Origin of the sequence: Pseudomonas sp. RL (assembly GCF_000647775.1) — a bacterium.
GTDB lineage: Bacteria > Pseudomonadota > Gammaproteobacteria > Pseudomonadales > Pseudomonadaceae > Serpens > Serpens flexibilis.
In genome coordinates this window covers 1-55,367 of record NZ_JBOY01000010.1, presented here as the reverse complement: position 1 = coordinate 55,367, position 55,367 = coordinate 1, and the positions used below count along the sequence as shown (strand labels likewise).

The window sequence follows — 55,367 nt, the reverse complement described above, 5'->3', positions numbered from 1 at the left end:
CCTGGCCATCCTGGACCTGCATCCCACCGGTCCGCTGTGGGGTGAGGGGGAGACGCCCGCCGCGGGCGCGACCGGAAAGCTGGAGCAGGAGTTGGCGGCGCGCGAAAGCGAGCTCTGCGCCTGGCTGCAACAGGCGGCCATGGCGCAGGAGCGGCGTATCCTGCGCCTCCCCATCGCCGGCCTGGCGTGGCATTATCCGGCCCCTGACATTCTGCAACTGAGCTTCGTCCTGCCGTCCGGCTGCTTCGCCACCGCTGTGGTGCGCGAGCTGCTCGAGCTGGTCCCGGCGGGGCCGACGGATTCTTCATGCGTATTCTGATTGCCAACGACGACGGGGTGCATGCGCCGGGCCTGGTCGCGCTGCACGATGCCCTGGCCGGCTATGCCGACTGTACGGTGGTCGCGCCGATGCGCGACATGAGCGGCGCCAGCAGTTCGCTGACGCTCGACCGTCCTCTGCACCCGCAGCGCATGCCCAACGGTTTTATCGGCGTGGACGGCACGCCCACCGACTGCGTGCACCTGGGCCTCAACGGCCTGCTCGAGGACAAGCCTGACCTGGTGGTGTCCGGCATCAACCTGGGCGCCAACCTCGGGGACGATGTGCTTTACTCCGGCACGGTGGCGGCCGCCATCGAGGGTCGTTTCACCGGCAAGCCCGCCTTCGCCTTTTCCCTGCTGTCGCGTAGCCCGGACAACCTGCCGAGCGCGGCGCATATCGCGCGCACCCTGGTCGCCAATCATCACCGGCTTGATCTGCCGCCGCGCACGGTGCTCAGTGTGAACATCCCGAACCTGCCGCTGGGGCATATCCGGGGCATCCGCCTGACCCGTCTGGGGCACCGCGCCTGCGCTGCGCCGCCGGTGAAGGTGGTCAACCCGCGTGGCAAGGAAGGCTACTGGATCTCGGTGGCCGGCGACGCGGAAGACGGCGGTCCGGGCACCGATTTCCACGCGGTGATGCAGGGTTATGTTTCGGTCACGCCGTTGCAGCTGGACCGCACCTTTCATGAGGCCTTCAAGGGGCTCGATACCTGGCTGGAGGATTTGTTGTGATCAACCGCGAGCCACGCCTCTCCCATCGCGGCATCGGGATGACTTCGCAGCGCACGCGGGAACGTCTGATCCAGCGCCTGTACGAAGAAGGCCTGTCCGATGCACGGGTGCTGGAAGTGATTCGTCGCACGCCGCGCCACCTGTTCGTCGACGAGGCCCTGGCGCATCGCGCCTACGAGGACACCGCGCTGCCGATCGGCCATAACCAGACCATTTCCCAGCCCTATATCGTCGGGCGCATGACCGAGCTGCTGCTGGCCGCTGGCCCGCTGGACAAGGTGCTGGAGATCGGCACCGGCTCCGGCTACCAGACGGCGGTACTGGCCCAGCTGGTGGAACGGGTATTCTCCGTGGAGCGCATCCAGGCGCTGCAGGACCGCGCCAAGGACCGCTTGCAAGAACTGGAATTGCGCAACGTGGTCTTTCGCTGGGGCGATGGCTGGGAAGGCTGGCATGCGCTGGCGCCGTACAACGGCATCCTGGTCACCGCGGCAGCCTCGCAGGTGCCGCAGGCCCTGCTGGATCAGTTGGCACCGGGTGGCCGACTGGTGATTCCGGTGGGCGGCAATGGTCATGATCAACAGCTTCTGCTGATCACCCGGGAGGAGCAGGGCTTTGTCCGCCAGGTGCTCGACCCGGTCCGCTTCGTGCCCCTTCTCAGCGGGCCGCTGGCCTGATTTGCATGGACGACACATGAAAGACGCGTTTCTGTTGTACATCAAGGGAATGGCCATGGGCGCCGTGGACGTGGTACCCGGCTTTTCCGGCGGCACCATGGCGCTGATCACCGGCATCTACGACCGGCTGCTGGCCGCACTGGCCGCCACGCCCCAGGCACTGGGGCTGTTCGTGCGCGGTCGCATCGGCCAGGCCTGGCAGGCCTGCGATGCCAGCTTCCTGCTGGTTCTGCTGCTGGGCATTGCCACCAGTATCTTCAGCCTGGCCAAGGGCATCAGCTACCTGATGGAGCATCACCCCATACCGCTGTGGTCGTTCTTCTTCGGACTGGTGATGGTTTCGGTCTGGCTGGTGGGGCGCGAAGTGTCCCTCTGGCGCTGGGACCGGCTGCTGGGGCTGGTCGCAGGCACTGCCTTCGCCATCTGGATCACCCTGGCGGCGCCGCTGCAGCTGACCGCTGATCCCGTGACCCTGTTCTTCGCCGGTGCCCTGGCTATCTGCGCGATGATCCTGCCGGGCATCTCGGGCAGTTTCATCCTGGTGCTGCTGGGGCTTTACCCAGCGGTGCTCGGCGCGCTCAAGAGCTTCGACCTGCCGGTGCTGGCGGTCTTTGCGCTGGGTTGCCTGCTGGGCCTGATGAGCTTTTCCCGCCTGCTCAGCTGGCTGCTGGAACGCGTCCGCGACCTGACCCTGGCCTTCCTGGCCGGCATCATCCTCGGTTCCCTCGGCAAGGTCTGGCCCTGGAAGCAGACGCTGACCTGGCAGACCAACAGCCGGGGTGAGTCCTACCCTTTGCTGCAGGAAAACCTGTTGCCGGAGCGTTACGCCGCCCTCAGCGGCCAGGATCCCCAGGTGCTGCTCGCCCTGTCGTTGGCTGTGCTGGCCATCGTGCTGGTGCTGGGCATCGAATGGCTGGGCCGCCGTACCGCCCCTGTCCGTCCGGGCCTGGCGGACTGATGAAGCGCAGGAGGTCGGCTTGAAGCGAGCGAAGCCAGGCTACCTCGGACTGCTGATCGGCGGCGCCGTGCTGGTCGCCGGGCTGCTGGGCGGTTGCGCCTCGTCTCCCCCTGGCGGGGTGCAGGTCATCGACCGCAACCAGAGCGCCTACATGCGCGAACCCTTGCGTCGCGGTCGCTATCTGGTTCGCCCGGGTGACACGCTCTACTCGATCGCCTTCCGCTTCGGCTGGGACTGGAAGACGCTCGCCGTTCACAACGGCATCGGTGCGCCCTATCTGTTGCGCCCGGGTGATTACATTCGCTTTGACGGTCCTCTCAAGGGCGAAACTTCCCGACAGACGGCAAGCGCGGCGCCACGCCCCCGTGCTCCTGTGCAGCCGGTTACCAAGCCGTCGCCCCCGCCCAGCCCTCCGCCGGTATCCAAACCCAGTCCCGCTGCGGTTGCCCGGCCCAGCGTGCCGCCGACGCCGTCACGCCCCCCGGCGAGTCGGTCAGCAACCGCCTGGACATGGCCAACGGCGGGAACTATGGTTGGGCGCTTTGCTCCAAACGGTAGTTTGAATAAAGGCATTGATATCGCCGGGGAATTGGGACAGCCTGTTTTCGCCGCATCGGATGGCATGGTGGTGTACGCCGGGAGTGGTTTGCGGGGCTACGGCGAGCTGTTGATCATCAAGCATGACGATGTGTATGTGAGCGCCTACGGCCACAACCGTAGGCTGTTGGTGCGGGAGGGACAGCAGGTCAAAGCCGGGCAGACCATTGCGGAAATGGGCTCGACGGGTACTGACCGGGTGAAGCTCCACTTCGAGATTCGCCGTCAGGGCAAACCTGTCGATCCACTGCAGTATCTACCGCGGCGTTGATCCGCAGCCCATCCCGCGAGCGGATGGGCTCTGGTGTACTAGGGAAAGTGCATCTGAGCTGTTGTCGAACTCAGTAAGGGACAATAACAATGGCACTCAAAAAAGAAGCGCCTGAGTTTGATGTCGACGACGAAGTGCTCCTGCTGGAGCCGGCCCTTGTTCTCGATGAAGTCGAGGAGAACGAGAAGTCCTTCGTCAGCGCCAGGATCAAACCGGCGACATCTTCAGCCAGGCAGCACAAGCACATCGACTATAGTCGGGCACTCGATGCCACGCAGCTCTATCTCAATGAAATCGGTTTCTCACCTCTTCTGACTCCCGAAGAAGAGGTCTACTTCGCGCGGCTGGCCCAGCGGGGCGACCCAGCCGGGCGCAAGCGCATGATCGAAAGCAACCTGCGCCTGGTGGTCAAGATCGCCCGTCGCTACGTCAATCGAGGCCTGTCGCTGCTCGATCTGATCGAGGAGGGGAACCTCGGTCTCATCCGTGCGGTGGAGAAGTTCGATCCCGAACGCGGGTTCCGCTTCTCCACCTACGCCACCTGGTGGATTCGCCAGACCATCGAACGGGCCATCATGAACCAGACCCGAACGATTCGCCTGCCGATCCACGTCGTCAAGGAGCTCAACGTCTACCTGCGGGCCGCCCGCGAGCTGACGCAGAAACTCGACCACGAACCATCCGCCGAAGACATCGCCAACCTGCTGGAGCGCCCGGTCTCCGAGGTCAAGCGCATGCTGGGCCTCAACGAGCGGGTGACGTCCGTGGACGTGTCGCTGGGGCCGGATTCCGACAAGACCCTGCTCGATACCCTGACTGACGACCGTCCCTCCGACCCGTGCGAGCTGCTTCAGGACGATGACCTGTCCCAGAGCATCGATGCCTGGCTGTCGGACCTGACCGAGAAGCAGCGTGAAGTGGTGATCCGCCGCTTCGGCCTGCGCGGCCATGAAAGCAGCACGTTGGAGGAGGTTGGGCAGGAAATCGGCCTGACCCGTGAGCGGGTTCGGCAGATCCAGGTGGAGGCGCTAAAACGTCTGCGGGAAATCCTCGAAAAGAACGGCCTGTCGAGCGAGGCGCTGTTCCAGTGAAGGGGTGATGACAACGAAACGGGGCGCCGCAGGGCGCCCCGTTTCGTTTGTACGCGCTGGACTCAGCGTTCGGCGAGCCGCACGCCAAAGTCCTGGTAGCCGCCGGCATTGATCACGTGGCGGTAGCCCATCTCGAGCAGGCGCTCCTGCGCCAGGGACGAGCGCCGCCCGCTGCGGCAGTAGAGCACGATGGGTGTGTCCTTGTCGGGCGCTACGGCGGCAATGCCCTCGGCAATGCGGAAATGCGGAATGTGCTGCGCCCCTGGCAGCGCACCCGCGGCGAATTCCTGGCTGGTGCGCACATCGATCAGCACGGCGCTTGGCCCGGCCATGGCCGCCACTGCGGCAGAGTGATCGATGGGGCCGGCCACTGCAGGGCCGCCGGCGAGCAGGGTGGCAGCGAGAAACCATGAGCGCATGGGAACCTCCGGCTACTGATGTCCCTGCCAGCATACTCCCGCGGCGTGATAGCATCGCGCGGTTTTTTCGCGGGTGTCGTCATGCTGGCCGAACTGTTCGCCATTCTGGCTCCGGTGCTGATCACGGCGGGTATCGGCTACGGCTGGGCCCGCAGTGGCCAGGAGTTTCCCTCCTCCTTCATTGCTCAGCTCACCCTGCGCATTGGTACGCCCGCGCTGGTGCTCTCCGCGCTTACCCGCACGCGTATCGAACCCGATGCCTTCCTGGAGATGGTGTTTGCTTGCGTGCTGGTGACCCTGCTGATGGGCGCCACGGGTTGGCTGATCAGTCGCCTGCTGCGCAAGGACTGGCGCATCCTGGTGCCTGCCTTCCTGTTCTCCAACACTGGAAACCTCGGCTTGCCCATTTGTCTGTATGCCTTTGGCGAGCCGGGGCTGGCGCTGGCGGTGGCCTTCTTCATCGTGCTCAGCGTCAGTCAGTTCAGCCTGGGTGAGCTGTTCTCGGGCGAGCGTTCCCTGAAAAAGGCCTTGCTCAATCCCACCCTGCTCAGCGTCGCGCTGGCCTTGCCGGTGGTGTTTCTGGAGCTGCAGCTGCCGCGCTGGCTGCAGAACAGCCTGGACCTGCTGGGCGGCATGACCATTCCGTTGATGCTGCTGACCCTCGGTGTCTCGCTGGCCACCATTCGCGTGCGCCACCTGGCCCAGGGCCTGGTGCTGGGGGGCTTGCGGGTGGGCAGCGGTGCGCTGCTGGCCTGGCTGGTCGGCACCGCGTTGGGCGTGCCGGCCCTGACCCTCGGGGTGCTGGTCCTGCAGGCGGCCATGCCGGTCGGGGTGTTCAACTACCTGTTCGCGCTGCGCGCCAACCGTTCGCCGGAGGAGGTGGCCAGCCTGGTGCTCTGTTCCACGCTGCTGGCGCTGCTGCTGTTGCCCGTGCTGCTGGCCTGGTTGCTGCCGGCCCTGCGCCTCAACTGAACAGACGCGGCAGATTGGGCAGCACCAGCACCAGGGTGACGCCGGCCAGGATGAATCCGGCATCGCGCAGTTTCTTCGACGATTTGCGCATGATCGGGGCCTCGATTCTTGTTGTTGGCACCCTCGCTTCGACTCGCCGGACTTCTACGGGGTTCTGCCGGTTGGCGTACACCCGCCTTGCCGCAGGCAGGAAGGGCGTTCCAGACGCTGCGCTGCAAGCCGCCATTCATCTGAGCACTGCCGTCAACCCGGCTGAGCGCATTGGTCATTGCCCAACGGCTCGCCGCGGCTAAGGTAGGACGAGCGCCGCATCGCCGGCACCTACAACAAGAGAGACAACCTATGACCGATGCCTGGATTTTCGACGCGGTGCGTACGCCGCGCGGCAAGGGCAAGCCGGACGGCGCGCTGTACAGCGTCAAGCCGGTGGACCTGGCCGCCGGACTGCTGCGCAGCCTGCGAGCACGCAACGACCTGGACACCGCCCAGGTGGACGACATCCTGCTCGGCTGCGTGACGCCGGTTGGCGACCAGGGCGCCGACATCGCCAAGACCGCCGCGCTGGTCGCCGGCTGGGACGAGCGGGTCGCCGGCGTGCAGCTCAACCGTTTCTGCGCCTCGGGTCTGGAGGCGGTCAATATGGCGGCCATGAAGGTGCGTTCCGGCTTCGAGGACCTGGTGGTGGCGGGTGGCGTGGAGTCCATGTCGCGGATACCGATGGGCTCCGATGGCGGCGCCTGGGCGCTGGACCCGGCCACCAACCTCGCGTGTCAGTTCGTGCCCCAGGGCATTGGCGCCGACCTGATCGCCACCCTGGAAGGCTTCAGTCGCGAGGATGTCGATGCCTTTGCCCTGCGCTCCCAGCAGAAGGCGGCACAGGCGCGGCGCGACAACCTTTTCGAGCGCACGCTGGTGCCGGTCACCGACCAGAATGGCCTGGTGCTACTCGATCACGACGAGTTCATCCGCCCCGATACCAGCCTGGAAGGGCTGGGCAAACTCAAGCCCAGCTTCGAAATGATGGGGCAGATGGGCTTCGATGCCACCGCGCTGCGCAAGTACAGCCAGGTGGAGCGCATCAACCATGTGCACACGCCGGGCAACAGCTCGGGCATCGTAGACGGCGCCGCGCTCATGCTGGTCGGCAGCGAAGCCAAGGGGCGCCAGCTGGGGCTGGCGCCGCGCGGCCGCATCATCGCCACGGCGGTGACCGGCAGCGACCCGACCATCATGCTCACCGGCCCGGCGCCGGCCACCCGCAAGGCACTGGCCAAGTCCGGGCTCTCCATCGACGATATCGACCTGTTTGAGGTCAACGAGGCGTTCGCCTCTGTGGTGCTCAAGTTCATGAAAGAACTGCGCGTACCGGAGGAGAAGGTCAACGTCAACGGCGGCGCCATCGCCATGGGCCACCCGCTGGGCGCCACGGGCTGCATCATTCTCGCCACGCTGCTCGATGAGCTGGAGCGCCGCCAGCTGCGCTACGGGCTGGCCACGCTCTGCGTGGGTGGCGGCATGGGCATCGCCACCATCATCGAACGGGTCTGAGCAGGGAGAACGCCATGAGCCAAGCCATTCGCTACGAAGCCGGCGCCGACGGCATCGTCCTGCTGACCCTGGACATGCCCGGGCAGAGCGCCAACACCATGAACGCCACCTACCGCGCCGCGATGGCCGAGACCCTTGAGCGCCTGGAAGCCGAGCGTGAGCAGATCGCCGGCGTCATTCTCACCTCGGCGAAGAAGACCTTCTTTGCCGGCGGCGACCTCAACGAGCTGGTCGCGGTTACCCGTGCCGATGCCGAACCCTTCTTCCGCATGGTGCAACTGCTCAAGCAGCAGCTGCGCCGCCTGGAAACCCTCGGCAAGCCGGTGGTCGCCGCGATCAACGGTTCCGCCCTGGGCGGCGGCTGGGAAATCTGCCTGGCCTGCCAGCACCGTATCGCCCTGGACGCGCCGGACGTGCAGCTCGGCCTGCCGGAGGTCACCCTGGGTCTGCTGCCGGGCGGCGGCGGCATCGTACGTACGGTGCGCCTGCTGGGCATCGAAAAGGCCCTGCCGTTCCTGCTGGAAGGCAAGAAGCTGCGCCCCCGCGAGGCGCTGAAAGCCGGCCTGCTGCATGAAGTGGTGGGCAGTCGCGAGGCGCTGCTGTCCCAGGCCCGCGCCTGGATCCTCGCCAACCCCGAGGCCACGCAGCCCTGGGACGCCAAGGGCTACAAGCTGCCCGGCGGAACCCCGAGCCACCCGGGCGTGGCGCAGATGCTGGCGATCGCCCCGGCCATGCTGCAGGACAAGACCAAGGGCTGTTTCCCGGCGCCGGAGAAGATCCTCTGCGCCGCCGTGGAAGGCGCCCAGGTGGACTTTGCCACCGCCGAGCTGATCGAAACCCGCTACTTCACCGAGCTGGCCACCGGGCAGGTGGCCAAGAACATGATCGGCACCTTCTGGTTCCAGCTCAACGAGATCAATGCCGGCCGGTCCCGGCCGTCCGCGCCAGAGCGCCGTCAGGTGGGCAAGGTCGGTGTGCTGGGCGCCGGCATGATGGGCGCCGGGATCGCGTACGTGAGCGCGGCCGCCGGGGTCGAGGTGGTGCTCAAGGATGTGTCCGTCGAGGCGGCGGAGAAGGGCAAGGCATACTCCGCCGGCCTGCTCGACAAGAAGCTGAGTCGTGGCCACCTGACGGCGGACGAGCGCGAGGCTTTCCTGGCGCGCATTCGCACCACTAATGACGAAGCGGACTTCGCCGGCTGCGACCTGGTCATCGAGGCGGTGTTCGAGAACCGCGAGCTGAAAGGCCGGGTGACCGCCGCGGCCGAAGCCGCCGCGCTGCCCGATGCGGTAATCGCCTCGAACACCTCGACCCTGCCGATCACCGGGCTGGCCCGGGCGGTGCAGCATCCGGAAAGGTTTGTCGGCCTGCACTTCTTCAGTCCGGTGGACAAGATGCCGCTGGTGGAGATCATCCGTGGCGAGCAGACCAGCGACGAGACGCTGGCCCGCGCCTTCGACTTCGTGCAGCAGATCCGCAAGACGCCCATCGTGGTCAACGACAGCCGTGGCTTCTTCACCTCGCGGGTGTTCGGCACCTATACCAACGAGGGGTTGGCCATGCTGGGCGAGGGCGTCAGCGCGGCGATGATCGAGAACCAGGCGCGCCAGGCCGGCATGCCGGTTGGGCCGCTGGCGGTCTCGGACGAGGTCTCGCTGAGCCTGATGGCGCATATTCGCGCGCAGACCCGCGCCGATCTCGCCGAGGAGGGCAAGTCGATCCCCGAGCACCCGGCCTTTGTCGTGATCGATGCGATGCTGGAGTGCCACCAGCGCCCCGGCAAGGCTGCCGGCGGCGGCTTCTATGACTATCCCGCCGGGGGCAAGAAACAGCTGTGGCCCGGCCTCAAGGAGGCCTTCGCCGAGTCCGCGCAGCAGCCGGAGGCGCAGGAGGTTCGCGACCGTCTGCTGTTCATCCAGGCCATCGAGACGGTTCGGTGCCTGGAGGAAGGCGTGCTGACCTCGGTCGCCGACGCCAATATCGGCTCGGTGTTCGGCATCGGCTTCGCCGCCTGGAGCGGCGGGGCGCTGCAGTTCATCAACCAGTACGGCGTGGCGCGGTTCGTCGCCCGTGCCCGCGAGCTGGCGGAGCGACACGGCGAGCGGTTCGCGCCGCCGTCCCTGCTGCTGGACAAGGCGGCCACAGGCGGGCAGTTCTAGTGCGCGGGGCCCGTCGCCAGGAGTGGCGGCGGGCCTGGGGCATCTGGTAGAAAGAGGGCGCACCGCACTGTCTTTCGAGTAACCCCTCATGCCCCTGCGTATCTGCATCCTCGAAACCGATCACCTGCGTCCGGAGCTGGCGGACACCTTTATCGGCTACGGCCACATGTTCAAGCAGTTGTTCACGGACCAGCCCATCGAGGCCGAGTTCGAGACCTTCAACGTCGTGGACGGCCAGTACCCGCCCGAGGATCGGCACTACGACGCCTACCTGGTCACCGGCAGCAAGGCCGACTCCTTCGGCACCGACCCCTGGATCCAGACCCTCAAGGACTACCTGCTCAAGCGTTATGAAAAGGGCGACAAGCTGCTGGGCATCTGCTTCGGCCATCAGCTGCTGGCGCTGCTGCTGGGCGGCCAGACCGAACGTGCGCAGCAGGGCTGGGGGGTCGGGCTGCACCAGTACCGCCTGGAGAATCGCGAGCCCTGGATGCAGCCGGCGCTGGAAGACCTGTCCCTGCTGATCAGCCACCGCGACCAGGTCACCCGTCTGCCGGAGAACGCCACTGTCCTGGCCTCCAGCGAGTTCTGCCCGGTCGCGGCCTTCCGCATCGACGACCGCGTGCTCTGCTTCCAGGGCCACCCGGAATTCGTCGTCGATTATTCGAAGGCGCTGCTCGATGCTCGCCAGGACATGCTTGGCGAGGTCCTGTATCAACAGGCGCTGGGCAGTCTGCAGGAGTCCCACCACGGCAAGGCGGTGGGCGAGTGGATGCTGCGCTTCGTCGCCCAGGGCCGGGACCCGCAGCCGGCTTGAGCGGCGAGGTCAGTGGCCGGCGGCTGAGGGGAGTGCAGCCGCCGTCTCGGCGCTCAGTTCATCGATCACCGTGCTCATGCGTGCACGGCAGCGCTCCATCAGCGCCGGCATGTCGTCGAGCGTCAGTCCGGTGGTGGCGATGGCTGGCAGCGCGCGTACCTTCACCCGCACGCTTTCCGGCCGGTTCAGGTCCAGCAGCTCGGTATAACGGCTGACGCACACCGGCACGATGGGGGCGCCGGCGGCAATCGCCATCTGGAACGCGCCCTTCTTGAAGGGCAGCAGCTCGGTCCCGGCGTTGCGGGTGCCTTCCGGGAATACCCAGATGGATACTTGCCGGTCGCGCAGGGCTTCGGTGGTGGTCAGCATGGCCTGCTTGGCGCGGATGGCGTTGCCGCGGTCGAGCAGCACGTTGCCGGCCAGCCAGTAGAGCTGGCCGAACAGCGGAATCCACTTCAGGCTCTTCTTGCCAAGGCTCACCGTGCGCGGCGGCACTACGCCGCCCAGTACGAACAGGTCGTAGTTGGACTGATGGTTGGCGACGATCACGCAGGCCTGATCAGGCTTGTTCAGTTCCTCGATATCGGCATCCACCCGGATGCCCAGGAAACGCTGGCTGGGCAGCGCGAACAGACGGGCGCAGCGCCGCGTATTCTCCGGGTTGAAGGGATGCAGGAGACACAGGAACAGGCCAGTCAGACTGGCCAGGGCGGAGTAGGCGCACAGCAGGAACAGGCGCAGAGCAGACAACATGGACAGGCTCGTGGCGATTCGGGCGGCTCAGTGTACGGATGTCCATTGAGCCGGGCAAATCAGGCGAAAGGCGAAGAGCAGGGGCCGTCGACCGGCCCCTGCTTGGGTTCAGAAGCCGTACTGCTTGTCCAGTTCGATGGCCTTGTCGAGGGTTTCCAGCAGGTCCTTGCGTACCTTCAGCTTGGTCTGGCGGTGGGCCTTCATGTTGATCTTCAGTAACTGGCCGGCTACCTCGCGGGCGGTAGCCATCAGCGCCTCCGGCTCGACCACGCGATCCAGGAAACCCGCGTCCAGGGCGCCCTGCGGATCGAACATCTCGCCATTGATCACCGAGCGCTGGAAGGCCGCCTTGCTCAGCCGGTCGCGGGACAGCTCGATGCCCACATGGTGCATGGTCATGCCGATCTGCACTTCGTTGAGCCCGATATTGAACGGCCCCTTGACGCCGATGCGGTAGTCCGAGGACAGCAGCAGGAAGGCGCCCTTGGCCACCGCGTGGCCCGGGCAGGCGGCGATGATCGGGTAGGGGTGGGCCAGCATGCGGCGCGCCAGAGTCGAGCCGGAGGCGACCAGATCCAGGGCGTTCTGCGGACTGGAGGTCATGACCTTGAGGTCGTAGCCGCCCGAAAGAATGCCCGGCTGGCCGGTGAAGATGACCACCGCGCGATCCTGCTCGGCGCGATCCAGCGCGGCATTGAAGGCGGCAACCATGGCCGGGGAAATCGCATTCACCTTGCCGTTGTTCAGGGTGAGGGTGGCGATGCCGTCGGCGAATTCGTAGGAGATCAGCTCACTCATGGCGGGTTCCTTGTTGGCAGTGGCGCTGACGTTAACCAGCCGCGGCGGTCAGGTAAAGCACGGTGACCGACCGGTGGGTCATGCGGGACGCCGTTCCACCCGTCTCGCCAGCCCCAGTGTTCGGATGGAACCCTAAGCGCATGAAAAAAATGAAGAAAATGAAAAATAAAATTTGCTTTTGGAAAAACACTCGACTAGATTAGCGGGCCTCGACGGGGTGAACGCCTCGATCGAGATCCGGTGAGGTGTCCGAGCGGTTGAAGGAGCACGCCTGGAAAGTGTGTATACGGGAAACCGTATCGTGGGTTCGAATCCCACCCTCACCGCCACTTTCAATACACAAAGCCCTGCAGATGCGGGGCTTTGTCGTTTCCGGGGTTTGGCTATTCCACACCAGCCCAGCTTCACCCTTCCTTGGCCTGACCGCTGGGGGTGAAGTGCCCTCCACGATCATTTCTTCGTGCTGCAAAGCCGGGATAATGGCGAACATTCTTTCTCGTATTCCGGTAGTGCCGCATGGAAATCAAGGTCAACTTTCTCGACAACCTTCGCCTCGAAGCCAAGTTCGATGACTTCACCGTGGTGGCGGATCAACCCATCCGCTACAAGGGCGATGGCTCAGCGCCCGGGCCGTTCGATTACTTCCTGGCTTCGTCGGCGTTGTGTGCGGCGTACTTCGTGAAGCTGTACTGCCAGACCCGCGATATTCCCACCGAGAACATTCGCCTGTCGCAGAACAACATTGTCGACCCGGAAAACCGCTACCAGCAGATCTTCAAGATCCAGGTCGAGTTGCCTGCGGATATCTCGGAAAAGGACCGCCAGGGCATCCTGCGTTCCATCGAGCGCTGCACGGTGAAGAAGGTGGTGCAGACCGGACCGGAGTTCGTGATCGAGGAAGTCGAGAACCTGGACGTCGATGCCCAGGCCTTGCTGCTGCCCGGCACGAACCCCGAAGCGAGTACTTATATTGCCGGCAAGGACCTGCCGCTGGAGCAGACCATCGCCAACCTGTCCGGCATCCTGGCCGGCCTGGGCATGAAGATCGAGATCGCCTCGTGGCGCAACATCGTGCCCAATGTGTGGTCGCTGCACCTGCGCGATGCGCACTCGCCGATGTGCTTCACCAACGGCAAGGGCGCGACCAAGGAAAGCGCGCTGGCGTCGGCGCTGGGCGAGTTCATCGAGCGGCTGAATTTCAACTTCTTCTACAACGACCAGTACTGGGGCGAGGAGCTCGCCAATGCGGCGTTCGTGCACCACCCGGACGAGTGCTGGTTCCAGCCCGGTCACGACGATGCGCTGCCGGCCGAGATTCTCGACGACCACTGCCTGGAGATCTACAACCCCGATGGCGAGCTGCGCGGTTCGCATCTGTACGACACCAACTCCGGCAATGTGCAGCGCGGCATTTGCTCGTTGCCGTTCGTGCGTCAGTCGGACGGCGAGGTGGTGTATTTCCCATCCAACCTGATCGAAAACCTGTACCTCAGCAACGGCATGAGCGCCGGTAACACGCTGGCCGAGGCGCAGGTGCAGTGCCTGTCGGAAATCTTCGAGCGCGCGGTGAAGCGCGAGATCCTGGAAGGGGAACTCGCCCTGCCGGACGTGCCGCACGAGGTGCTGGCCAAGTACCCGGGAATTCTCGCCGGCATCCAGGGGCTGGAAGAGCAGGGCTTCCCGGTGCTGGTCAAGGATGCGTCCTTGGGCGGGAAATACCCGGTGATGTGCGTCACCCTGATGAACCCGCGTACCGGCGGTGTGTTTGCCTCGTTCGGGGCCCACCCGAGCTTCGAGGTGGCGCTGGAGCGCAGCCTGACCGAGCTGCTGCAGGGCCGCAGCTTCGAAGGCCTGAACGACCTGCCTCAGCCGACCTTCGAAAGCCATGCGGTGACCGAGCCGAACAACTTTGTCGAGCACTTCATCGATTCCAGCGGCGTGGTGTCCTGGCGCTTCTTCAGTGCCCGGGCCGACCATGCGTTCGTCGAATGGGATTTCTCCGGCCAGGGCGAAAACTCCAATGCCGAGGAGGCCGCCACCCTGTTCGGCATCCTCGAAGACATGGGCAATGAAGTGTACATGGCGGTCAATGAGCATCTGGGCGCTACGGCGTGCCGCATCCTGGTGCCGGGCTACTCGGAAATCTATCCGGTGGAAGACCTGATCTGGGACAACACCAACAAGGCCCTGCTGTTCCGCTCCGACATCCTCAACCTGCACAGCCTGAACACCATGGGTCTGCGGGCGCTGCTGCGCCGGCTGGAAGACAGCGAGCTGGATGACTACAGCGATATCGCCACACTGATCGGCATCGAATTCGACGACAACACCGCCTGGGGGCAGCTGACGATTCTGGAGCTGAAGCTGCTCATCTGCCTCGCCCTGAAGAAGTTCGCCGACGCGAAGGAGCTGGTGGAAGCCTTCCTGCAGTACAACGACAACACCGTCGAGCGGGGCCTGTTCTACCAGGCCCTGAACGCGGTGCTGGAAGTGCAGCTGGACAAGGACCTGGCGCTGGAAGACTACGAGGTCAACTTCCGCCGCATGTTCGGCGACCCGCGCATGGACGCGGCGCTCGGCTGCCTCGACGGCAGCGTGCGCTTCTACGGCCTGACGCCGACCAGCCTGCAGCTGGAAGGGCTCGAGCGGCACCAGCGCCTGATCGACAGTTACCGGAAGCTGCATGCGGCGCGCGCCCGGGTCGTGGCGTAACGAGTGCGACGCGCGCCCGCACGGCGGGCGCGCCTTGTGTCCGGGTCACTCGGCCCGCGTCACCCGCCAGACCACATTGGCCAGATCGTCGGCGACGATCAGCGCCCCGCGCGGATCGACGGTCACGCCCACCGGCCGGCCGCGCGTCTTGCCATCCTCGGTTCGAAAGCCTGTGACGAATTCCACCGGCTGTCCCGCCGGCTGCCCGTTGCTGAACGGCACGAAGATCACCTTGTAGCCCACCGGGTGCTTGCGGTTCCAGCTGCCGTGTTCGCCAATGAACACCCCGTCGGCGAATCGCTCGCCCATCGCCGGGGTGGAGAAATCCAGGCCCAGGGCGGCGACGTGGGAACCCAGCGCGTAGTCGGGGGTGATGGCCGAGGCGACCTTGTCGGGATCCTGCGGTCGCACGCGGTCATCGACGTTCTGCCCCCAGTAGCTGTAGGGCCAACCGTAGAAGCCGCCTTCGCGCACCGAGGTGAGGTAGTCCGGCACCAGGTCCTCGCCCAGTTCGTCCCGCTCGTTGACCACCGCCCACAACTGCCCGGAACCCGGCTGGATCGCCAGCGCCGTCGGGTTGCGCAGGCCGGTGGCGTAGGGCTTGTAGGCGCCGGTTTCCGCGTCGATCTGCCAGACCATGGCGCGGTCCACCTCGGCCTCCATGCCGCGCTCGGTGATATTGCTGTTCGAGCCGATACCGACATACAGGTAGCGGCCGTCCGGGCTGATGGTCAGCGCCTTGGTCCAGTGGTGATTGATCTCGGCGGGCAGGCGGGTGATCTCGGCGGGCGGTCCACTGGCCTTGGTCTGCCCGTCCCGATAATCGAAACGCACCAGGGCGTCCTGGTTGGCCACGTACAGATTGCCCTCGAACAGCGCCAGCCCATACGGCGCGTTGAGGTTGTCGGCGAAGACCGTCTGCAGCTCGTAGCTGCCGTCGCCATCGGCGTCGCGCAGCAGGGTCAGGCGATCGCCGCTCTCGACCGGGGTGGTGCCCCTGGCCTTGATAACGCCGGCGATCACATCCTTCGGCTGGAGAGCCGGCGCGCTGCCGCCGCGTCCCTCGGCGACGAGAATGTCGCCATTGGGCAGCACCAGTGTCTGGCGCGGGATCTTCAGGTCGGTGGCGATGGCCGTGACGCGGTAACCCGACGGTACGGTCGGCGTCTGGTCGCCCCACGGCACCGGTTCGGCAATGTTCATGCTCGGCAGCAGCCCGCGCGTGGGCTCAGGCAGGGTGGGGGAGGTGCCGTATTCCTGAACGGTATCCTCACCGCCGCCGCAACCCGCGAGTGCCAGGGCCAGCGCCGAGGCGGTCAATGCATTCGACGGTTTCATCGGACCTCCCTCGCGTGCGGGCCGGCAAGGCCGACCCAGGTCGCCAAGCAGGCCAGCAGGGTGACGATCACCGAAAGCACCAGCCCGGTCGGCATGGTCGCCCAGGCGTCCTTGGCGTGCTGGAGGGCATTGATGAAGCCCAGCCCCCAGGTCGCCACCAGAAGCAGCACGTAGGTCATGGCCCGTCCCCGGCGGCCGGCAGCGATCAGGTTGGCCAGGGCAAACAGAATCGCCAGGCCGCAGAAGACCAGCCCCCCGGCAATCAGCCAGGAAGCGAAGTTGCTCCACTGGATGTGGTAGCTGCGGTAGTAGGCGATATCGCTCAGCAGGGCGCCGAGAAACAGCGGCACGGTCCCGGCCAGCAGCGTCGCATGCAGCGGGTTCGGCGTGCTTCGATAGGTGCGGTAGATGGTGTCGGTCACGGTGTTCCCCTCATCGCTGGGTGAGCCGGCTCGCTCTGACTGTGCCTAGAAGGGGATCGTGCGCTTGGCCCAGAGTTCAGTCGTCTGGTGGCGCCGCCTCGGATTCGCAACTGATCGGGCCCCTGTGCCCAGTCACGAACTAACCCCTGGCCATGGAGTCACGTGCACGTCTGCGGCCAAAAAGCCGGAACTGCCTCGTCAGCCGGCATGAGGAGCACGCCATGAACAACATGACGGTCAGCGACTACTTCGTCGAACGGCTCTATCAGTGGGGCGTGCGGCGCATCTATGGCTATCCCGGGGATGGCATCAATGGCGTGTTCGGCGCGCTGAACCGGGCCGATGGCAAGATTCGGTTCATCCAGGCGCGCCATGAGGAAATGGCGGCGTTCATGGCCTCGGCGGATGCCAAGTTCGGTGGCGGACCGGGGGTGTGCATCGCCACCTCAGGCCCCGGAGCTTCCCACCTGGTCACCGGCCTCTACGATGCGCGCCTCGACCACATGCCGGTGTTGGCCATCTGCGGCCAGCAGGCGCGTACCGCCATGGGCGCCCATTACCAGCAGGAGGTCGACCTGGCGTCCCTGTTCAAGGACGTCGCCGGCGCCTTCGTGCAGCAGGCCGCCGCGCCGGCCCAGGTGCGTCATCTGGTGGACCGCGCCATTCGCAGCGCGTTTGCCGAACGCAAGGTGGCGGTGATCATCCTGCCCAACGACCTGCAGGACGAGCCCTACAACGAGCCGCCGCGTGCCCACGGCGCGGTGCGTTCCGGCATCGGCTACAGCCGCCCGAAGGTGGTGCCCTACGAGCGCGAACTGCAGCAGGCTGCCGAGGTGCTGAATGCGGGCAACCGCGTGGCGATCCTGGTGGGCGCCGGCGCGCTGGATGCCACCGACGAGGTCATCGCGGTGGCCGAGCGGCTGGGCGCCGGCGCTGCCAAGGCGCTGCTCGGCAAGGCGGCCCTGCCGGACGACCTGCCGTGGGTCACCGGCTCGATCGGCCTGCTGGGCACCGAGCCGAGCTATAAGCTGATGACTGAATGCGACACCCTGCTGATGATCGGCTCCGGCTTTCCCTACGCCGAGTTCCTGCCGGAGGAAGGCCAGGCGCGCGGCGTGCAGATCGATATCAACGCCGACATGCTGAGCATTCGCTACCCCATGGAAGTGAACCTGCATGGGGATGCCGCCGAGACCCTGCGCGCCCTGCTGCCACTGCTGGAAGAAAAGACCGACCGCGGCTGGCGCCAACAGGTGGAGCACTGGCGTGGCGAGTGGGAGAGGACCCTGGAAGCACGGGCGCTGGCCAGCGCCAACCCGATCAACCCGCAGCGGGTCGCCTGGGAACTGTCGCCGCGCCTGCCGGACAACGCCATCATCACCTGTGATTCCGGCTCCTGCGCCAACTGGTTCGCCCGGGACATCAAGATCCGCCGGGGCATGCGCTGTTCGTTGTCCGGCGGCCTGGCCTCCATGGGCGCCGCAGTGCCCTATGCCATCGCCGCCAAGTTCGTGCACCCGGATCGCCCAGTGGTGGCGCTGGTGGGCGACGGCGCCATGCAAATGAGTAACCTGGCCGAGCTGATCACCGTGGCCAAGTACTGGCGGGAGTGGCAGAACCCGCACTGGGTCTGCTGCGTGTTCAACAACCAGGACCTCAACCAGGTGACCTGGGAGCAGCGGGTCATGCAGGGTGATCCGAAGTTCGCGGCCTCCCAGGACATTCCCGACGTGCCCTACCACCGCTTCGCCGAATCCATTGGGCTGAAGGGCATCCATGTCGATCGGGAAGACGCCGTGGCGGCTGCCTGGGACGAGGCGCTGGCGGCCGACCGGCCGGTGGTGATCGAATTCAAGACCGACCCGGATGTCCCGCCGCTGCCGCCACACATCAAACTGGAACAGGCCAAGGCTTATCTATCGGCGCTCTGGCAGGGCGATCCCGACCGCTCCGGAATCATCCGGCAGACCGCCAAACAGGTACTGGGCTCGCTGATGCCGGGGCATCGCGACAGGCAGTGAACGCTCCCGCGGCTTCTGCCGCGATGGGGCTGCGCCAGCACATCGCGGCTGAAGCCGCGTCACAAAGGCGGGCCGGCAGCCGCGTCCGCCGATGGAACTAATTCCAGCCGACGAACCCGAAAAACCTGGGCCTGTCCGTTCGGGCAGGCCGTTTTTTGCGTGTTGATAGGAGGTTCAGGCGATGAATTGGGAGCTGTTATTGGAAGAGGCGCTGTGGATCCGGGTCGCCCTGATTGTGGCCGTGACGCTGCTCAGTTACTGGGTACTGCGCGTGGCGCTGTCCTTCGTGACCAAACGGCTGCACAAGCGTGCCGAAGCAACCGCCAGCCGGCCGCTCGGTATCGTGGCGCAGATGCTCGCCCACACCAGCCACCTGCTGCTGTTCGCCTTCTCTCTGCTGATCGGCTTGAAGGTGGTCGAGCTGCCGGCGCGCTGGGAAGTCGCCCTGTCGCACGGCTGGTTCATTGCCCTGGCCTTCCAGGTGGCCCTGTGGGCGGACATGGCGGTGCGCCTGTGGGTGGAGGGTCTGACCCGCAACGGCAAGGCACGTAATCCGGTCACCACCACGCTGATCGGCATCATGGTGCGCCTGGTGGTGTGGACCATCATGCTGCTGTCGATCCTGGCCAACCTGGGCGTCAACATCACCGCGCTGGTGGCCAGCCTGGGGGTGGGCGGCATCGCCATTGCCCTGGCCGTGCAGACGCTGCTCAGCGACGTGTTCGCCTCGCTGTCCATCGGCATCGACAAGCCCTTCGAGATCGGCGACTTCGTGGTGTTCGGCGAGGTGGCCGGCACCATCGAGCACATTGGCCTGAAGAGCACCCGCATTCGGGCGTTGAGTGGCGAACAGGTGGTGTGTTCCAACGCCGACCTGCTCGGGCAGATCGTGCACAACTACAAGCGCATGAATACCCGACGCATCGTCTTCAAGTTCGGCATCGCCTACGAGACATCGAGCGCCCAGGCCCGCCAGGTGGGGCAACTGGTCAAGCGCATCATCGATGGGCTGGATGAGGTGACGTTCGATCGAGCCCACCTGCTGGCCTTCGACGACAGCCAGATGACCTACGAGGTCGTCTACATCATGCAGAGCGCCGACTACAACCGGTACATGGACATCCAGCAGGAGATCAACCTGGCGCTGATCGACGGGCTCGACGAGCTGGGCGTGAGTTTTGCCCATCCGGTGCGGCGGGTGGAGTTTATGGGCGGGCGCTTCCCGGAGGTCAAGGTGGCCGGCATCGCGAAGGAGGCGACTCGGCAGGATGCTGCACGGATGGGTTAGCGGTGACGGCTGCGGTTGTGCTGACGGACGCATGATCTGGCAAACTGCCATGCCCTCTCGGAACGCCCGCGCTGTCGCCGATGCCCACGCCGTTGTTTGCCTGTCGTCTCCTGCTGCTGCCCACCCTGTTGCTGCTCGCCGCCTGCGCCGGGGTTCGCGTGTCTGCCCTGGACATCCAGGACTACATGGCGCAGCGGCGTGGCGATGTGCTGACCACCGGCCGGCTGAGTGCCTCGGTGGGGGTCGCCCTGCAGGTCACCGGCATCGAGGCGGATGCCTGCGCGGATCGGCCGCCCTCGTGCCGTGAGGCATTGAAGGTGGCCGAGGGTCTGTCGGATGAGCTGCGCCTGTCGGTGCTGGCCGAGCTCTGGCTGCAGGAGGCGCTGCGGCTGGACGACGCACGCTACGAGCAGCGGGTGGTGGCCTACCTGGAAGCGGCGCGTTACGCCTACGCCTACCTGTTCCTGACCGGGCGCACGCTGGAAGAGCGGGCACTGGACGACCGGCAGACCCAGGTTCGCGACTACTACAACTTCGCGGTGCAGCAGGCCGCGCTGCTGATGTTTCGCCATTACCAGCGCAGCGCAAGCGTGGCGCAGCCGGATCGCGCGCGGCGGGTCGGCGACTGGACGGTGGTCGAGGCGTTCGGCGATCTGCCGTTCGATCCGCGCCAGTCGCAGCCCCTGGAGCTGATGCCGGCCTCGGCACTGAGCTTCGCCGGCGTGCGCAACCAGTACCGCCGGGACGGACTGGGTGCCGAGCTGGTGCTGGGCACGGCGCGAAGGGTGGTCGACCGGCACAGCGCCACCCGCAGCTGGAGCGAGACGCCCTTCATCGCGCTGACCGCCGTGGTGACCTTCCCCGGCGACAGCCTGGAGGCGGTGCTGAACACCCGCGAAGCGGTGATCAGTGCCTACGACCCATACCGGCATGCCAGTCTGCCGCTGGCAGGGCGGGTCATCCCGCTGGCCGCCAATTTCACTTCTGCCTATGGCGTGTGGCTGGCGCGTTCGGGCTTCGCCGCGCAGTCGCTGCTCACCCTGATCGGCAAGGGTGAGGTGCTCGAGCGCCCGCATGTGTACCTGCTACAGCCTTACGATCCCGGGCGCCGCACCCTCGTCATGCTGCACGGCCTGGCGAGCAGTCCGGAAGCCTGGATCAACGTGGCCAACGAGGTGATGGGCGACGAGGCACTGCGGCAGAACTACCAGATCTGGCAGGTCTACTACCCCACCCAGGTGCCGCTGGCGCTAAACCACCAGGAGATCCGCGATGCGCTGCTGGGCACCCTGCGCCACTTCGACCCGCAGGGCACCGCCATCGCCTCGCAGGACATGGTGCTGGTGGGGCACAGCATGGGCGGCGTACTGGCCAAGCTGATGGTGTCGCGGTTCGACGAAGGCCCGTGGCGGGCGTATCTCGCGCAGCAGAAGCTCGATGGCCTGGCCAGCGAGCGGCTGGAGCACTTGGCCCGCGAGCGCCTGCAGCCGCTGCCGCAGGTCAGCCGTGCGGTGTTCATCGCCGCGCCGCACCAGGGCACGCCGTTCGCCGAGCATTTCCTGGCGCGCTGGGCGACACGACTGATCCAGTTGCCGCTATCGGTGATGGTGCGCCTCAACGAAATGGCCCAGCTGCTGGTCGATCCGACCTCGGCCAAACCGGTGGTTCTGACGCAAGGCGTGACCAGCATTCACAACCTGGCCAGCCACAATCCGCTGATCCAGCTGGGCGCCCGGCTGCCGATTACGCCGTCGGTACGCTACCACTCGATCATCGGGCAGGACTCGCCCGATCAGCCGCTGGAAGCCTCCAGCGACGGCATCGTGCCCTACGCCAGTGCCCACCTGCCCGGGGCGGAATCCGAGCGGGTCATACCCGGTGGGCACAGCGTGCAGGAAACGCCTGAGGCGATCGTCGAGCTGCGCAGGATATTGCGCGTGCACCTGGCGGCGCTGCGTCAGCCACCGGTGGAGTAGCCGTCAGCGGTGCAGCACGTACTCGCCGCGCAGGCGCACGGCGTCGGCGCCGTCGGCGGCGGGAATGCGGATGTCCAGGTACAGGCGGGCCAGGCCGCGGCGGCGGAACTGGCTGGTGAACTTCTCCCAGTCCGCCGCGGACGGTGCCGCGCAGATGGCCACGGCGTCGTCGGCCACCGGCAGCGGGTAGTCGATCTGTCCGCCCTTGATGACGATGTGGCCTTCGCCCAGCTCGCTGTCGCGCAGGCGCAGCGTCAGCCAGCCCCAGCCGGCCAGCACGCACAGGCTGTAGAGGCTGCCGCCGAACATGGTGCCCTTGTGGTTGCTGTTGGCGGCCAGCGGCATGGCCAGCTGCAGGCTGTCGCCATCCCAGGCGCGCACGCTGAGCTGCATGGCGCGGGTCAGCGGGATGTCGTGATGGATGAGGTCTTCGAGGAAGCGGCAATCGGTGGTCATGGTGTGTTCCTGGTCCAGCGGTGCGCCACATGATCCTCGCCGGGCGCATGGCCTGCAATTGCCCCCGCGTTCAATAGCCCAGCCAGAGCAGGCACAGCGACAGGGTGAGCAGCGAGCCCAGGGTCGAATAGAGCACCACCCGCGACACGCGCGCGCCGCTGCGCTGGTAGTACTCGGCCAGCATGTAGGGGCCGGTGCCGGTGGGCAGCGCGGCCAGCAGCACGGCGCTGTGCGCCCACAGCGTCGGCAGTTCGAGCCACTCGAAGGCCACATACCAGGCCAGCAGCGGTTGCAGGATCAGCTTCATCGCCACCAGCGGAAGCACGCCGGGGGTGCTTTCCTGCTGCTTGTGGGCGAGGAACAGGCCCAGCGACACCAGCGCGCAGGGTGTGGTGGCGGCGCCGAGGATGCTCAGCAGATCGCTTGCGGGTTTGGGCAGTGGTACGCCGCCCCAGGCCCACAGTGCACCCAGCACCGGCGCAACCACCAGCGGGTTACCGGCCAGCGCCCGGCTGACCTTGCGCAGCGCAGGTCCCAGGGCCTTTTCGCCCTGCAGGGCCACTTCGACGCCGACCAGCGCCAGGGCGAAGATGCCGCACACCACCACCAGCGAGGCGATCAGCGCCGGCTCCAGGCCGTTCTCGCCGAAGACGATGATGCACAGCGGAATGCCCACGTAACCGGTGTTGGCATAGGCAGCACCGAGGGCGTCCAGCTGGGCATCGGCGGCCGCCCCCTTGCGGATGCGCCACACCAGGGCGAGCAGGAAAACCACCAGCGCGCTGCCGCCGAAGGCCAGCAGGAAGCCCGGCTGCCAGAGCCGTTCCCAGCTGGAGTTGGCGGTCACGCTGAACAGCAGCGCCGGCAGCGCCAGCCAGACCACGAAGCGGTTGAGCTCCGAGGCGGCGTGCGGGCCGAGGCGGTTGGTCCTGCGGCACACATAGCCGATCAGGATCAGGGCGAACACGGGCAGGACGATGGTGACGACGGAGAGCATGGACTTCTTCACCGGACAGGAGCCGAGCAGCCTACTTGAGCCAGGCATCGCTCGCCAAGGCGAACCACCGGCTCTGGCGCCGGGTCTATCGGCCATTGCCCGGGGAGGAATGACCGTGACACGGATGCCCTGCCTGTTGACCTGCTGCCTGGCTCTGGCCGCCTTCGAGGCGCCGGCTCGCGATTACCGCTTCGCCGACGCCCATGTCCACTACCTGGATTTCTTCCAGGAAAGCGAAGGCATGGACGCGCTCTTCGCCGCAATGGACGCCGCCGGGGTGGAGCATGTGATGCTCTCCGGCATCCCGGTGGCCAAGAAATGGCACGAGGATGAGCCCAAGCGTCCGCGCTACTACGCGGGCGACGATGCCGGGGCCTACTGGTACAGCGCCACCGATGTGTTCGTCGCCGCCGCGGTGAAGGCCCTGCCGGCGGATCGCCGGCGCCGCGTGCACCCCTTCCTGACCGGTTTCAACCCCGCCGACAAGAACGCCGACGCTCATATCCGTCGCATGCTGGAGCTTGACCCCGGGCTCTGGCAGGGCATAGGTGAGGTGTTCACCCGGCACGATGACCTTACCGCGCTCACCTATGGCGATGTGCCGCGCGCCAACAACGAGGCACTACGGCGCGTCTACCATCTGGCCGCCGAATACGACCTGCCGGTGCTGCTGCACGCCAACATCACCTCCAAGCGCGAGCGCAACCCGCTGTACCTGCCGGAAATTGAGGAGGCGCTGCGCAACCACCCCCATGTGCGCTTCATCTGGGCGCACGCTGGCACCAGCATGGAAATCCATCGGCACCAGGAGAAACTGGAATTCCTGCGTCCGACCCTGGCGCGCCTGCTGGAGGACTATCCCAACCTGTACATCGACCTGTCCTGGACGGTGCTGCGGCCGTACCTGCTGGACGCCAAGGGCCGGCCCGATCCGCGCTGGGTGGACCTGGTGGAACGCTACCCGGAGCGTTTCATGCTCGGCTCCGACGTGGTGGGCAGCTTTGGCAGCCTGGGCGAACTCATCCACGACTTCCGCCCGTTCCTCGACGCACTACCGGCCCCGGTGGCGCGGCGGGTGGCGCGCGACAACTTCCTGGCCATCCTGCCGGCGCGCGGCTCGGCCGACCAGCGGTAGAAAAATGCATTAAAGGTACTGGGGTGGACGTCGATACCCGTAATGTGACCGTTCGGTCACGATCCATCCTGCCCGCTATGTACGAGTGATCCATCGATGTTCCGAGATATGAAAGTGGCGCCACGCGCCGCGCTGGGATTTGGCCTGATTGCGTTTGTGGTGCTGCTGCTGGGGCTATTCGCGCTCAATCAGATGTCGGTCATGCGCGAGCAATCCCGGGACGTCGACGAGAACTGGCTGCCGAGTATCCTGGCGCTGAGCGATCTGGATCGCACCATGCTGCGTATCCGCGCGGTCACCCTGCGCCTGTCGGCGGTGCGCGACGAGCGCAGCCAGCAGCAGACCCTGGCGCAGCTGAACGAGTTGCTGGGCACGCTCGATGGCCTGGAGCGGGAGTATCGCCGCTACCTCAACGACGAGGAGGAGCGCCAGCTGTACGAGCGCTTCACCCGCCACCAGCGCAACTACCTGGGCGAGCATGCGCGCCTGATGGACTTCATCCGCGCCGGCAACGACGCGCAGGCCATGGAGGTGCTGGCCGGCGCCATCAACCAGCATGCCAATGACATGTCCAGCAGCCTGGGCGCGCTGCTCGACTTCAATCGCGCCGCGGCCGGCAAGGCGGCACGCTTTGCGGAAAACGTCTACGGCAACGCCATCGTCGGCGTGATCGTGGTCATCGTGGCGGCGGCGCTGCTGACTATCCTGCTGGCCTGGCTGTTCACCCGCAGCCTGCTGGTGCCGCTTGGCCAGGCGCTGGAGGAAGCCCTCGCCGTGGCGGCCGGCGACCTGACCCGCGAGATCCGCGTCACCGGTCGCGACGAGCCGGCGCAGTTGCTGGACGCCCTGCGCACCATGCAGGGCAACCTGCGCAGTGCCGTGCAGCAGATCGCCGACTCCTCCAGTCAGCTGGCCTCGGCCGCCGAGGAGCTGAACGCGGTCACCGAGAACTCCTCGCGCGGCCTGCACCAGCAGAACGACCAGATCGAGCAGGCCGCCACCGCCGTCAACGAGATGACCAGTGCGGTGGAGGAGGTGGCCCGCAGCGCGGTGGATACCTCCCAGGCCACCGGCGAAACCAACCGCACCGCCCTGCAGGGCCGCGATGCCGTGAAGCAGACTGTCGGCGCCATCCGCCAGCTGAGCGCCGAGGTCAACAGCAGCGCCGGCCAGGTGGGGCAACTGGCGGTCAAGGTACGCGACATCGGCCAGGTGCTCGACGTGATCCGCGCCATCGCCGATCAGACCAACCTGCTGGCGCTCAACGCCGCCATCGAGGCCGCCCGTGCCGGGGATGCCGGGCGCGGCTTCGCGGTGGTGGCCGATGAAGTGCGCGCACTGGCGCACCGCACCCAGCAGTCGACCCGAGAGATCGAGCAGATGATCGGCGGCGTGCAGCAGGACACCGAGCAGGCGGTCGGTGCCATGCAGCACAGCCTGGAGCGGGCCCGCAGCAGCGAGGACGTGGCGCAGGCGGCCGGTGAGGCGCTGGAGCAGATCGCCCAGGCCATCGCCGGCATCAACGAACGCAACCTGGTGATCGCCAGCGCCGCCGAGGAACAGGCCCAGGTGGCGCGCGAGGTGGACCGCAACCTGGTGGCGATCCGCGACCTGTCGCTGCAGAGTGCCGCCGGCGCCAACCAGACCAGCGCCGCCAGCCAGGAGCTGTCGCGGCTGGCGGTGGGGCTCAACGGACTGGTCACGCGCTTCCGCCTGTAGTCGCCGGACGACCTTCGTCCGGGTCGTCCTGCCGGAGCGCAGCCACTAGAATGGGCCGCCCAGCCCTTCAGACAAGTGCATCCATGGACATCGAGCTGGCTCGAACCTTTCTGGAAATCACCCGGGGCGGCAGCTTCATTGCCGCCGCCGAGCGCCTGCATGTCACCCAGACGGCCATTACCGCGCGGGTGCAGAAACTCGAAGCCCAGCTGGGCTGTTCGCTGTTCGTGCGCAACCGCGCCGGCGCGCGCTTGACCGCCAACGGCGAGAAGTTCATCGGCTACGCCAGCCAGCTGGTGCAGAGCTGGGAGGCTGCGCGCCGCGACCTGCCGCTGCCGGAAGGATGCGATTCCAGTCTGGCGGTGGGCGGCGAGATGAGCCTGTGCAACCCGCTGATGCTGTCCTGGGTCGCTGAGCTGCGCGAGCGGATTCCCGGCCATGCGATTCGCGCCGAGGTGGGGGAGAACGGTTACCTGCAGGAACGCCTGGAGCTGGGCCTGCTCGACTGCGTGCTGGTCTACCACCCCAGCTACTGGCCGGGCCTGCAGGTGGAGCCGGTGCTCGAGGAGCGCCTGATCCAGGTGCGCAACCCGGCCAAGCCCGAACCCTACGTGTATGTGGACTGGGGCGAGCCGTTCCGGCAGCGTCACGACGCGGCGCTGCCCGAGCGGGCGCGCGCCTCCCTGGCCTTCAACCTGGGGCCGCTGGCCCTGCAGTACCTCCTGCAGCAGGGTGGCAGCGGCTACTTCCGCAGTCGGGTGGTCGAGCATTACCTGGCCAGCGGGGCGCTCGAGCGCGTGCCGCAGGCGCCCGAATTCAGCTACCCGATCTACCTGGTCTATTCGCGCGAGCGCGACAGCCAGGTATTGCGCCAGGCCATCGGCCTCCTGCACGACGTGCTGGCGCGTCCCAGCGACTGGTCGCAGCGCTGGGATCCGATGATCTGATCAGCCGGCCTGGCGCAGCAGATCCTGTTGCAGGGCGGCGATGACATCGGTCTGGGTGATCATGCCCACCAGCACCTGATTCTCCAGCACCGGCACGCAGTGCAGCCCCTGGCTGGACATCAGGGTGATCAGCTCGGCCAGATGCAGCCGGTGGTCGACGCTCACCACCGGGCAGGTCATCACCTCGCGCAGCAGGGTTTCCCGGCGGCGGCCCAGCGGCCACAACTGGCGGCGGCGCGACTGGCCGATCAGGTCGATGACGCTGACGATGCCCACCAGCCGATTGTTCTCCAGCACGGGCAGGTTGCGCAGCCGATGGCGCTTGAGCATGGCCAGCGCCTGGTCGACAGTGGTGGTCGGGCTGGCGATACGCAGGTCGCGGGACATGATCTGCGCCGCGTTGATGTCGCCCATGCGCCGGCGCAGGGCATGACGCTCGGTGCTGCGCAGCAGCTGTTCCAGGTCGTCGGGCGTGATGTCGACGAAGCCGTCGAACTCGTCCAAAGCCTGGCGCAGATCGTCCGGGGACACGCCGGTGCGTTGCTCCGGCAGCGGATCGGCGGTGCCATGCAGCTCGTTGGAGCTGGCGGCAGCCTTCGGATAGCGGACGCCGGTCAGGTTGTTGTACATCAGGGCGCTGACCAGCAGCGTGAGCGCGCCGCTGAAGGCGGGCAGTACCAGGGCGAGCCCCGCGCCCTGGGTGTCCGCACCCGTCACGATCAGGCTTAGCGCCATGGCCCCGCCCGGGGGGTGCAGGCAGCGCAGCAGGTACATCAGCAGCAGCGATACACCCAGGGTCAGCGCGGCGACCCACAGACCGACCTCGCCGCCGTGGAAGTGAACCACCAGCGCGGCGCACAGGCCTGCCACGGCATAACTGCCCAGCAGCGACCAGGGTTGGGCCAGCGCGCCGGAGGGCACCGCATACAGCAGCAGCGCCGAGGCGCCGAGCGGGCCGAGCAGGTGCAGCGTCAGCGGCAAACCGAACAGTTGACTGTTGACCCAGGTGCACAGGGCGACCGCCAGGCCGGCGCCCAGGGTGGCGCGCAGCCACTCGCGAGGACGCGGTGAAGGGTTGGTAGGCAGCAGGTTGGCAAGCCAGGCGGGCAGGGGGGAAACCGGAAGGGCCATGATGTCCAGCAGGGTACGGCGGCAAGGCGAAAGGCGTGCAAGTCTGTACAAGGACCGAGATCAAGACAAATGAAATAAATTGGCTTTCGGGTGCAGGAAAATTGATATCAATGGCCTTTTGGTTGGCTTTGCATCAGTAATGGTGCAGGTCTGGAGCAATTTATTTCATTGTCGGCCCTCGTAAACGAGCGACTAGCATGGGCTGCACGCTGCATAGAGAGGAGCCATGCGATGAACAACAACGAGCGCGAGGCATTGATTGCCGCATTCAACGAGCTTCTGGCCGCCGAGCGCGCCGGCGCGCAGGTGGCTGCCGCCAGCCTGAAAGAAGTGCAGAGCGAGGCGCAGCGCAGCGTGCTGCAGCAGATCCATCGCGGGGAGGCGGACAGCTGTCGGCGCCTGCGCGACTGCCTGTTGCAGATGGGCGCCGAGCCCACCAGGGAGCGCGGAGCCTTCTACGAGAAGTGCATGGCCATCCCCGATCTGGTCGAACGCCTGAAACTGGTGGATCGAGGCCAGCAATGGGTGATCCGCAAGCTGGAAGCCCTGCTGCCGCAACTCGGCGACCCGCGCTTGCGCGAGGAGATGGAGGCGGTGCTGGTCACCCATCGCGACAACAGCCACGACTACGCCGCGCGGGCAGGACAGCTGTAGGGCGACCGGAGCTATCCGGGCACGTCCGGTGCGCGGGTGTTCACCGGCGGGGTCACGGCCTCGGGCGACACCGCTGGAGCTTCTGCCCATTCCCCCGTCCTGGCCGTTTGCTGGTCGTACTCCTGCTTGACCTCCTTGGCCACCTGCGCCGCCTTGAACATGGGGTAGATCAGCAATCCCAGGCGGGCCAGGGTGCCGACACGGCCCAGGCGCTTGCCGAACAGCGCGAGGAAGGCGGTGGCGCCGATCACCCAGGGCGCCTTGCGGGCATCCTGGTAACGCCCGGGGGCGCCGCCCATCAGCTGGCGAATATGGTCGAGCGGATGACGCAGCGGCTCGGCGTTGTACAGCACCTGCTGGCGATACATTTCCATGCGCAGACGAATCAGCTCCTTGTGTTGATCCATCGAGGCCGGTCGGCTCAAGGGTTCGTTCATGGCAACAGGCGCTCCCGGTTGCGGGCCATTTCTTCAAGGGTGTCGTGGAAGGGTCTTGCCTGGTTGCGGACCTGGCTCTTCGCCTTGCCGAAGCAGATGGCCACGCCGATGGCATACAGCACGCAGAGACCCAGGATCGCCAGCATGCGATGTTCGTCCCAGGCGGCGATGACGATGGCCGAGGACAGGCCGATCACCAGCAGCAGGCCGAACACCAGACCCAGCGCCGCGTAGGTCAGCAAGCGCAGCGTGCGGGCCTTTTCCTCCTTGATTTCCAGGCCGAGCAATTCCACGTGACCTTCCAGCAGGCCGAGCAGGGCGCCGCCAATGCGGCGCACCGATGGCCCGTCGTCGGCGCGGCTCTGGGCCGCGGCGGAAGGCGGAGTGAGGTTCTCGTCCATGGTCGCTCCCCTCAGCGACGCGGTGCGCTGAGCAGTCCCAGGAGGAAGCCGACGCCGGCGGCGATGCCCAGCGATTGCCAGGGATGTTCGTGCAGGTAGTCCTCGGTGGCCTGGCGGGCCGCCTGGCTCTGCTCGCGCAGACTGTTCTCGCTGTCCTTGAGCAGGCCCTTGGCGCGCTCGATGTTGGCGTTGATGCGATTGCGCAGCTCTTCGGTCTGGCCGCTGGCGCTGCCGGTGGTCTGCTTGAGGAGACTTTCGGCGTCGCTGATCAGGGTCTGGAATTCCCGGGAAATGGCGCGCTGGACATCATGCAGGTTGCGCCGGTGCACCTCCTTGTCGAAGGGGCGCTGCCCGCCCGTGCCGCCGCTGCCCATGGAGCCGAAGGTGCCCATGCCGGCGCCGCTGCTGGCGGAACCGGTGGTGCTGCCGGGATTGAGGGGTTCGAACGGATCATTCGTGGCCATGCGCGTTCTCCTGACGGGTGTGAACTCCCCGTTTCGAGCCCCGCTGCGCTGCAAGGTTCCTTGCCGCTGCCGACAGGATGGCGCGCGGTATACTGCGCGCCCCCGTCCGGAGAACGCCCATGCTTCCTGAATGCCAACTGTTCGGTACCCTCGGCTGCCACTTGTGCGAAGTGGCCGAGGCACTGCTGATGCCCTTCGTCGAGCACGGCCTGTTGGTGGAGCTGGTCGACATCAGCGAGCGCGAGGAGTGGGTGGAGCGCTACGGCCTGACGATTCCGGTGCTCCGCCGTTGCGACAGCGGTGCCGAGCTGAACTGGCCCTTCGACGCCGAACAGGTGGTGGCCTTCCTGCGTTAAGCCGGTCAGCTGATGCTGCGCGGCAGCCAGAAGAACATCACGAAACAGAACACCGTCAGGCCGATGCAGAAGGCCGCGAAGCGCCGCAGGCGCTTTTCGCGCGCCTGCTCCTCCAGCGCCGGCAGCGGCATGCCGCAGTCCTGGCAGTCGTCACGCGCAGATGGATTGTCCTGCTGGCAGTAGAGACACCTGGCCATCGTTACCTCCCCATGGCGTTTGGCGTGTGCCGGTTCATTCGAACTGCTCCAGGCGCTGGCGATCGAGGATGGTGATCACCCGGCCTTCCTGGCTGATGATGCCGTCGTCCAGCAGGTGGCGCATGATCCGCGAGAAGGTCTCCGGCTGGATCGACAGGTGACCGGCCACCAGTTGGCGGGTCATCGGCAGCTCGAAGGACGGACTGCCGTCCTGCACGCGGCCAAGCTGGGTGAGCAGGTAGCGCACCACGCGGTGGGTGGCGTTCTTCAGCGACAGGGTCTCGATCTCGTTGAGGCGCTGGTGCAGGCGGATACTCAGCTTGCCGAGCAGTGCGAAGGCCAGGCGGTTGTTGTCCTGCAGCAGGCGCATGTAGGTGGCGTTGGGGAACCGGTACAGCTGGGTGGGCGTGACCGTCTGCGCGGAGGCCACGTAGTTGGGGGTGTCCATCAGCATCATCGCCTCGGCGAAGGTCTGCCGGTTGGTCAGCACCTCGAACACCTTCTCCTGGCCGTCCGGCGTGAGCCGGTAGATCTTCACTGCGCCGGAAATCACGAAATAGAAGAAATGCGCCGGGTCGCCCTGGCGGAACAGCGTGTCGCCCTTCTCCAGGTTGAGCAGTTGGCTGCCCTGCATCAGTTGATCGAGCTGCTCGTCGCTGAGCGGCTCGAACAGATGGTGGCTGCGCAGGATCTGGCTGTGGACTCGGTGTAACACCATGAGCGTCTCTCCGTTCAGGCCGCTTGATCGGTAAGGGTGACTGCCTTCAACGGGCAAACAGTACGTTGTTTTCCAGGTGGATGTGCTGCATCAGGTCATCCCGCAGCTCCGCCAGTCCGCGATAGAGGGCGCGCCAGGTGTTGCAGGCATGCGGCGGCGGGGTGATGTCGTCGGTCATCTCATTCAGGCGAGCCAGCGCCTCGCCGTGCTGGTCGTGCTCGTAGCGCATCACCGCGATGGGGCCCTGCGCATGGGGATGGGGCGGCTCGCTCAGCAGTAGCGGGAAGAGGATCTTTTCCTCCTTGAGCATGTGGCTTTCCAGTTCCTGCTGCATGTTCCACAGGTGTTCGGCCAAGCCGTTAGGGCAGGTCGGATTCTGGCCATGCACCTGCTCCACCCGGCTGGCCAGGCGGATCAGCTCGGGCAGCTGTTCGCGATGGCGGGCGTGGAAGCGGGTGAGGATGTGCTCGATCAGCTCGGTGTTGCTGGCCTGGCGCCAGTCGGGCTGGTCGGTGTCGCCGTGCAATGCTTGCAGCTGCGCGGTGATGGCGTCGGCATCCAGGCCGCGCCTGACGCAGGCCTCGCGCAGGGTCTGCTGGCCACCGCAGCAGAAGTCCAGTTGGTGCTGGTGAAATACGCGGGTGGCACCGGGCAGGTCGGTGGCGAGGTCGCCGAGGGTCTGGTCGATCAGGGATGTCATGGCAGGGGCTCCGTTGAGCAGGCTTGCTGGTCTATCGCAAAGCACGTGCCACATACAACCTATTGATATAGCTAGGATTTTAAAAAGTAATGGTCAAAATAACCCGAAGCGAGTAGGGTTCTTTCGACCCTGTACGGTACTAATCACCATGATGGACGACAGCCTACTGGCCGACCTTGCCACCGAATTGCCGCACACCGTGCGCCTTCAACGCCTGGTGCACACCCTGCAGCAGCGTTTCCGCTGTGGTGCCGTGGTGCTGCTGCGCCTGGAAGATGACAGCCTGCTGCCGGTGGCGGCGACCGGCCTGGTGCGCGAGGCGCTGGGACGGCGTTTCGTGGTGGCCCGGCACCCGCGGCTGGCGACCATCCTCGCCCAGCGCGAGCCGGCCTGGTTCGAGCCGGGCAGCCGCCTTCCCGACCCCTATGACGGGCTGCTGGAAGGGCAGGAGGGCGACCCGCTGCCCGTGCACGACTGCATGGGGCAGAGCCTGTACGTGGAGGGTCGCCTGTGGGGCGCGCTGACTCTCGATGCGCTGCATGCCGGCACCTTCGACGATGCGGCGCGCCGCGACCTGCAGCGCTGTGCCCTGCTGATCGAAACGGCGGTGCGCATCACCCGCCTGGAGCATGAGAACCGCAGCTTGCGGATGGCGCGCAGCGACGTGCTGGAGCAGAACGTCAGCCTGGTGGAGGGCGAGCTGCTCGGTCGTAGCGAGGCGATCCGGGCGCTGCTGCACGAGCTGCAGGTGGTGGCCGAATCCGAGCTGCCGGTGTTGTTGCTCGGCGAAACCGGGGTGGGCAAGGAACTGTTCGCGCGCTGGTTGCACCGGCATTCGCCGCGCCGCGACCGGCCGCTGGTGCATGTGAACTGTGCGGCGCTGCCTGAGTCCCTGGCCGAAAGCGAACTGTTCGGCCACGCCAAGGGCGCCTTCTCCGGCGCCAGCAGCGAGCGACCGGGACGTTTCGAGGCGGCCAATGGCGGCACCCTGTTCCTCGACGAGGTGGGCGAACTGCCGCTGAGCGTTCAGGCCAAGCTGCTGCGCACCCTGCAGAACGGCGAAATCCAGCGCCTGGGCACCGACCAGCCGCGCCGCGTGGATGTGCGCATCATCGCCGCCACCAACCGCAACCTGCAGCAGAGCGTGCGCGAGGGGCTATTTCGCGCCGATCTCTATCACCGGCTGTCGGTCTACCCGGCGCCGATCCCGCCGTTGCGCGAGCGCGGCAACGATGTGCTGCTGCTGGCCGGTCACTTCCTGGAGCTGAACCGCACGCGCCTGGGGCTGCGCAGCGTGCGCCTGTCGCCGGCCGCCGAGCAGGCGCTGCTGGCATATCCCTGGCCGGGCAATGTGCGCGAGCTGGAGCATGTGATCAGCCGTGCGGCGCTGCGCCTGCTCAGCCGGGGCGGCGAGCGCGGCGCGATTCTCACCCTGGAGCCGGAATTGCTGGATCTGGACAGCACCGCCAGTGCGCCGCCGTCGGCGGCGCAGAGCGCCGGCGCGGTCTTGGCGGTGACCGACCCGCAGCCGTTGCGGGTCGTCGTCGATGCCTGCCAGCGCCAGGCCATCCGCCAGGCCCTGGAGGCGACCGGCGGCAGCTGGGCCCAGGCCGCCCGCCTGCTGGAACTGGACCCCAGCAACCTGCACAAGCTGGCGCGAAGGCTGGGCATGAAGTAGGGCGTGCACCCGAACCAGTAGGAGCGACTTCAGTCGCGAGCTTTGGGTGGGTCCCGCACGAGCGCCACGGCTAGAAACTCGCGGACAAGTGCGCTCCCACAAATAAGGCAAGTGCGGCTCCTGGACCACGTGGGAGCGAATTTTCATTCGCGAGCTTTTCCGCATTCATTCACCCCCCTGATAACGCCCATCGGCTGCCGGCGAGCGGATTAGACTCCGGCACGGCACAACAACAAGAAGGGCGATACCGCTATGCACAACCGCATCATGATCACCGGCGCCGGTTCTGGACTGGGCCGGGAAATCGCGCTTCGCTGGGCCCGCGAGGGTTGGCAACTCGCGCTGGGAGACATCAACCCGGACGGCCTGGAAGCAACCCTGGCCCTGGTGCGCGAGGCGGGCGGCGATGGCTTCACCCAGCGCTGTGACGTGCGCGACTACAGCCAGCTCACCGCCTTCGCCCAGGCCTGCGAGGCGCGTCTGGGCGGCATCGATGTGGTGGTCAACAACGCCGGCGTGGCTTCCGGCGGCTTCTTCAGCGACCTGTCGCTGGAGGACTGGGACTGGCAGCTGTCGATCAACCTGATGGGCGTGATCAAGGGCTGCAAGGCCTTCCTGCCGCTGCTCGAACGCAGCCAGGGGCGCCTCATCAACATCGCCTCGCTGGCCGCACTGATGCAGGCGCCGGCGATGAGCAACTACAACGTGGCCAAGGCCGGCGTGGTGGCGCTCTCGGAAAGCCTGCTGGTGGAACTCAAGCCGCAGGGCATCGACGTGCATGTGGTCTGCCCGTCGTTCTTCCAGACCAACCTGCTGGATTCCTTTCGCGGCCCGGACCCGGCCATGAAGGCGCAGGTGGGCAAGCTGCTGGACAGCTCGCCGATCAGCGCGGCGGACATCGCCGACTACATCTTCGCGGAAGTCGCCAAGGGCACCTTCATGATCCTGCCTCACGAACAGGGGCGCATGGCCTGGGCGATCAAGCGGCAGAACCCGGAGGTAATCTACCAGCAGATGATCGCCATGACCGAGAAGCTGCGCGCCAAGCGCGGGGCATGACGCTTGCCGGCCGGCGGGCGCCTGTGTAGGGTGCCCGGCTGGTCAACCGTTCCGGATGTTTCCGCATGCGTTCTCCCTCCCGCCTGTTGCTGCTGCTGGCGCTGGTCGTGGCCGCGCTGAACCTGCGGCCCGGCATCACCTCGCTGGCGCCGCTGATCGAACGCATCGCCACCGAGCTGGCGCTGAGTCGCGCCAGCATCAGCCTGACCACTGTGCTGCCGGTGATGTTCATGGGCCTGCTGGCGCCGCTGGCGCCCCGCCTGGCGCAGCGCGTTGGGCTGGAACGCACCCTGCTCGGTTGCCTGCTGTTGATCGCCCTGGCGCTGTCGCTGCGCCTGGCCGCCACTTCCAGCCTGGTGCTGATCGGCAGCGCCGCGCTGGTCGGCATCGGCATCGCCGTGGCCGGTCCGCTGATGTCCGGCTTCATCAAGCGTCACTTCGCCCAGGGCCTGGGCGCGGCCATCGGCTGGTTTTCCCTGAGCATGTCCATGGGCGGCGCCGCCGGCGTGGTGCTGACCCAGCCACTGACCCACGGTTTCGCCGACCGCTGGCCGCTGGCGCTGGCCTTCTGGGCACTGCCGGCGCTGCTGGCCGCATTGTTATGGCTGCGCCTGCCCAACCGCAGCGAGCCGCCCGGGCTGGTGCCAACCGGTGGACTGCCATGGACGGTGCCGCGCGCCTGGCTGATCACGGCCTTCTTTGCCCTGCAGTCGGGGTTGTTCTATGCGCTGAGCACCTGGCTGGTGGCGCGTTACGGCGAGGCCGGTCTAGGGGCGATGCGCAGCAACGGCCTGCTCAGCCTGTTCATGCTGGCCGGCATGCCCTGTTCATTCCTGGTGCCCTGGCTGGCGCACCGGGGCGTGAGCCGGCCGCTGCTGCTGGGTGGCTGCTCCACGCTGGCGCTGCTGTGCCTGTCACTGATCGCGCTGGCGCCGGCCTTCCAGCCCGAACTGACGGCGGCCTTGCTCGGCATCGCGCTGTCGAGTTCGTTCGCGCTGGCGCTGATCCTGCCCATGTACGAGGTGAACTCGCCGCTGGAGGTCAGCCGCTGGACGGCGATGATGCTGTCGGTCGGCTACACCCTGGCCTGTGTGATGCCGCTGCTGGTGGGCCTGTTGCGTGACCTGTCCGGCAGCTACCGGCTGCCGTTCACGGTGCTGGCGTTGATGGCCGCTGTCATGCTGCTGGTGACCCTGGCGCTGCGCCGGCGCGGCTGATGCGTCCTGCGCGCCCCTGTGCTAGCTTCCCCGCCCAGACCGTTTCTCTGGATAGAGATTGATCCGTGCAAGCCGAATCCATCGTCTATGGCTGCATTCGTGGCTGGCCGGCCACCGACCCGCTGGGCGCCGAAGTGCGCCAGGCCCACAATCGCCGCATGCTGGCCGAGCTGCCGGATGAGCAATGGAGCTTCCTGGGGCGGGAGATGTTCTCCTGTTGCGAGCAGCCCGGGGCCGGTCTGTTCCAGACCCAGGTGATCCATTTCGGCGCCAGCTATCCCGGCATCGAGTACGAATGGAAGCTGTGGGTCGCGCAGTTCGAAGAGCTGCTGCGGCGGCTGTACTGGAGCAGCGCGGTGGTGCACCTGGAAACCGAGCTGAGCGGCACCCACACCTTTCACTGGGAGTCGGAAAGCGGCTTGCACAGTCCCCGCCAGGGCGAGCTGCGCATGCGCTGTGCCTGGGAGCGCGAGGGCGCGCGGATCTGAGGGTCTGTGCGGGCCCGCTTATCTGGCCGCCGTCGCCCTGCACCCAGCCCCCGTTATTCCTCCAACCACTCCTTCGGCACCTCCTCGCGCAGGGCCAGCTGGCACTGCTGGCTGTCCGGGTCGAAGACGATGACCGCCTGGCCCTTTTCCAGGGCGCGGCGGGCGCGGGCGACGCGGGTGTCCAGCGGGGTGTCGTCGCCGTTGTCGGTACCTTCGCGGGTGACGAAGTCTTCCAGCAGGCGGGTCAGGGTCTCGGCTTCGATCAGGTCGTGGGGAATCAGCATGAAGGCTCTCCGGAATGCGGCCGCCATGCTAGTGGGCGGGCGGGCGAATGCAAAGCCCGCCCTCCCGTTCCTCAGCCCTTGTCCTTGCCGCAGCTCACCAGGCTGTCCACCGCCGGCACGCGGGTTTCCGGTTCCATCTGGGTTTCGTGCTCGAGCTGGTGGCTGAAGGGCTCCAGCGAGGCCTGGGCCGGCTTGGCGTCGCTGGCAAATACCGGCGGGCTGATCACGTAGGCAGCGATCAGCCGGGTCAGCGCCAGCAGGCTGTCGCGGTGGGTGCGTTCGTAGCCGTGGGTCGCGTCGCAGCCGAACGCCAGCAGCGCGGTGCGAATGTCGTGGCCGGCGGCGATCGCCGATTGGGCGTCGCTGTGGTAGTAGCGGAACAGGTCGCGGCGCACCGGGATGTCCTGCTGTTCGGCCAGGCGCAGCAGGTGGCGCGACAGGTGATAGTCGTAGGGGCCGCCGGAATCCTGCATGGCCACGGTCACCGCGTGTTCGCTGGAGCTCTGCCCCGGCGCCACCGGGGCGATGTCCACGCCGACGAACTCACTGACATCCCAGGGCAGGGCGGCCGCCGCGCCGGAGCCGATTTCCTCGGTGATGGTGAACAGCGGGTGGCAGTCGATGGGCGGCTCGATGCCGCTGTCCACCACCATCTTCAGGGCGGTGAGCAGGGCGGCGACGCCGGCCTTGTCGTCGAGGTGGCGGGCGCTGAGGTGGCCGCTGTCGCTGAACTCCGGCAGCGGATCGAAGGCCACCACATCGCCGATCCGCACGCCCAGCGCTTCCACTTCCGCGCGGCTGGCGGCCAGGGTGTCCAGGCGCAGCTCGATGTGGTCCCAGCTCACCGGCAGGCTGTCCACCTCGGTGTTGAAGGCGTGTCCGGAAGCCATCAGCGGCAGCACACTGCCGCGTATCACCCCGCCATCGGTGAACAGACTGACCCGGCTGCCCTCGGCGAAGCGGCTCGACCAGCAGCCCACCGGCGCCAGGCACAGGCGGCCGTTGTCCTTGATCTCGCGCACGCTGGCGCCAATGGTGTCCAGGTGCGCGGAAATCGCGCGGTCCGGGCTGTTCAGCCGGCCCTTGAGGGTGGCGCGCACGGTGCCGCGCCGGGTCAGCTCGTAGGGAATGCCCAGTTCGTCCAGGCGCTCGGCGACATAGCGCACGAGGGTATCGGTAAAGCCGGTGGGGCTGGGGATGGCGAGCATCTCCAGCAGCACCTGGCGCAGGTAGGCCGTATCCGGGTCGGGCAGGGGGTGGGACATGATGACTCCTTGGCGCGCGACGCCTCAGCCCTGCGTCTGGCTGAGCGGGAACAGCAGGTCGATGAAGCGTTCGGCGGTCGGTTGCGGTTCGTGGTTGGCCAGTCCGGCGCGCTCGTTGGCCTCGATGAACACATAGTCCGGTTGGTCGGCGGCGGTGACCAGCAGGTCCACGCCGACCACCGGGATGTCCAGGGCGCGTGCCGCCTGCACGGCGGCCTCGGCGAGCGCCGGGTGCAACTGCGCGGTGACGTCCTCGAGGATGCCACCGGTGTGCAGGTTGGCGGTGCGCCGCACGGCCAGGTGCTGGCCGTTCGGCAGCACGCTGTCGTAGTCGAAACCGGCGTTGAGCAGGGTGCGCTGGGTTTCCTCGTCCAGCGGGATGCGGCTTTCGCCGCCGGTGGCGGCCTGGCGGCGCCGGCTCTGCGCCTCGATCAGCGCGCGGATGCTGCGCTGGCCGTCGCCGATCACCTCGGCGGGGTGGCGTAGCGCGGCGGCCACTACCTCGAAACCGATGACCAGCACGCGCAGGTCCCGGCCTTCATGGAAGCTTTCCAGCAGCACGCGGCTGTCGAAGACGCGGGCGGCGCCGATGGCCTGTTCCAGTTCGTCTTCGCTGCGCAGGTCGACGGCCACGCCCTGGCCCTGCTCGCCGTTCAGCGGCTTGACCACCACACGCCGGTGCTCGGCGAGGAACGCGGCGTTGTCCTCGGCGCTGGCCGCCAACTGCTGGGCAGGCAGGAACAGGCCGGCCTTGCGCAGGCAGCGGTGGGTCAGGCGCTTGTCCTGGCAGAGGGTCATGCTCACCGCGCTGGTCAGGTCGCTGAGCGACTCCCGGCAGCGGATGCGCCGCCCGCCGTGGCTGAGGGTGAACAGCCCTGCCTCGGCGTCGTCCACCTGCACCTCGATGCCGCGGCGCAGGGCCTCGTCGACGATGATGCGCGCGTAGGGGTTGAGCTCATCCTGCGGACCGCGCCCCAGGTACAGGGCCTGGTTGATGCTGTTGCGCCGCTTGACCGCGAAGGTGGGCAGGTTGCGAAAGCCCAGCTTGGCGTACAGCGCCTTGGCCTGCTGGTTGTCGTGCAGCACCGAGAGGTCCATCCAGGCCAGGCTGCGCGACTGGAAATGCTCGATCAGGTGGCGCACCAGCGCCTCGCCGACCCCCGGTCGCGGGCACTGCGGATCGACCGCCAGGCACCACAGGCTGCTGCCGCGCTCCGGGTCCTGGAACACCTCCTGGTGATTGAGGCCCATCACCGTGCCCAGTGCCTGGCCGGTGTCGGTGTCCTCGGCCAGCCAGTACACCGGGCCGCCCTCGGCGCGCGGGGTCAGGCGCTGCGGGTCGACGGTCAGCATGCTGCGCGTCTGGTACAGGCGGTTGACCGCCTGCCAGTCGGCGTCACTCTGCACGCGGCGGATCTGGAAGCCGCGGAAGCTGCGCCGCGCCGGGCGGTAGTCGGAAAACCACAGGCGCAGGGTGTCCGAGGGGTCGAGGAACAGCTGCTGCGGCGCGTAGGACAGCACCTGCTGTGGCGCCTCCACATAGAGGGCGATGTCGCGCTCGCCGGGATTTTCCTTGAGCAGCTCACTGGCCAGGCCTTCGGCGTCCGGGAAGGTGTGGCCGAGCAGCAGGCGCCCCCAGCCGCATTGCAGGATCTGCGGAACACCGACCTCGCCCTGGCCTTCCTCGGCCAGGCGCGCCTGCAGGCGCTGGTAGGAGGGCGCCTGGCCACGCTGCAGACGCTGTTCGTACTGACCATGGGAGGAAGACTTGGACATGGGGCGTCTCCTGCCGTTCGGCGGGGGTGTCATCGAGGTCACGTTTACAGTCCTTGTTCACTGAGCCACAGATTCAGGGCGGCCAGCTGCCAGAGCTTGGAGCCGCGTAGCGGGGTGAGTTGTCCCTCGGGGTCGCTGAGCAGGCGATCCAGCATGCGGGTATCGAACAGGCCGCGATCCTGGCCGGGGTCCAGCAGCAGGCTGCGCACCCAGTCCAGGGTGGCGCCGTCCAGGTGCTTGAGGCCGGGCACCGGGAAGTAGCCCTTGGGACGGTCGATCACCTCGGCGGGAATGACCTTGCGCGCCGCTTCCTTGAGCACATGCTTGCCGCCGTCGGGCAGCTTGAAACGCGCCGGGATACGCGCCGACAGCTCCACCAGCCGGTAGTCGAGGAACGGCGTGCGCGCCTCCAGGCCCCAGGCCATGGTCATGTTGTCGACGCGCTTGACCGGGTCGTCGACCAGCATCACGGTGCTGTCCAGACGCAGCGCCTTGTCCACCGCCTCGCTGGCGCCGGCGGCGGCGAAATGTGCGGCGACGAACTCGGCGGAGAAGTCGCGGCTGACCCAGGCCGGCAGCACGGTGGCGCGGTACTCGTCGAAATCGCGGTCGCGGAAGGCGCGCAGGTAGGCGTCCAGCGGATCGCTGGCACCGTTCACCTGCGGGTACCAGTGGTAGCCGGCGAACAGCTCGTCGGCGCCCTGGCCGCTCTGCACCACCTTGCAGTGCTTCGCCACCTCGCGGGACAGCAGGTAGAAGGCGATGCAGTCATGGCTGACCATCGGCTCGCTCATGGCGCGGAAGGCCGCCGGCAGCTCGCTGAGGATCTCCGCTTCCTGGATGCGCAACTGGTGATGATCGGTGGCGAAGCGCTGGGCGATCAGGTCCGAGTAGACGAACTCGTCGCCGCGCTCGCCGCCGGCATCCGCGAAGCCGATGGAGAAGGTCGAGAGGCGCTCCACGCCGACCTCGCGCAGCAGCGCCACCAGCATGCTGGAGTCCACGCCGCCGGAGAGCAGCACGCCGACGTCCACGGCGGCGCGCTGGCGCACCGCGACGGCGTCGCGCAGGCTGTCCAGCACGCGATCGCGCCAGTCTTCGAGGGCGAAGCTGCGTTCGGCCTCGTGCGGGCCGTAGTCGAGCTGCCACCAGGTGTGCTGCTCGCAGTTGCCCTGGGCATCGATGCGCATCCAGCTGGCCGGCGGCAGCTTTTCCACCCCTTTGAGCAGGGTGTGCGGCGCCGGCACCACGGCGTGGAAGCTCAGGTAATGGTTGAGGGCGACCGGGTTGATGGCGGTGTCGATGTCGCCGCCCTGCAGCAGCGCCGGCAGGGTCGAGGCGAAGCGCAGGCGCGCGCCGGTGCGCGACAGGTATAGCGGCTTGACGCCCAGGCGATCCCGGGCGATGAACAGCCGCTGGCGGTCACGCTCCCAGATGGCGAAGGCGAACATGCCGTTGAGCTTCGGCAGCAGGGCTTCGCCCCAGGCGTGGTAGCCCTTGAGCAGCACTTCGGTGTCGCCACCGGAAAAGAACTGGTAACCGAGGCTTTCCAGCTCGGCGCGCAGTTCGGGGTAGTTGTAGATGGCGCCGTTGAACACCATCGACAGGCCCAGGTCCGGTGCACTCATGGGCTGTCCGGACGCCTCGTCGAGGTCCATGATCTTCAGGCGGCGATGGCCGAAGCCCAGTGGCCCCTGGCTGTGGAAGCCGCACGCGTCGGGACCGCGCGGGGCGAGGTGGTGGGTGATACGGGCGAGGGCGGCGAGATCCGCCGGCTGCCCATCGAAACGTAGTTCTCCTGCGATGCCACACATGACCTTACCGGTTCTCCGTTGGGGTATGGGGTGGGTTGAGGTTCCTTTTTACCTAAGCAAGAAAAATACTTTCATGTCAAACCTTATTCTGGTCTATTGGTCTGATAAGGTCTGGGTTAGTGGGTAAATATAGTTATGACTGAAACTAATAAGGCCCTCGATGATGGCTATGCGGTGTCCATCTACCAGGCCTTGCGGCGCCTGCAGCAGGCGGCCGAGGTGCATGCCAAGCGGCTGTCGCGCTACGGCGGGATGACCCCTCTGCAACTGCTGATCCTGCAGACACTGGCGGTACGGGATCAGTTGACCGCCAGCCAGTTGTCGCGTTGCGTCAGCTTGTCGGCTGCGACCTTGTCCGGGGTGCTGGAGCGCCTGGAAGGGCGCGGGCTGGTCAGCCGCACGCGCGACGAGCAGGACCGCCGCCGGCACTGGCTGCGCCTGGAACCGGCGGGGCGGGCGGCGCTGGCCGAGGCGCCGTCACTGCTGCCGGCGCATGTGCTGGAACGGTTTGCGGAGCTGGAGGAATGGCAGCGCCACGCGCTGCTGGCCGGCCTGCTGCGCGCCGCCGACCTGTTCGAGGCGCCGGAAGAGGAGGAATAGGGCGCGCCTCGCGGCGCGTTGGCGTCGAGTGTCCGGCGTGCACCTGGCAATCGAAGGGCGGTCAACGCGACGCGTTGGCCGCCATGGGGTGCGGCGCTGCACCCAGTGGCGGCCGACCGCGCTACGTGGCCAGCTGGCCTCAGAGCTTGAAGCGCGCTACCAGACGGTTGAGCTCCGTGGCCAGGCGCACCAGTTCGTCGCTGATCTGTGCGCTCTGGCTGGCCTCGTGGGAGGTGGCGTCGGCGCTGCGGCTGATGGAGATGATATTGCGGTTGATCTCCTCGGCTACGGCACTCTGCTCCTCGGCCGCAGTGGCCACCTGGGCGTTCATGTCGTTGATGGTGGTGACCTCGCTGGCGATGCGCCCCAGGCTATCGGCCGCGCGACTGACCTGTTCGGCGCCGCTGCGCGCCTTGTCCTGCGCGCCTTCCATCGCGTCCACCGCGTCGTCCACGCCTTCCTGCAGGCGCTCGATCATGGTCTGGATCTCTTCGGTGGACTTCTGCGTGCGCGAGGCCAGGGTGCGTACTTCATCCGCCACCACGGCGAAACCGCGACCGGCCTCGCCGGCCCGCGCCGCCTCGATGGCCGCGTTGAGGGCCAGCAGGTTGGTCTGCTCGGCAATGCCCTTGATCACGCCGACCACCGCGCCGATGTTGTCGCTGTGGCTCTCCACCTGACGGATCACCCCGGCGGCCTTCTCGATCTCGCGGATCAGCGCCTCGATGCCCTTGAGCGCCTCGTCGGCCACCTGCACGCCGTTGCGCGACTCGTCCTCGGCGCTGCGCGAGGCGGCGGCGGTCTGGGTGGCGTTGCTGGCCACTTCCTGCACGGTGGCGCTCATCTCGTTCATGGCCGAGGCCACCATGTCGGTTTCGCTGCGCTGTTCGTTGACGGCGCCAAGGGTCTTTTCGGACACCTGCGACACCCGTCCGGAGACCTCGCCCAGCTGGCTGGTCACCCCGGCCACCGCACCCAGGCTATGGCGGAACTTGCCGATCATCTGGTTGAAGGCATGACCCATGGCGCCGATCTCGTCGACGGTCTTCACCTCCACGCTGCGGCTCAGGTCCTCGTCGCGGGTCATGGCTTCCATGGTGTGACGCATGTCGACGATGCGGCGGATGATCACCCGGCGCACGGTCCAGATCATGATCCATAGCCCGGCGACCAGCAGCAGCAGCTGGATCAGCGCGGAAACCAGGATGTTGCGATCCACCTGGGCGTCCAGCTTGGAGAGGTCGTAGCTGATGCGCACCGCGCCCACCACGGCATCTTCCGGCACCTGGTGGCACATCAGGCAGTTGGTGCCGCGATAATCCTTCTGCGCATGGATCGGGTTGACCACGGTCAGCACCCGACCCTTGTCGGTCTCGGTGATTTCCATGATCGCCTCGCCGTTCAGGGCGCGACGGTCGAATTCATCGGCGGGCGCCTGGTGATCGAAGCCGGGACCGAAGACCTTGTTGATCTCCTCGTCGCGGATGATGCGCGCCTCGATGATGCCCGGGCTGGCGAGGATCTTGTCGCGCAGGATGCCGCGCTGCGCCATGGTCCCGGTGAGCATGCTGGTGTTGATGAAATCGAAGTAGGTGTCGGCGGTGTCGCGGGTGCGCTGCTCCATCACCTGCTGGATCAGGTTGCGCTCGTTGTTCGCGGAGTAAATCAGCGAAGCCAGCATGAGCAGACCCAGCACCAGCAGCATGGCCAGGTTGATCTTGGTCTGCACGGACATCTGATGTTTGACGGCGTTGCTCATGGTGCTCCTTGAATCTCCGGGCCCGCCGGCCTGGAGGAGAAGGTCTTGGGTGGCGAACCGGGCCGATCAGATGGCTTATCGGCAGCGATGCCGAGGGCTTGAACAGCTTCGATGTTCTCGGCGGTCGATGATATTAAACCAATGGCCATTGCAGCCGGATGTACGCGCGGGGACGATGCGCGTCACGCCGTGGAACACTCTGCGCACAGGCTTACAAAACATAACGATCAGTCGATTGTCAGCGCTTTGCGGCGCTGTCTAGGATACCGACGACCATCCCCGACAGAGGGCTGGCCCACAATAACAATAAGGAGAAAGGTCCATGAGTGAGCCCAAACGGCGCACACAGGCGGGTTCGTGCGGGTATTCCCCCCGGCGGCCGACAGTCTCGTCATTCCTGTCGCTGCGCTCAGTGCTCGCCCTGTGCGGTATTCTCGCCGGCCTGCCGCTGGCCGCCATCCCTGCCCAGGCGCAGGATGATGTCGTGCAGTATTCCATCGAATCCCCCAAGGCCGTGCAGGGCCTCGTCCTGGACATCGCCCACGCCGGCAAGCGCCTGGTGGCCGTCGGCGAGCGGGGCCACATCCTCTATTCCGACGACAGCGGCCGCAACTGGATCCAGGCCCGCGTGCCGACCCGCCAGCTGCTGACTGCCGTCACCTTCGTCGATGAGCAGTACGGCTGGGCCGTCGGCCATGACGCCCTGATCCTCGCCACCCAGGACGGCGGCGCCACCTGGGTGCAGCAGTTCGAGGACCGCGAGCGCGAATCGCCGCTACTGGACATCTGGTTCCGTGACCGTCAGTACGGGCTCGCCGTGGGCGCCTACGGCGCGCTGCTGGAAACCCGTAACGGCGGCCGTAGCTGGGACGACGTCAGCGACCGTCTCGACAACGAGGACGGCCAGCACCTCAACGGCATCGCGGCGGTCAAGAACGCCGGCCTGGTGATCGTCGGCGAAATGGGCGCACTGTTCCGCTCCGCCGACTGGGGCCAGAGCTGGGAGCGCCTGGAAAGCCCCTATGAAGGCACCCTGTTCGGCGCCCTCGGCACCGCCCGCAACGACACCCTGCTGATCTACGGCCTGCGCGGCAACCTGTATCGCTCCGCCGACTTCGGCGACACCTGGCGCGCCGTTTCGCTGCGCAGCGCTGCCGGCGAGCTGGTGTTCGGCCTCAACGGCGGCACCCTGCAAGGCGATGGCACCCTGGTGCTGGTCGGGCATGGCGGCAGCGTGCTGTCCAGCGTGGATGACGGGCGCAGCTTCACGGTATTCAACCGCCCGGATCGCCAGTCGCTCTCCTCGGTCGCCGATGACAGCGCCGGACGCCTGGTGCTGGTCGGCCAGGGCGGCATCCATGCCACCGGCCTCACCGCCGAGCAGATTGCCGACAGGCCGGTCGCCGGCACGCCCGCCGCCAAACAACAATAAGAGCGAGTATTCACATGTCCAGTCATCGCCAGAATCGTGCCGGGCTGCTTGAGCGGCTGATCTTCAACAACCGCCCCGTGGTCATCCTGCTGTGCCTGCTGGCCACGCTGTTCCTGACCTGGCAGGCCAGCCAGATTCGTCCCTCGACCAGCTTCGAGAAGATGATCCCGCTGGAGCACCCCTACATCCAGAACATGATCGAGTACCGTGACGACCTGGCCAACCTGGGCAACACGGTGCGCATCGCGGTCGCGGTGAAGCAGGGCGACATCTTCAACGCCCAGTACATGGAAACGCTGCGGCAGATCCATGACGAAGTCTTCTACATCAATGGCGTCGACCGCTCTGCGCTGAAGTCGCTTTGGAGCCCCAGCGTGCGCTGGACCGAGGTGACCGAAGAGGGCTTCGACGGCGGCGAAGTCATCCCGCAGAGCTATGACGGCTCCCAGGCCAGCCTCGACGAGCTGCGCTCGAACATCCTCAAGTCCGGCCAGGTCGGCCGCCTGGTGGCCAACGATTTCCGTTCCAGCATCGTCGATGTGCCGCTGCTGGAGGTGTTTGCCGATCCGGAAGACCAGAGCCGTCTGCTCAACCTGGACTACCGCGAGTTCTCCCACGCGCTGGAAGAGAAGATCCGCGACAAATACCAGGCCCAGGACCCGAACGTGGAAATCCACATCGTCGGTTTCGCCAAGAAAGTCGGCGACCTGATCGACGGCCTGGTAGCGGTGGTGATGTTCTTCGGTGTCGCCTTCCTGATCACCATGGTGCTGCTGTACCTGTTCACCCACTGCTCGCGCAGCACGGCGGCGGTACTGATCACCACCCTGATCGCGGTGATCTGGCAGCTGGGCCTGATGAACCTGGCCGGCTTCGGTATCGACCCCTACTCGATGCTGGTGCCGTTCCTGATCTTCGCCATCGGCATTTCCCACGGCGTGCAGAAGATCAACGGCATCGCCCAGCAATCCAGCGGCACCGACAGCCCGCTGACCGCCGCCCGGCTGACGTTCCGCCAGCTGTTCCTGCCCGGCATGATCGCCATCCTGGCCGACGCAGTGGGCTTCATCACCCTGCTGATCATCGACATCGGCGTGATCCACGAACTGGCCATCGGCGCCTCCATCGGCGTGGCGGTGATCGTGTTCACCAACCTGATCCTGCTGCCGGTGGCGATTTCCTACCTGGGCATCAGCAAGCGGGCCGTGCAGCTCAGCAAGCAATACGCCGCCAGCAATCACCCGTTCTGGCGCCTGCTGTCCAACTTCGCCAATCCGGTGGTGGCGCCCATCTCCGTGGTGCTGGCGCTGGTGGTGGCCATTGGCGCGTTCTGGTACCAGAAGGAAAACCTGCAGATCGGCGACCTGGACCAGGGGGCGCCGGAACTGCGTCCGGACTCGCGCTACAACCAGGATAACGACTACATCATCCGCCACTACTCGACCAGTTCCGACGTGCTGGTGGTCATGGTCAAGACCGGTGCGGAGGGCTGCTCGGCCCACCAGACCCTGTCGGCCATCGACGAGCTGATGTGGAAAATGGACAACACCCCCGGCGTGCAGTCCGCGGTGTCGCTGGTCAGCGTGTCCAAGCAGGTCATCAAGGGCATGAACGAGGGCAGCCTCAAGTGGGAGACGCTGTCGCGCAACCAGGACGTGCTCAACAGCTCCATCGCCCGCGCCGAAGGCCTGTACAACAACGCCTGCTCGCTGGCCCCGGTGCTGATCTTCCTCGAGGATCACAAGGCCGCGACCCTCAAGCGCGTCACCGCCGAGGTGGAAGCCTTCGCCGCGCAGTACAACCGTGACGGTCTGGAGTTCCTGCTGGCCTCCGGCAACGCCGGCATCGAGGCGGCCACCAACGAGGTGATCGCCAGCTCCGAGCTGACCATCCTGATCCTCGTCTACCTGTGCGTGGCGGGCATGTGTCTGATCACCTTCCGCTCGATTGCCGCGACCATCTGCATCGTGCTGCCGCTGATCCTCACCTCGATCCTCGGCAACGCGCTGATGGCCTTCCTCGGCATTGGCATGAAGGTGGCGACCCTGCCGGTGATCGCCCTGGGCGTGGGCATCGGCGTGGACTACGGCATCTACATCTACAGCCGTCTGGAAAGTTTCCTGCGCGCCGGACTGCCGCTGCAGGAGGCCTACTACGAAACGCTGAAGTCCACCGGCAAGGCGGTGCTGTTCACCGGCCTGTGCCTGGCGGTGGGTGTGGCGACCTGGATGTTCTCGGCCATCAAGTTCCAGGCCGACATGGGCCTGATGCTGACCTTCATGTTCATCGTCAACATGTTCGGCGCCCTGTGGCTGCTGCCGGCCCTGGCGCGTTTCCTGATCTCCCCGCAGCGTCTGGCGGGCAAGGAGGGTGGTTCGCTGTTCGCGCACTGATCGGCAGCGTCGTACCCGAAAAGACCGCGGCTCCGGCCGCGGTCTTTTCGTTTCCGTCCGTCTCCAGCGTGGAATGCGGCAGTCCACGCGCCATCCAATCTCGCCTACGCATACGGCGGCACCACGCCGCCAGGAGGTCAGCCATGACAGCCGAGCATTCCGAAATCCGTGCCTTGATCGAACGCTGGGTCAGCAGCGTGCGCCGGCGCGATCTGGAGGGCATCACTGCCACCTACGCGCCGGACGTCGTGGCGTTCGACGCCATCGGGCCGCTGCGCTTCACCGGCCGGGCCAGCTACCGCGAGCACTGGCAACGTTGCCAGGAGCAGGTCAGGGGCGAGCCGCTGCTCGAAATGAATGACCTGCGCATTGAGCAGGACGGGGCGCTGGCCTGCGCCTATGGGCTGTGTCACTGCGGCTGCGCCAATGAAAAGGGCGAAATGGAAAGCGCCTGGATGCGCTTCACCCAGGTGTTGCGGCGCATCGACGGGCAATGGTTGATCGTGCACGAACACTGGTCCGCACCGTTCGATCCGCAGAGCGGCCAGGCCCACTTTGATCTGCAACCCGAATGAGGATCCCCCCATGACCCAGGCAATCCCCAACGAGTACCCCGGCCTGATTCCCTACCTGAGCATTCGCGGGGCCGCGCAGGCCATGGAGTTCTATCGGAAGGCCTTCGGTGCAGAAGTTGCCTACCGCATCAACGGCCCCGAAGGGCGACTCGGCCATGCCGAACTGCGGGTCGGCAAGGCCTGTTTCATGCTCGCCGATCCCTGCGATGCCAACAGCCACATGGCTGCCGCCCCCGAGCATTCCAGCGCCATCAGCCTCTATTTGTATGTGGAGGACGTCGATACCTGTTTCGCCCAGGCCCTGACCGCCGGGGCCGAGCAACTGATGGCGCCGCAGGACATGTTCTACGGCGACCGCAGCGGCATGCTGCGCGACCCTTACGGTTTCGTGTGGAACCTGGCCAGCCATGTCGAGGATGTCGCCCCCGACGAGCTGGAACGCCGTGCCGCCGAGATGTTCACCCAGTCGCCGCCGGGCACGCCCTGAGCGAAGCTGTGAGGCCTGGCCGGGACACATCCGGCGAGGTTTGCGGCGGCCAGAGTGAGCGGTGTTCCCTGGGAGCGGCTCTCTAAAAGCAGACGACGGGCGCAGCCGTGCAATCCCCCCGGCGGCTGTGTAGGCTAGCCGCTGGTCGGCGCGCTTCGCGCCGAGTGCTGGAGTTTTCTGCTCGTGCGCATTGCCTCCAAGACGCTGCTCCGCGTGCTGCTCGCCCTGCTGCTGCTGGCTCTGTTGCTGTGGTTCTGGCGACCCTGGCAGGGGCCGCTGGTCACCGGCTACCAGCTGGAGGAACGCGCGCTGGTGCAGCGGGTGGTGGCCAGCGGTGAGGTGTCCAGCCAGTCGCTGGCGCGCATCGGCAGCGAGCTTACGGGGGTCGTGAAGGCCCGCCATGTACGCGAAGGCGACCGCGTCGAAGCCGGAGACCTGCTCATCGAGCTGCGCGACGACGAACAACAGGCTCGCCTGCGCGAAGCCCAAGCCGCGCTGCGCCAGTTGATCGATTCCAGCCGCCCGCAGGCCGAGGCACTGCTGCGTGATACCGAAAGCCAGCTGGCCCAGGCCAGCCGCGAGCGCGAGCGTCGCGAAACCCTGTTCGAGCGTGGTCTGCTGTCCGCCGAGGCCCGTGAACAGGCGCGGCGCGCTGAACTGACCAGCCGCGTAGCCCGTGACCGCGCCCGTCTGCAGCGCGACGCGCTGGCCGAGGGCGGCAGCGAGGAACAGCAACTGCGCCAGCGCCTCGAACAAGCGCACGTCGCCGTGGCGCGCACGCGCATCCATGCCGCCTACGCAGGCACCGTGCAGAGGCGCAATGTCGAGCCCGGCGATCTGGTGCGCCCCGGCGACCTGCTGCTGGAGATCGCCCGCGCCGACAGCCGCGAGATTCTCCTGCCGCTGGACGAGAAGAATCTGGGGCCGGTGGCCCTCGGCCAGCCGGCCTGGGTGATCCCCGATGCCTGGCCCGAGCGCGTGCTCAACGCGCAGGTCAGCTACCTGGCCCCCGCCGTAGACCCCAACCAGGGCACCCTGGACGTTCACCTGGAACTGCTCGACGAGGCGGATTTCCTGCGCCAGGGCATGAGCGTGTCGGTGAACATCGAAACGGCGCGCCGCGAGCGCGCCCTGGTGATCGGCAACGATGCCCTGCTCGGTCGCGAAGGCGGTCAGGCGCAGGTACTGCGGGTCGCCGCCGACGGAACGGTCGACCGGGTGGCGGTGCGCCTGGGCCTGCGCAGCGTGGCGCTCAGCGAGGTGCTGGACGGGCTGCGGGCGGGCGATCGGGTGCTCAACGTGAACGCCGAGCCGGGCCGCCGGGTGCGTGTCGACCTGCTGCCGCTGCCGGGCGCGGAGTGAGCCATGCGCTGGCTGGATGCGCTGTGGCTCGAATGGAAGATCGCCCTGGCCTTCCTGTTCGACAACAAACTGCAGACCCTGCTGATCATGGTGGGCATCGCCGTGGGCTCGGCGGTGATCGTGTTCATCACCGCGCTGATCACCGGCCTGCAGGCCAACGTCATCGAGCGCACCCTGGGCACCCAGGCGCACCTGAAGGTGCAGATGCCCGATGACGCCAACCGGGTGCTGCCTGCGCCGGATGGCGCCGTGGCCCTGGTGCTGGAAAGCCCGCGCGCCCAGCGCCTGCGCTCGCTGAGCAACTGGCAGGCGCTGCGCGACCTGCTGGACGGCCAGCCGCAGGTACTGGCGGTATCGCCGCTGGCCACCGGCCCGGCCATCGCCCGGCGCGGCCTGGCACGCGCCTCTGTAGCGTTGATGGGCATCGACCCGGAACGTTACCAGCGCATCGTGCCCGTGGCCCGCGACCTGGTGGCCGGCCGCTTCAGCATCGAGGGCGATCAGGTGGCCATCGGCAGCGAGCTGGCCAAGGACCTCGGGTTGAGCGTTGGCGACAAGCTGCGCCTGGACGGCGGCCAGGGCCGCGAGCTGATCATGCGGGTGGCCGGCATCTTCGAGCTGGGCGTGCGCGAGCTGGATTCCCGCTACGTCTACCTGGACCTGCGCCAGGCGCAGATCCTCCTCGACCTGCCGGGCGGAGTGACGCAGATCGACCTGACCGTGGAGGAGATCTTCGCCGCCGAGGAGATTGCCGAGCGCCTGGCGCGGCTCACCGGCATGCAGGCGGAAAGCTGGATGGCCACCAATGGCCAACTGCTCAACGCCCTCAGCTCGCAGACCATGACCACCCAGATGATCCGCATCTTCGTCGGCCTGTCGGTGGCGTTCGGCATTGCCAGCGTGCTGGCGGTCAGCGTGGTGCAGCGCACCCGCGAGATCGGCATCCTGCGCGCCATGGGCAGCCCGCGCCGGCAGGTCATGCGCGTGTTCCTGTTGCAGGGCGGGCTGCTCGGCCTGGCCGGCTCGGCCCTCGGCGGGCTGGTGGGCTGGGCGCTGGTCATGGTCTTCAACCTGATGGGCCCGGGACTGTTCTTCGTGCAGGTGCCCACCGGGCTGGTGCTGTCGGCCATGGGCGTGGCAACCCTCACCGGCGTGCTGGCGGCCGTTGCGCCGGCGCGGCGCGCGGCCCGTTACGATCCGGCGGTGGCGATCCGTTATGTCTGATTCGCAGGAGGTGCTGCGCCTGGAAGGGCTGCGCAAGGTCTACAACCCCGGCACCCCGCAGGAGCTGGAAGTGCTGCACGGCCTGGACATGCGCCTGGCGCGCGGCGAGCTGACGGCGTTGATCGGCCCCAGCGGCTCGGGCAAGAGCACGCTGCTGAATGTCATCGGCCTGCTGGACTCGCCCAGCGCTGGCGAGCTCTACCTGCTCGGCCAGCCGACCCGCACGCTGGACGACGAGGCGCGTACCCGCCTGCGCAACGAGGCCATCGGCTTCGTATTCCAGTTCCACCACCTGATCTCGGCCTTCAGCGTGCTGGACAACGTGCTGATGCCGCTGATGATCCGCCACGGCAAGCCGGAGCCGGCCGATGTGCAGCTGGCCGAGCAGTTGCTGGCCCAGGTGGGCCTCGAAGGCTTTGCCGGCAAGCGCGCCGGGCAGCTGTCCGGCGGTCAGCAGCAGCGCGTGGCCATCGCCCGCGCCCTTGTGACGCGCCCGGCGCTGCTGCTGGCCGACGAACCCACCGGCAACCTGGATACCCGCACGGCGGAGCAGGTGTTCGAGCTGTTCCGCGAGATCAACCGCGAGTTCGGCTGCGCCGTGCTGGTGGTCACCCACGACCCGCGCCTGTCGGCCAGTTGCCGGCGCAGCATCGAGCTGGTCGACGGGCGCATCGTGCGGGATACGGGCGTGGCGTAGGGCGTTCAAAACCGAATCGGCAACGGCCGGAAATCGCGCGGGGTCAGGCTGTGGGTGGCCAGCAGGTCGATCATGCGGCCATCCAGCCGGGCAGTGGCCTCCTCGATCTGAATGGTGAGGTTCTCGGCGCACACGGCCTCGCCTTCCAGGAAGGCATCGGCATAGCGTTCGGCGGACGACTGGCCGAACTGGTCGATGGCCAGCTCGCCTTCCAGCACGGTCTCGCCCTCCGGCGAAAGCGCCTTCACGGCGATACGCAGGTCGGTGATCTCGTGCAGGCCGCTGTCGAAGGAAAACACCGCCGAGCACTGACCCTGGCCGGCCCAGATGGTGCTGGAATGCCAGAATTCGACCGCTTGCGTCAGGTTGGGCAGCCCGAGGGTGAGCAGGCTGACGGCGAGGATGAGGGGGCTACGCATCGGGGACTCCTGTTCTTGTTCTTCACTGAACCCACGAAACACTGCGGCGGCCCTCACTGGCCGGCCGGACGATGAAACTGCTTGCCGATCGCCAGCAGACCGACGATCAGCGCGCCGACGAGGATGCCGAACAAGGCGGCAAGCAAGGTCGGTGCCAGAAACGCCAGCACCTCGCCGGCCGGCAGCGCGGCAGTGCGCTGGGCGAGCTGATCGATGACGCGCTGCACGGGCGGCAGGCCATGCACGAGGATCGCGCCGCCAACCAGGAACATGGCGGCGGTACCGGCCACGGAAAGCCCCTTCATCAGCCACGGGGCGGCGCCGAGGATGCCGCGGCCCGCGCGTTGCGCCAGTGACGAGGCGCTCTGGCTGAGGTACAGGCCCAGGTCGTCCAGCTTGACGATGCCGGCCACCAGGCCATACACGCCCACCGTCATGGCCAGGGCGATGCCGGACAGCACCAGCACCTGTTGCACGAAGGGGGCGCCGGCCACGGCGCCCAGGGTGATGGCGATGATTTCCGCCGAAAGGATGAAGTCGGTGCGGATCGCACCCTTGATCTTGTCCCGCTCGAAGGTCTTCATGTCCACCGCCGGGTTGGCGACCGCTTCCAGGCGCTGGTCGTGGTCGCTGGCGTCCTCGTCGCGGCTGTGCAGCAGGCGGTGGGCGATCTTCTCGAACCCCTCGTAGCAGAGGAAGGCGCCGCCGAGCATCAGCAGCGGCGTGATCGCCCAGGGTGCGAAGGCGGCGATCAGCAGGGCGGCCGGGACCAGGATGGCCTTGTTGAGCAAGGAGCCTTTGCACACCGCCCAGACCACCGGCAGCTCGCGGTCGGCCTTCACGCCGGTGACCTGTTGGGCGTTGAGTGCCAGGTCGTCGCCCAGCACCCCAGCGGTTTTCTTGGCGGCCACCTTGGTCATGACCGAGACGTCGTCGAGCAGGGTAGCGATGTCGTCGAGCAGGGCAAGCAGGCTGGAACCGGCCACGGTGGATCCTTGCAATGAATGGGGGCGACCGCATGGTCACGGGATGGAGCGCGATTTTGCTCCGTTGGATCACGCCCCGGCAGGCAGCGTTCAATTTTATGTGAAGGCTGTCACATCCATGGCGCCAGAAGTCCGGCTTCAGGTGCCGTGCGTCAGTAGGCGCTCCTGCAGCATGCGGTCCCACGGCGGCAGCTCGCCGAAGCGTTCTTGCAGGAAGGCCAGCAGCAGGCGGGTGCGCGACTGGGTCTCGCGGTTCAGGTTCAGGGCATAAATGCTGCTCGGTTCCGGGCGGGGCAGGCCGTCGGGGCAGAGCAGGGGGACCAGCTCACCGCGCAGCAGGTGTTCGCTGACCAGCCAGGTCGGCAGATGGGCGATGCCCAGCCCGGCCACCGCGCCGAACAGCAGGGTTTCGGCGTTGTTGGTGGTCATGCGCTGGCGGCGCGGCCGGCACAGCTGGCGCTGGCCATTGATCTCGAAGCGCCAGGCGTATTGCGGTGTCAGGCCATCCCAATCCAGCCCGTCGTGGTCGACCAGTTCCAGCGGCGAGCTGGGCGCGCCGCGGCGCTCCAGGTAGGCCGGGCTGGCGCACAGCACCCGCACCAGCGGCGCCAGAGGCGTGGCGATCAACCGGGTATCGGCCAGCGGGCCGATGCGCAGCACCAGGTCCACCTCACCCAGGTGATCGCCGCGCAGGTCGACGAAGCTGTCGATCAGCCGCAGCTGCACGTCCAGGCCCGGATAGAGGGCCAGGAAATCGGCGATCACCGGCGCCAGCCGGCGACGCCCGAAGGGGGCCGGGGCATCGATGCGGATGCGCCCCTCGGGCGCACTGCTCAGGGAAACGGCCTCGGCGCGGGCCTGGCGCAGTTCATCGAGGATTCGCTGTGCCCGTTGCGCAAAAGCCAACCCTGCCGGGGTGGCGCGCACGGCATGGGTGCTGCGCAGGAACAGGCTGCTGCCCAGGGCCTTTTCCAGGCTGTCGATGCGTCGCGCCACGGCCGAGGGCGTCAGCGGATGCCGGCGCGCGGCGGCGGAAAAGCTGCCGCATTCCAGAACATCGAGGAAGATCGCCAGCTGATCGGTGAGTTGATCCGGGTTCATGAAACGGTGCCTTTGCGGATTGCGCAAAGCCATTGTGCGCGGCATCCCGTTTCCCGGCCAGTGGGTCGTGGCTAGCATGGCGGCCCTGCGACTGGAGGCACCATGCAATTCCTCGATTTCTCCCTCAATCTGATTCTCGGCCTGCTGCTCGGTACGGTCGGCGGGCTGTTCGGCATCGGCGGCGGCCTGATCGCCATCCCGGCGCTGGGCATCCTGTTCGGCCTCGACCAGCAGATGGCCCAGGGCACCGCCCTGGTGATGGTGGTGCCCAACGTGCTGCTCGCGGTATGGCGTTACAACCAGCGCAACCGCATCGACCTGCGCTACGCGCTGGCGCTGGGCATCACCAGCTTCCTGTTCGCCGTCATCGGCGCGAAATGGGCGGTCAGCCAGGACCCGCGCCTGATGCGCCAGGCCTTCGTGGTGTTCCTGTTCCTGCTCGCCGCCTACAACCTGCTGCGCATCTATTACCGCCCGCAGGCCGGCAGCACCGAGCTGCGTTACCCGTGGCCCTGGCTGGCGCCGCTGGGCGCGGTGGCCGGCCTGGCCGGCGGCCTGCTCGGCGT

Annotated in this window: 54 protein-coding genes and 1 tRNA gene (1 of these 55 running past the window's edge); 33 read left to right on the top strand and 22 right to left on the bottom strand. The window is 66.8% G+C overall.

The window, feature by feature from the left end; translation table 11 throughout:
* The 6 genes from truD to rpoS all read left to right on the top strand — a co-directional run.
* On the top strand, positions 1–319 hold the end of the coding sequence (truD, locus tag AS93_RS0102920; protein WP_027589193.1) for a tRNA pseudouridine(13) synthase TruD. The gene continues 740 nt to the left of window position 1, outside the view; 319 of the gene's 1,059 nt are visible here — the last part of the coding sequence; its start codon lies off the left edge, out of view; it ends in the stop codon at positions 317–319.
* Positions 307–1,056 carry a 5'/3'-nucleotidase SurE gene (surE, locus tag AS93_RS0102915; protein ID WP_027589192.1) on the top strand — a complete coding sequence of 250 codons (750 nt, stop codon included), beginning with the start codon at positions 307–309 and terminating at the stop codon, positions 1,054–1,056. Before truD ends, surE begins: the two co-directional genes overlap by 13 nt.
* Before the next feature lie 38 nt (positions 1,057–1,094).
* Positions 1,095–1,733 (top strand): protein-L-isoaspartate(D-aspartate) O-methyltransferase, encoded by a 639-nt coding sequence (locus AS93_RS0102910; protein ID WP_051587318.1) that lies wholly within the window; start codon positions 1,095–1,097, stop codon positions 1,731–1,733.
* 16 nt (positions 1,734–1,749) lie between these two features.
* Complete coding sequence (locus tag AS93_RS0102905; RefSeq protein ID WP_027589190.1) at positions 1,750–2,691, top strand: DUF368 domain-containing protein; 942 nt, start codon at positions 1,750–1,752, stop codon at positions 2,689–2,691.
* A 49-nt stretch (positions 2,692–2,740) separates the two neighbouring features.
* Entirely contained in the window at positions 2,741–3,559 is an 819-nt protein-coding gene (locus AS93_RS0102900; RefSeq protein ID WP_039606384.1) for a peptidoglycan DD-metalloendopeptidase family protein, read from the top strand.
* Between the two features lie 89 nt (positions 3,560–3,648).
* Complete coding sequence (gene rpoS / locus AS93_RS0102895) at positions 3,649–4,650, top strand: RNA polymerase sigma factor RpoS (RefSeq protein ID WP_027589188.1); 1,002 nt, start codon at positions 3,649–3,651, stop codon at positions 4,648–4,650.
* Positions 4,651–4,712: 62 nt separating this feature from the next.
* Here rpoS and AS93_RS0102890 read toward each other — a convergent pair whose 3' ends face one another.
* A complete protein-coding gene (locus AS93_RS0102890; protein ID WP_027589187.1) occupies positions 4,713–5,069 on the bottom strand; it encodes a rhodanese-like domain-containing protein in 357 nt (118 codons plus the stop codon).
* Positions 5,070–5,150: 81 nt separating this feature from the next.
* On the opposite strand from AS93_RS0102890, the gene AS93_RS0102885 reads away from it, so the two are divergent.
* The 4 genes from AS93_RS0102885 to AS93_RS0102865 all read left to right on the top strand — a co-directional run bounded on the left by AS93_RS0102885 (position 5,151) and on the right by AS93_RS0102865 (position 10,565).
* Positions 5,151–6,041, top strand: a complete 891-nt coding sequence (locus AS93_RS0102885; protein ID WP_027589186.1) for an AEC family transporter — start codon at positions 5,151–5,153, stop codon at positions 6,039–6,041.
* A 342-nt stretch (positions 6,042–6,383) separates the two neighbouring features.
* Positions 6,384–7,589, top strand: coding sequence for an acetyl-CoA C-acetyltransferase (locus AS93_RS0102875; protein WP_027589185.1), 1,206 nt, complete (start codon positions 6,384–6,386; stop codon positions 7,587–7,589).
* A 14-nt stretch (positions 7,590–7,603) separates the two neighbouring features.
* Positions 7,604–9,748, top strand: a complete 2,145-nt coding sequence (locus AS93_RS0102870; protein ID WP_027589184.1) for a 3-hydroxyacyl-CoA dehydrogenase NAD-binding domain-containing protein — start codon at positions 7,604–7,606, stop codon at positions 9,746–9,748.
* Positions 9,749–9,836: 88 nt separating this feature from the next.
* On the top strand, positions 9,837–10,565 hold the full coding sequence (locus tag AS93_RS0102865) for an amidotransferase (protein WP_027589183.1): 729 nt from the start codon (positions 9,837–9,839) through the stop codon (positions 10,563–10,565).
* A gap of 9 nt (positions 10,566–10,574) precedes the next feature.
* Here AS93_RS0102865 and AS93_RS0102860 read toward each other — a convergent pair whose 3' ends face one another.
* Both AS93_RS0102860 and AS93_RS0102855 read right to left on the bottom strand, forming a co-directional pair.
* On the bottom strand, positions 10,575–11,318 hold the full coding sequence (locus AS93_RS0102860) for a 1-acylglycerol-3-phosphate O-acyltransferase (RefSeq protein ID WP_027589182.1): 744 nt from the start codon (positions 11,316–11,318) through the stop codon (positions 10,575–10,577).
* 108 nt (positions 11,319–11,426) lie between these two features.
* Positions 11,427–12,116, bottom strand: coding sequence for a crotonase/enoyl-CoA hydratase family protein (locus tag AS93_RS0102855; RefSeq protein ID WP_027589181.1), 690 nt, complete (start codon positions 12,114–12,116; stop codon positions 11,427–11,429).
* Between the two features lie 239 nt (positions 12,117–12,355).
* Between AS93_RS0102855 and AS93_RS0102845 the strand changes: the two genes are divergently transcribed.
* Together AS93_RS0102845 and AS93_RS0102840 are read left to right on the top strand one after the other, a co-directional pair.
* A tRNA-Ser gene (locus AS93_RS0102845) sits at positions 12,356–12,445 on the top strand.
* A 187-nt stretch (positions 12,446–12,632) separates the two neighbouring features.
* The gene (locus AS93_RS0102840; RefSeq protein WP_027589180.1) at positions 12,633–14,828 is read left to right on the top strand and encodes an OsmC domain/YcaO domain-containing protein; all 2,196 of its coding nucleotides are present in this window, start codon (positions 12,633–12,635) and stop codon (positions 14,826–14,828) included.
* A 45-nt stretch (positions 14,829–14,873) separates the two neighbouring features.
* Here AS93_RS0102840 and AS93_RS0102835 read toward each other — a convergent pair whose 3' ends face one another.
* Both AS93_RS0102835 and AS93_RS0102830 read right to left on the bottom strand, forming a co-directional pair.
* On the bottom strand, positions 14,874–16,166 hold the full coding sequence (locus tag AS93_RS0102835; protein WP_027589179.1) for a sorbosone dehydrogenase family protein: 1,293 nt from the start codon (positions 16,164–16,166) through the stop codon (positions 14,874–14,876).
* Positions 16,163–16,588: a DUF2231 domain-containing protein gene (locus AS93_RS0102830; RefSeq protein ID WP_027589178.1), complete on the bottom strand. Its 426-nt coding sequence runs from the start codon at positions 16,586–16,588 to the stop codon at positions 16,163–16,165. Before AS93_RS0102830 ends, AS93_RS0102835 begins: the two co-directional genes overlap by 4 nt.
* A gap of 221 nt (positions 16,589–16,809) precedes the next feature.
* On the opposite strand from AS93_RS0102830, the gene AS93_RS0102825 reads away from it, so the two are divergent.
* From AS93_RS0102825 to AS93_RS0102815, 3 genes are all read left to right on the top strand, one after another.
* The gene (locus AS93_RS0102825; protein ID WP_027589177.1) at positions 16,810–18,609 is read left to right on the top strand and encodes a thiamine pyrophosphate-requiring protein; all 1,800 of its coding nucleotides are present in this window, start codon (positions 16,810–16,812) and stop codon (positions 18,607–18,609) included.
* Positions 18,610–18,790: 181 nt separating this feature from the next.
* Positions 18,791–19,897: a mechanosensitive ion channel family protein gene (locus AS93_RS0102820; RefSeq protein WP_027589176.1), complete on the top strand. Its 1,107-nt coding sequence runs from the start codon at positions 18,791–18,793 to the stop codon at positions 19,895–19,897.
* An 80-nt stretch (positions 19,898–19,977) separates the two neighbouring features.
* Positions 19,978–21,873: an alpha/beta hydrolase gene (locus tag AS93_RS0102815; RefSeq protein ID WP_051587316.1), complete on the top strand. Its 1,896-nt coding sequence runs from the start codon at positions 19,978–19,980 to the stop codon at positions 21,871–21,873.
* A gap of 3 nt (positions 21,874–21,876) precedes the next feature.
* Here the strand turns inward: AS93_RS0102815 and AS93_RS0102810 are convergent, their stop codons facing one another.
* Together AS93_RS0102810 and AS93_RS0102805 are read right to left on the bottom strand one after the other, a co-directional pair.
* Complete coding sequence (locus AS93_RS0102810; protein WP_027589174.1) at positions 21,877–22,329, bottom strand: thioesterase domain-containing protein; 453 nt, start codon at positions 22,327–22,329, stop codon at positions 21,877–21,879.
* A gap of 70 nt (positions 22,330–22,399) precedes the next feature.
* The gene (locus AS93_RS0102805) at positions 22,400–23,326 is read right to left on the bottom strand and encodes an AEC family transporter (RefSeq protein ID WP_027589173.1); all 927 of its coding nucleotides are present in this window, start codon (positions 23,324–23,326) and stop codon (positions 22,400–22,402) included.
* Between the two features lie 124 nt (positions 23,327–23,450).
* Between AS93_RS0102805 and AS93_RS0102800 the strand changes: the two genes are divergently transcribed.
* The 3 genes from AS93_RS0102800 (at position 23,451) to AS93_RS0102790 (ending at position 27,127) form a co-directional block, all read left to right on the top strand.
* Positions 23,451–24,461, top strand: coding sequence for an amidohydrolase family protein (locus tag AS93_RS0102800; RefSeq protein WP_256214678.1), 1,011 nt, complete (start codon positions 23,451–23,453; stop codon positions 24,459–24,461).
* Between the two features lie 108 nt (positions 24,462–24,569).
* Complete coding sequence (locus AS93_RS0102795; protein WP_256214676.1) at positions 24,570–26,180, top strand: methyl-accepting chemotaxis protein; 1,611 nt, start codon at positions 24,570–24,572, stop codon at positions 26,178–26,180.
* 83 nt (positions 26,181–26,263) lie between these two features.
* On the top strand, positions 26,264–27,127 hold the full coding sequence (locus AS93_RS0102790) for a LysR family transcriptional regulator (protein WP_027589170.1): 864 nt from the start codon (positions 26,264–26,266) through the stop codon (positions 27,125–27,127).
* On the opposite strand, the gene AS93_RS0102785 is transcribed toward AS93_RS0102790, so the two are convergent.
* Positions 27,128–28,258 carry an HPP family protein gene (locus AS93_RS0102785; RefSeq protein ID WP_037008434.1) on the bottom strand — a complete coding sequence of 377 codons (1,131 nt, stop codon included), beginning with the start codon at positions 28,256–28,258 and terminating at the stop codon, positions 27,128–27,130.
* A 231-nt stretch (positions 28,259–28,489) separates the two neighbouring features.
* On the opposite strand from AS93_RS0102785, the gene AS93_RS0102780 reads away from it, so the two are divergent.
* The gene (locus AS93_RS0102780) at positions 28,490–28,912 is read left to right on the top strand and encodes a DUF6306 domain-containing protein (RefSeq protein ID WP_037008432.1); all 423 of its coding nucleotides are present in this window, start codon (positions 28,490–28,492) and stop codon (positions 28,910–28,912) included.
* An 11-nt stretch (positions 28,913–28,923) separates the two neighbouring features.
* Here AS93_RS0102780 and AS93_RS18615 read toward each other — a convergent pair whose 3' ends face one another.
* Genes AS93_RS18615 through AS93_RS0102765 form a run of 3 tightly spaced genes read right to left on the bottom strand, consistent with a single transcriptional unit; the run spans position 28,924 to position 30,124 of the window.
* Positions 28,924–29,349, bottom strand: coding sequence for a hypothetical protein (locus AS93_RS18615; protein WP_177324716.1), 426 nt, complete (start codon positions 29,347–29,349; stop codon positions 28,924–28,926).
* Entirely contained in the window at positions 29,346–29,750 is a 405-nt protein-coding gene (locus AS93_RS0102770; RefSeq protein WP_027589167.1) for a phage holin family protein, read from the bottom strand. Before AS93_RS0102770 ends, AS93_RS18615 begins: the two co-directional genes overlap by 4 nt.
* A gap of 11 nt (positions 29,751–29,761) precedes the next feature.
* On the bottom strand, positions 29,762–30,124 hold the full coding sequence (locus tag AS93_RS0102765) for a DUF883 family protein (protein WP_256214677.1): 363 nt from the start codon (positions 30,122–30,124) through the stop codon (positions 29,762–29,764).
* Between the two features lie 209 nt (positions 30,125–30,333).
* On the opposite strand from AS93_RS0102765, the gene AS93_RS0102760 reads away from it, so the two are divergent.
* Entirely contained in the window at positions 30,334–30,570 is a 237-nt protein-coding gene (locus AS93_RS0102760) for a glutaredoxin family protein (RefSeq protein ID WP_027589165.1), read from the top strand.
* Positions 30,571–30,575: 5 nt separating this feature from the next.
* Here the strand turns inward: AS93_RS0102760 and AS93_RS0102755 are convergent, their stop codons facing one another.
* From AS93_RS0102755 to ytfE, 3 genes are read right to left on the bottom strand one after another with little or no spacing between them, the layout of a single operon-like run.
* Positions 30,576–30,767: a hypothetical protein gene (locus tag AS93_RS0102755; protein ID WP_027589164.1), complete on the bottom strand. Its 192-nt coding sequence runs from the start codon at positions 30,765–30,767 to the stop codon at positions 30,576–30,578.
* Between the two features lie 34 nt (positions 30,768–30,801).
* Complete coding sequence (locus AS93_RS0102750) at positions 30,802–31,485, bottom strand: Crp/Fnr family transcriptional regulator (protein ID WP_027589163.1); 684 nt, start codon at positions 31,483–31,485, stop codon at positions 30,802–30,804.
* Positions 31,486–31,531: 46 nt separating this feature from the next.
* A complete protein-coding gene (gene ytfE, locus AS93_RS0102745; RefSeq protein WP_027589162.1) occupies positions 31,532–32,185 on the bottom strand; it encodes an iron-sulfur cluster repair protein YtfE in 654 nt (217 codons plus the stop codon).
* A 148-nt stretch (positions 32,186–32,333) separates the two neighbouring features.
* Here ytfE and norR point away from each other — a divergent pair, with 148 nt between their 5' ends.
* The 4 genes from norR (at position 32,334) to AS93_RS0102725 (ending at position 36,627) form a co-directional block, all read left to right on the top strand.
* Positions 32,334–33,863: a nitric oxide reductase transcriptional regulator NorR gene (gene norR, locus AS93_RS0102740; protein WP_027589161.1), complete on the top strand. Its 1,530-nt coding sequence runs from the start codon at positions 32,334–32,336 to the stop codon at positions 33,861–33,863.
* A gap of 252 nt (positions 33,864–34,115) precedes the next feature.
* Positions 34,116–34,922: an SDR family oxidoreductase gene (locus tag AS93_RS0102735; RefSeq protein ID WP_027589160.1), complete on the top strand. Its 807-nt coding sequence runs from the start codon at positions 34,116–34,118 to the stop codon at positions 34,920–34,922.
* A 65-nt stretch (positions 34,923–34,987) separates the two neighbouring features.
* Positions 34,988–36,139 carry an MFS transporter gene (locus AS93_RS0102730; protein ID WP_027589159.1) on the top strand — a complete coding sequence of 384 codons (1,152 nt, stop codon included), beginning with the start codon at positions 34,988–34,990 and terminating at the stop codon, positions 36,137–36,139.
* A 65-nt stretch (positions 36,140–36,204) separates the two neighbouring features.
* On the top strand, positions 36,205–36,627 hold the full coding sequence (locus AS93_RS0102725) for a hypothetical protein (protein WP_027589158.1): 423 nt from the start codon (positions 36,205–36,207) through the stop codon (positions 36,625–36,627).
* A gap of 53 nt (positions 36,628–36,680) precedes the next feature.
* On the opposite strand, the gene AS93_RS0102720 is transcribed toward AS93_RS0102725, so the two are convergent.
* The 4 genes from AS93_RS0102720 to AS93_RS0102705 form a co-directional block, all read right to left on the bottom strand.
* Positions 36,681–36,911 carry a YheU family protein gene (locus tag AS93_RS0102720; protein WP_027589157.1) on the bottom strand — a complete coding sequence of 77 codons (231 nt, stop codon included), beginning with the start codon at positions 36,909–36,911 and terminating at the stop codon, positions 36,681–36,683.
* A 71-nt stretch (positions 36,912–36,982) separates the two neighbouring features.
* Positions 36,983–38,176, bottom strand: coding sequence for an osmoprotectant NAGGN system M42 family peptidase (locus AS93_RS0102715; RefSeq protein ID WP_027589156.1), 1,194 nt, complete (start codon positions 38,174–38,176; stop codon positions 36,983–36,985).
* A 24-nt stretch (positions 38,177–38,200) separates the two neighbouring features.
* The gene (gene ngg, locus AS93_RS0102710; RefSeq protein ID WP_027589155.1) at positions 38,201–39,952 is read right to left on the bottom strand and encodes an N-acetylglutaminylglutamine synthetase; all 1,752 of its coding nucleotides are present in this window, start codon (positions 39,950–39,952) and stop codon (positions 38,201–38,203) included.
* A 44-nt stretch (positions 39,953–39,996) separates the two neighbouring features.
* Positions 39,997–41,766, bottom strand: coding sequence for an N-acetylglutaminylglutamine amidotransferase (locus AS93_RS0102705; protein ID WP_027589154.1), 1,770 nt, complete (start codon positions 41,764–41,766; stop codon positions 39,997–39,999).
* A gap of 135 nt (positions 41,767–41,901) precedes the next feature.
* Here AS93_RS0102705 and AS93_RS0102700 point away from each other — a divergent pair, with 135 nt between their 5' ends.
* A complete protein-coding gene (locus AS93_RS0102700) occupies positions 41,902–42,366 on the top strand; it encodes a MarR family transcriptional regulator (RefSeq protein WP_027589153.1) in 465 nt (154 codons plus the stop codon).
* Between the two features lie 139 nt (positions 42,367–42,505).
* On the opposite strand, the gene AS93_RS0102695 is transcribed toward AS93_RS0102700, so the two are convergent.
* Entirely contained in the window at positions 42,506–44,125 is a 1,620-nt protein-coding gene (locus AS93_RS0102695; protein WP_027589152.1) for a HAMP domain-containing methyl-accepting chemotaxis protein, read from the bottom strand.
* Positions 44,126–44,447: 322 nt separating this feature from the next.
* On the opposite strand from AS93_RS0102695, the gene AS93_RS18610 reads away from it, so the two are divergent.
* The 7 genes from AS93_RS18610 (at position 44,448) to AS93_RS0102660 (ending at position 52,295) form a co-directional block, all read left to right on the top strand.
* Positions 44,448–45,557 (top strand): YCF48-related protein, encoded by a 1,110-nt coding sequence (locus AS93_RS18610; protein WP_051587315.1) that lies wholly within the window; start codon positions 44,448–44,450, stop codon positions 45,555–45,557.
* Between the two features lie 14 nt (positions 45,558–45,571).
* Positions 45,572–47,950, top strand: a complete 2,379-nt coding sequence (locus AS93_RS0102685; protein WP_027589151.1) for an RND family transporter — start codon at positions 45,572–45,574, stop codon at positions 47,948–47,950.
* Positions 47,951–48,093: 143 nt separating this feature from the next.
* Positions 48,094–48,525: an SgcJ/EcaC family oxidoreductase gene (locus AS93_RS0102680; RefSeq protein WP_027589150.1), complete on the top strand. Its 432-nt coding sequence runs from the start codon at positions 48,094–48,096 to the stop codon at positions 48,523–48,525.
* A gap of 10 nt (positions 48,526–48,535) precedes the next feature.
* Complete coding sequence (locus AS93_RS0102675; protein ID WP_027589149.1) at positions 48,536–49,012, top strand: VOC family protein; 477 nt, start codon at positions 48,536–48,538, stop codon at positions 49,010–49,012.
* A 189-nt stretch (positions 49,013–49,201) separates the two neighbouring features.
* Positions 49,202–50,374, top strand: coding sequence for an efflux RND transporter periplasmic adaptor subunit (locus AS93_RS0102670; RefSeq protein ID WP_051587317.1), 1,173 nt, complete (start codon positions 49,202–49,204; stop codon positions 50,372–50,374).
* Positions 50,375–50,377: 3 nt separating this feature from the next.
* Positions 50,378–51,598, top strand: a complete 1,221-nt coding sequence (locus tag AS93_RS0102665) for an ABC transporter permease (protein WP_027589147.1) — start codon at positions 50,378–50,380, stop codon at positions 51,596–51,598.
* Complete coding sequence (locus AS93_RS0102660) at positions 51,591–52,295, top strand: ABC transporter ATP-binding protein (protein WP_027589146.1); 705 nt, start codon at positions 51,591–51,593, stop codon at positions 52,293–52,295. Before AS93_RS0102665 ends, AS93_RS0102660 begins: the two co-directional genes overlap by 8 nt.
* 5 nt (positions 52,296–52,300) lie before the next feature.
* Here AS93_RS0102660 and AS93_RS0102655 read toward each other — a convergent pair whose 3' ends face one another.
* The 3 genes from AS93_RS0102655 to AS93_RS0102645 all read right to left on the bottom strand — a co-directional run bounded on the left by AS93_RS0102655 (position 52,301) and on the right by AS93_RS0102645 (position 54,801).
* Positions 52,301–52,714, bottom strand: a complete 414-nt coding sequence (locus AS93_RS0102655; RefSeq protein WP_027589145.1) for an IrmA family protein — start codon at positions 52,712–52,714, stop codon at positions 52,301–52,303.
* Positions 52,715–52,767: 53 nt separating this feature from the next.
* A complete protein-coding gene (locus AS93_RS0102650; protein WP_027589144.1) occupies positions 52,768–53,700 on the bottom strand; it encodes a DUF808 domain-containing protein in 933 nt (310 codons plus the stop codon).
* A 138-nt stretch (positions 53,701–53,838) separates the two neighbouring features.
* Complete coding sequence (locus tag AS93_RS0102645; protein WP_027589143.1) at positions 53,839–54,801, bottom strand: LysR family transcriptional regulator; 963 nt, start codon at positions 54,799–54,801, stop codon at positions 53,839–53,841.
* Positions 54,802–54,903: 102 nt separating this feature from the next.
* Between AS93_RS0102645 and AS93_RS0102640 the strand changes: the two genes are divergently transcribed.
* Positions 54,904–55,367: sulfite exporter TauE/SafE family protein (locus tag AS93_RS0102640; RefSeq protein WP_027589142.1), on the top strand; the 464-nt coding region annotated here is incomplete at its 3' end.

Bases quoted from the DNA above. Each gene is read 5' to 3' on its own strand.
- surE (WP_027589192.1), top strand. From the start codon at position 307: ATGCGTATTCTGATTGCCAACGACGACGGGGTGCATGCGCCGGGCCTG.
- AS93_RS0102910 (WP_051587318.1), top strand. From the start codon at position 1,095: ATGACTTCGCAGCGCACGCGGGAACGTCTGATCCAGCGCCTGTACGAA.
- AS93_RS0102905 (WP_027589190.1), top strand. From the start codon at position 1,750: ATGAAAGACGCGTTTCTGTTGTACATCAAGGGAATGGCCATGGGCGCC.
- rpoS (WP_027589188.1), top strand. From the start codon at position 3,649: ATGGCACTCAAAAAAGAAGCGCCTGAGTTTGATGTCGACGACGAAGTG.
- AS93_RS0102890 (WP_027589187.1), bottom strand. From the start codon at position 5,069: ATGCGCTCATGGTTTCTCGCTGCCACCCTGCTCGCCGGCGGCCCTGCA.
- AS93_RS0102885 (WP_027589186.1), top strand. From the start codon at position 5,151: ATGCTGGCCGAACTGTTCGCCATTCTGGCTCCGGTGCTGATCACGGCG.
- AS93_RS0102875 (WP_027589185.1), top strand. From the start codon at position 6,384: ATGACCGATGCCTGGATTTTCGACGCGGTGCGTACGCCGCGCGGCAAG.
- AS93_RS0102870 (WP_027589184.1), top strand. From the start codon at position 7,604: ATGAGCCAAGCCATTCGCTACGAAGCCGGCGCCGACGGCATCGTCCTG.
- AS93_RS0102865 (WP_027589183.1), top strand. From the start codon at position 9,837: ATGCCCCTGCGTATCTGCATCCTCGAAACCGATCACCTGCGTCCGGAG.
- AS93_RS0102860 (WP_027589182.1), bottom strand. From the start codon at position 11,318: ATGTTGTCTGCTCTGCGCCTGTTCCTGCTGTGCGCCTACTCCGCCCTG.
- AS93_RS0102855 (WP_027589181.1), bottom strand. From the start codon at position 12,116: ATGAGTGAGCTGATCTCCTACGAATTCGCCGACGGCATCGCCACCCTC.
- AS93_RS0102840 (WP_027589180.1), top strand. From the start codon at position 12,633: ATGGAAATCAAGGTCAACTTTCTCGACAACCTTCGCCTCGAAGCCAAG.
- AS93_RS0102835 (WP_027589179.1), bottom strand. From the start codon at position 16,166: ATGAAACCGTCGAATGCATTGACCGCCTCGGCGCTGGCCCTGGCACTC.
- AS93_RS0102825 (WP_027589177.1), top strand. From the start codon at position 16,810: ATGAACAACATGACGGTCAGCGACTACTTCGTCGAACGGCTCTATCAG.
- AS93_RS0102820 (WP_027589176.1), top strand. From the start codon at position 18,791: ATGAATTGGGAGCTGTTATTGGAAGAGGCGCTGTGGATCCGGGTCGCC.
- AS93_RS0102815 (WP_051587316.1), top strand. From the start codon at position 19,978: ATGCCCACGCCGTTGTTTGCCTGTCGTCTCCTGCTGCTGCCCACCCTG.
- AS93_RS0102810 (WP_027589174.1), bottom strand. From the start codon at position 22,329: ATGACCACCGATTGCCGCTTCCTCGAAGACCTCATCCATCACGACATC.
- AS93_RS0102805 (WP_027589173.1), bottom strand. From the start codon at position 23,326: ATGCTCTCCGTCGTCACCATCGTCCTGCCCGTGTTCGCCCTGATCCTG.
- AS93_RS0102800 (WP_256214678.1), top strand. From the start codon at position 23,451: ATGCCCTGCCTGTTGACCTGCTGCCTGGCTCTGGCCGCCTTCGAGGCG.
- AS93_RS0102795 (WP_256214676.1), top strand. From the start codon at position 24,570: ATGAAAGTGGCGCCACGCGCCGCGCTGGGATTTGGCCTGATTGCGTTT.
- AS93_RS0102790 (WP_027589170.1), top strand. From the start codon at position 26,264: ATGGACATCGAGCTGGCTCGAACCTTTCTGGAAATCACCCGGGGCGGC.
- AS93_RS0102785 (WP_037008434.1), bottom strand. From the start codon at position 28,258: ATGGCCCTTCCGGTTTCCCCCCTGCCCGCCTGGCTTGCCAACCTGCTG.
- AS93_RS0102780 (WP_037008432.1), top strand. From the start codon at position 28,490: ATGAACAACAACGAGCGCGAGGCATTGATTGCCGCATTCAACGAGCTT.
- AS93_RS18615 (WP_177324716.1), bottom strand. From the start codon at position 29,349: ATGAACGAACCCTTGAGCCGACCGGCCTCGATGGATCAACACAAGGAG.
- AS93_RS0102770 (WP_027589167.1), bottom strand. From the start codon at position 29,750: ATGGACGAGAACCTCACTCCGCCTTCCGCCGCGGCCCAGAGCCGCGCC.
- AS93_RS0102765 (WP_256214677.1), bottom strand. From the start codon at position 30,124: ATGGGCAGCGGCGGCACGGGCGGGCAGCGCCCCTTCGACAAGGAGGTG.
- AS93_RS0102760 (WP_027589165.1), top strand. From the start codon at position 30,334: ATGCTTCCTGAATGCCAACTGTTCGGTACCCTCGGCTGCCACTTGTGC.
- AS93_RS0102755 (WP_027589164.1), bottom strand. From the start codon at position 30,767: ATGGCCAGGTGTCTCTACTGCCAGCAGGACAATCCATCTGCGCGTGAC.
- AS93_RS0102750 (WP_027589163.1), bottom strand. From the start codon at position 31,485: ATGGTGTTACACCGAGTCCACAGCCAGATCCTGCGCAGCCACCATCTG.
- ytfE (WP_027589162.1), bottom strand. From the start codon at position 32,185: ATGACATCCCTGATCGACCAGACCCTCGGCGACCTCGCCACCGACCTG.
- norR (WP_027589161.1), top strand. From the start codon at position 32,334: ATGATGGACGACAGCCTACTGGCCGACCTTGCCACCGAATTGCCGCAC.
- AS93_RS0102735 (WP_027589160.1), top strand. From the start codon at position 34,116: ATGCACAACCGCATCATGATCACCGGCGCCGGTTCTGGACTGGGCCGG.
- AS93_RS0102730 (WP_027589159.1), top strand. From the start codon at position 34,988: ATGCGTTCTCCCTCCCGCCTGTTGCTGCTGCTGGCGCTGGTCGTGGCC.
- AS93_RS0102720 (WP_027589157.1), bottom strand. From the start codon at position 36,911: ATGCTGATTCCCCACGACCTGATCGAAGCCGAGACCCTGACCCGCCTG.
- AS93_RS0102715 (WP_027589156.1), bottom strand. From the start codon at position 38,176: ATGTCCCACCCCCTGCCCGACCCGGATACGGCCTACCTGCGCCAGGTG.
- ngg (WP_027589155.1), bottom strand. From the start codon at position 39,952: ATGTCCAAGTCTTCCTCCCATGGTCAGTACGAACAGCGTCTGCAGCGT.
- AS93_RS0102705 (WP_027589154.1), bottom strand. From the start codon at position 41,766: ATGTGTGGCATCGCAGGAGAACTACGTTTCGATGGGCAGCCGGCGGAT.
- AS93_RS0102700 (WP_027589153.1), top strand. From the start codon at position 41,902: ATGACTGAAACTAATAAGGCCCTCGATGATGGCTATGCGGTGTCCATC.
- AS93_RS0102695 (WP_027589152.1), bottom strand. From the start codon at position 44,125: ATGAGCAACGCCGTCAAACATCAGATGTCCGTGCAGACCAAGATCAAC.
- AS93_RS18610 (WP_051587315.1), top strand. From the start codon at position 44,448: ATGAGTGAGCCCAAACGGCGCACACAGGCGGGTTCGTGCGGGTATTCC.
- AS93_RS0102685 (WP_027589151.1), top strand. From the start codon at position 45,572: ATGTCCAGTCATCGCCAGAATCGTGCCGGGCTGCTTGAGCGGCTGATC.
- AS93_RS0102680 (WP_027589150.1), top strand. From the start codon at position 48,094: ATGACAGCCGAGCATTCCGAAATCCGTGCCTTGATCGAACGCTGGGTC.
- AS93_RS0102675 (WP_027589149.1), top strand. From the start codon at position 48,536: ATGACCCAGGCAATCCCCAACGAGTACCCCGGCCTGATTCCCTACCTG.
- AS93_RS0102665 (WP_027589147.1), top strand. From the start codon at position 50,378: ATGCGCTGGCTGGATGCGCTGTGGCTCGAATGGAAGATCGCCCTGGCC.
- AS93_RS0102660 (WP_027589146.1), top strand. From the start codon at position 51,591: ATGTCTGATTCGCAGGAGGTGCTGCGCCTGGAAGGGCTGCGCAAGGTC.
- AS93_RS0102655 (WP_027589145.1), bottom strand. From the start codon at position 52,714: ATGCGTAGCCCCCTCATCCTCGCCGTCAGCCTGCTCACCCTCGGGCTG.
- AS93_RS0102645 (WP_027589143.1), bottom strand. From the start codon at position 54,801: ATGAACCCGGATCAACTCACCGATCAGCTGGCGATCTTCCTCGATGTT.